Annotated in this window: 39 protein-coding genes and 9 pseudogenes (2 of these 48 cut by a window edge); 21 read left to right on the top strand and 27 right to left on the bottom strand. The window is 69.2% G+C overall.

The window, feature by feature from the left end:
• The 4 genes in view from OG306_RS39345 to OG306_RS39360 are tightly spaced (at most 49 nt apart) and all read left to right on the top strand, a layout consistent with a single transcriptional unit that may run on beyond the window.
• On the top strand, window positions 1-550 hold the 3' portion of the coding sequence (locus OG306_RS39345; RefSeq protein ID WP_266751422.1) for an ABC transporter ATP-binding protein. The gene continues 488 nt to the left of window position 1, outside the view; the window shows 550 of its 1,038 coding nt (coding positions 489-1,038); its start codon lies beyond the left edge, outside the window; it ends in the stop codon at window positions 548-550.
• 49 nt (window positions 551-599) lie between these two features.
• Entirely contained in the window at window positions 600-1,802 is a 1,203-nt protein-coding gene (locus tag OG306_RS39350; protein WP_266904243.1) for an ABC transporter substrate-binding protein, read from the top strand.
• Window positions 1,803-1,815: 13 nt separating this feature from the next.
• Window positions 1,816-2,700, top strand: coding sequence for an ABC transporter permease (locus OG306_RS39355; RefSeq protein WP_266751425.1), 885 nt, complete (start codon window positions 1,816-1,818; stop codon window positions 2,698-2,700).
• Window positions 2,701-2,743: 43 nt separating this feature from the next.
• Window positions 2,744-3,559, top strand: coding sequence for an ABC transporter permease (locus tag OG306_RS39360; RefSeq protein ID WP_266751426.1), 816 nt, complete (start codon window positions 2,744-2,746; stop codon window positions 3,557-3,559).
• Between the two features lie 626 nt (window positions 3,560-4,185).
• Here OG306_RS39360 and OG306_RS39370 read toward each other — a convergent pair.
• Complete coding sequence (locus tag OG306_RS39370) at window positions 4,186-4,950, bottom strand: hypothetical protein (protein ID WP_266904241.1); 765 nt, start codon at window positions 4,948-4,950, stop codon at window positions 4,186-4,188.
• 183 nt (window positions 4,951-5,133) lie between these two features.
• Between OG306_RS39370 and OG306_RS39375 the strand changes: the two genes are divergently transcribed.
• Window positions 5,134-6,480, top strand: coding sequence for a hypothetical protein (locus OG306_RS39375; RefSeq protein WP_266751429.1), 1,347 nt, complete (start codon window positions 5,134-5,136; stop codon window positions 6,478-6,480).
• Window positions 6,481-6,644: 164 nt separating this feature from the next.
• Window positions 6,645-6,883: pseudogene (locus tag OG306_RS39380) on the top strand (hypothetical protein); the annotation flags it as partial.
• Between the two features lie 39 nt (window positions 6,884-6,922).
• Here OG306_RS39380 and OG306_RS39385 read toward each other — a convergent pair.
• From OG306_RS39385 to OG306_RS39400, 4 genes are all read right to left on the bottom strand, one after another.
• On the bottom strand, window positions 6,923-15,325 hold the full coding sequence (locus OG306_RS39385; protein WP_371666177.1) for a type I polyketide synthase: 8,403 nt from the start codon (window positions 15,323-15,325) through the stop codon (window positions 6,923-6,925).
• Window positions 15,326-15,793: 468 nt separating this feature from the next.
• A complete protein-coding gene (locus OG306_RS39390) occupies window positions 15,794-16,708 on the bottom strand; it encodes a trypsin-like peptidase domain-containing protein (protein WP_266751432.1) in 915 nt (304 codons plus the stop codon).
• Between the two features lie 1,039 nt (window positions 16,709-17,747).
• Entirely contained in the window at window positions 17,748-18,308 is a 561-nt protein-coding gene (locus tag OG306_RS39395) for a cysteine hydrolase family protein (RefSeq protein WP_266751434.1), read from the bottom strand.
• Complete coding sequence (locus OG306_RS39400) at window positions 18,305-18,562, bottom strand: hypothetical protein (RefSeq protein ID WP_371666178.1); 258 nt, start codon at window positions 18,560-18,562, stop codon at window positions 18,305-18,307. The genes OG306_RS39395 and OG306_RS39400 overlap by 4 nt, the downstream gene beginning before the upstream one ends.
• Here OG306_RS39400 and OG306_RS39405 point away from each other — a divergent pair.
• A pseudogene (locus OG306_RS39405) lies at window positions 18,561-18,740 on the top strand (helix-turn-helix domain-containing protein); the annotation flags it as partial. The gene OG306_RS39400 and the pseudogene OG306_RS39405 sit on opposite strands and share 2 nt — an antisense overlap.
• Before the next feature lie 73 nt (window positions 18,741-18,813).
• On the opposite strand, the gene OG306_RS39410 reads toward OG306_RS39405, so the two are convergent.
• Window positions 18,814-19,995 (bottom strand): GDSL-type esterase/lipase family protein, encoded by a 1,182-nt coding sequence (locus tag OG306_RS39410; protein ID WP_266751439.1) that lies wholly within the window; start codon window positions 19,993-19,995, stop codon window positions 18,814-18,816.
• Window positions 19,996-20,051: 56 nt separating this feature from the next.
• Window positions 20,052-20,633 carry a TetR/AcrR family transcriptional regulator gene (locus tag OG306_RS39415; RefSeq protein ID WP_266751440.1) on the bottom strand — a complete coding sequence of 194 codons (582 nt, stop codon included), beginning with the start codon at window positions 20,631-20,633 and terminating at the stop codon, window positions 20,052-20,054.
• 84 nt (window positions 20,634-20,717) lie between these two features.
• Here OG306_RS39415 and OG306_RS39420 point away from each other — a divergent pair, with 84 nt between their 5' ends.
• Window positions 20,718-21,209, top strand: coding sequence for an FBP domain-containing protein (locus OG306_RS39420; RefSeq protein ID WP_266751442.1), 492 nt, complete (start codon window positions 20,718-20,720; stop codon window positions 21,207-21,209).
• Between the two features lie 227 nt (window positions 21,210-21,436).
• Here the strand turns inward: OG306_RS39420 and gap are convergent, their stop codons facing one another.
• Together gap and OG306_RS39430 are read right to left on the bottom strand one after the other, a co-directional pair.
• Window positions 21,437-22,435 (bottom strand): type I glyceraldehyde-3-phosphate dehydrogenase, encoded by a 999-nt coding sequence (gap, locus tag OG306_RS39425; protein ID WP_266751443.1) that lies wholly within the window; start codon window positions 22,433-22,435, stop codon window positions 21,437-21,439.
• Window positions 22,436-22,546: 111 nt separating this feature from the next.
• A complete protein-coding gene (locus OG306_RS39430) occupies window positions 22,547-23,503 on the bottom strand; it encodes a GlxA family transcriptional regulator (protein WP_371666179.1) in 957 nt (318 codons plus the stop codon).
• Between OG306_RS39430 and OG306_RS39435 the strand changes: the two are divergent.
• Window positions 23,483-23,673, top strand: a pseudogene (locus tag OG306_RS39435) (murein biosynthesis integral membrane protein MurJ); the annotation flags it as partial. The gene OG306_RS39430 and the pseudogene OG306_RS39435 sit on opposite strands and share 21 nt — an antisense overlap.
• Window positions 23,674-23,781: 108 nt before the next feature.
• Window positions 23,782-23,937 (top strand): hypothetical protein, encoded by a 156-nt coding sequence (locus tag OG306_RS39440; protein ID WP_266904236.1) that lies wholly within the window; start codon window positions 23,782-23,784, stop codon window positions 23,935-23,937.
• A 6-nt stretch (window positions 23,938-23,943) separates the two neighbouring features.
• Here OG306_RS39440 and OG306_RS39445 read toward each other — a convergent pair whose 3' ends face one another.
• The 3 genes from OG306_RS39445 to OG306_RS39455 form a co-directional block, all read right to left on the bottom strand.
• Complete coding sequence (locus OG306_RS39445; protein WP_432762251.1) at window positions 23,944-24,294, bottom strand: hypothetical protein; 351 nt, start codon at window positions 24,292-24,294, stop codon at window positions 23,944-23,946.
• A 347-nt stretch (window positions 24,295-24,641) separates the two neighbouring features.
• Complete coding sequence (locus OG306_RS39450; RefSeq protein ID WP_266904232.1) at window positions 24,642-25,649, bottom strand: zinc-binding dehydrogenase; 1,008 nt, start codon at window positions 25,647-25,649, stop codon at window positions 24,642-24,644.
• 538 nt (window positions 25,650-26,187) lie between these two features.
• A complete protein-coding gene (locus tag OG306_RS39455; protein WP_371666180.1) occupies window positions 26,188-26,559 on the bottom strand; it encodes a hypothetical protein in 372 nt (123 codons plus the stop codon).
• A gap of 284 nt (window positions 26,560-26,843) precedes the next feature.
• Here OG306_RS39455 and thpR point away from each other — a divergent pair, with 284 nt between their 5' ends.
• Together thpR and OG306_RS39465 are read left to right on the top strand one after the other, a co-directional pair.
• Entirely contained in the window at window positions 26,844-27,440 is a 597-nt protein-coding gene (thpR, locus tag OG306_RS39460) for an RNA 2',3'-cyclic phosphodiesterase (protein WP_266751454.1), read from the top strand.
• Between the two features lie 270 nt (window positions 27,441-27,710).
• Window positions 27,711-30,143, top strand: a complete 2,433-nt coding sequence (locus OG306_RS39465) for a lamin tail domain-containing protein (RefSeq protein ID WP_371666181.1) — start codon at window positions 27,711-27,713, stop codon at window positions 30,141-30,143.
• A gap of 70 nt (window positions 30,144-30,213) precedes the next feature.
• Here the strand turns inward: OG306_RS39465 and OG306_RS39470 are convergent, their stop codons facing one another.
• On the bottom strand, window positions 30,214-30,336 hold the full coding sequence (locus OG306_RS39470; protein WP_266751455.1) for an FAD-linked oxidase C-terminal domain-containing protein: 123 nt from the start codon (window positions 30,334-30,336) through the stop codon (window positions 30,214-30,216).
• Window positions 30,337-30,428: 92 nt separating this feature from the next.
• A pseudogene (locus OG306_RS39475) lies at window positions 30,429-30,753 on the bottom strand (transposase); the annotation flags it as partial.
• Between the two features lie 195 nt (window positions 30,754-30,948).
• On the opposite strand from OG306_RS39475, the gene OG306_RS39480 reads away from it, so the two are divergent.
• Complete coding sequence (locus OG306_RS39480; RefSeq protein ID WP_266751457.1) at window positions 30,949-31,410, top strand: hypothetical protein; 462 nt, start codon at window positions 30,949-30,951, stop codon at window positions 31,408-31,410.
• A gap of 350 nt (window positions 31,411-31,760) precedes the next feature.
• On the opposite strand, the gene OG306_RS39485 is transcribed toward OG306_RS39480, so the two are convergent.
• On the bottom strand, window positions 31,761-33,623 hold the full coding sequence (locus tag OG306_RS39485; RefSeq protein WP_371666182.1) for a CocE/NonD family hydrolase: 1,863 nt from the start codon (window positions 33,621-33,623) through the stop codon (window positions 31,761-31,763).
• A 527-nt stretch (window positions 33,624-34,150) separates the two neighbouring features.
• Here OG306_RS39485 and OG306_RS39490 point away from each other — a divergent pair.
• Window positions 34,151-34,291, top strand: a pseudogene (locus OG306_RS39490) (IS5/IS1182 family transposase); the annotation flags it as partial.
• 211 nt (window positions 34,292-34,502) lie between these two features.
• Complete coding sequence (locus OG306_RS39495) at window positions 34,503-35,051, top strand: DUF1062 domain-containing protein (protein ID WP_371666183.1); 549 nt, start codon at window positions 34,503-34,505, stop codon at window positions 35,049-35,051.
• A 426-nt stretch (window positions 35,052-35,477) separates the two neighbouring features.
• Here OG306_RS39495 and OG306_RS39500 read toward each other — a convergent pair.
• From OG306_RS39500 to OG306_RS39510, 3 genes and pseudogenes are all read right to left on the bottom strand, one after another.
• Window positions 35,478-36,225, bottom strand: a pseudogene (locus OG306_RS39500) (anhydro-N-acetylmuramic acid kinase); the annotation flags it as partial.
• Between the two features lie 31 nt (window positions 36,226-36,256).
• Window positions 36,257-37,245, bottom strand: a pseudogene (locus OG306_RS39505) (MFS transporter); the annotation flags it as partial.
• Between the two features lie 251 nt (window positions 37,246-37,496).
• Window positions 37,497-38,531 (bottom strand): group II intron maturase-specific domain-containing protein, encoded by a 1,035-nt coding sequence (locus OG306_RS39510; RefSeq protein WP_266904718.1) that lies wholly within the window; start codon window positions 38,529-38,531, stop codon window positions 37,497-37,499.
• Between the two features lie 114 nt (window positions 38,532-38,645).
• On the opposite strand from OG306_RS39510, the gene OG306_RS39515 reads away from it, so the two are divergent.
• Entirely contained in the window at window positions 38,646-38,993 is a 348-nt protein-coding gene (locus OG306_RS39515; protein ID WP_266744339.1) for a hypothetical protein, read from the top strand.
• 132 nt (window positions 38,994-39,125) lie between these two features.
• Window positions 39,126-40,247, top strand: a pseudogene (locus OG306_RS39520) (recombinase family protein); the annotation flags it as partial.
• Window positions 40,248-40,748: 501 nt separating this feature from the next.
• Here OG306_RS39520 and OG306_RS39525 read toward each other — a convergent pair.
• The 4 genes from OG306_RS39525 to OG306_RS39540 form a co-directional block, all read right to left on the bottom strand.
• Window positions 40,749-41,573, bottom strand: a complete 825-nt coding sequence (locus tag OG306_RS39525; protein ID WP_371666199.1) for a reverse transcriptase N-terminal domain-containing protein — start codon at window positions 41,571-41,573, stop codon at window positions 40,749-40,751.
• Between the two features lie 591 nt (window positions 41,574-42,164).
• The gene (locus tag OG306_RS39530) at window positions 42,165-42,518 is read right to left on the bottom strand and encodes a transposase (protein ID WP_371666184.1); all 354 of its coding nucleotides are present in this window, start codon (window positions 42,516-42,518) and stop codon (window positions 42,165-42,167) included.
• Between the two features lie 53 nt (window positions 42,519-42,571).
• Window positions 42,572-43,963, bottom strand: coding sequence for an IS1380 family transposase (locus OG306_RS39535; RefSeq protein WP_266749657.1), 1,392 nt, complete (start codon window positions 43,961-43,963; stop codon window positions 42,572-42,574).
• Between the two features lie 84 nt (window positions 43,964-44,047).
• Window positions 44,048-45,430, bottom strand: a complete 1,383-nt coding sequence (locus tag OG306_RS39540) for a transposase (RefSeq protein WP_371666185.1) — start codon at window positions 45,428-45,430, stop codon at window positions 44,048-44,050.
• Window positions 45,431-45,983: 553 nt separating this feature from the next.
• Between OG306_RS39540 and OG306_RS39545 the strand changes: the two genes are divergently transcribed.
• Window positions 45,984-46,946, top strand: coding sequence for a hypothetical protein (locus OG306_RS39545; RefSeq protein ID WP_266751461.1), 963 nt, complete (start codon window positions 45,984-45,986; stop codon window positions 46,944-46,946).
• Window positions 46,947-47,005: 59 nt separating this feature from the next.
• A complete protein-coding gene (locus tag OG306_RS39550; RefSeq protein ID WP_266904224.1) occupies window positions 47,006-49,123 on the top strand; it encodes a PQQ-dependent sugar dehydrogenase in 2,118 nt (705 codons plus the stop codon).
• 345 nt (window positions 49,124-49,468) lie between these two features.
• Here OG306_RS39550 and OG306_RS39555 read toward each other — a convergent pair whose 3' ends face one another.
• Entirely contained in the window at window positions 49,469-50,110 is a 642-nt protein-coding gene (locus tag OG306_RS39555) for a hypothetical protein (RefSeq protein ID WP_371666186.1), read from the bottom strand.
• Between the two features lie 457 nt (window positions 50,111-50,567).
• Window positions 50,568-51,661, bottom strand: a pseudogene (locus tag OG306_RS39560) (integrase core domain-containing protein).
• Between the two features lie 261 nt (window positions 51,662-51,922).
• On the opposite strand from OG306_RS39560, the gene OG306_RS39565 reads away from it, so the two are divergent.
• A complete protein-coding gene (locus OG306_RS39565; protein WP_371666187.1) occupies window positions 51,923-53,974 on the top strand; it encodes a phosphocholine-specific phospholipase C in 2,052 nt (683 codons plus the stop codon).
• A 126-nt stretch (window positions 53,975-54,100) separates the two neighbouring features.
• Here the strand turns inward: OG306_RS39565 and OG306_RS39570 are convergent, their stop codons facing one another.
• A complete protein-coding gene (locus tag OG306_RS39570) occupies window positions 54,101-55,435 on the bottom strand; it encodes a GH1 family beta-glucosidase (protein WP_266904218.1) in 1,335 nt (444 codons plus the stop codon).
• 61 nt (window positions 55,436-55,496) lie between these two features.
• Here OG306_RS39570 and OG306_RS39575 point away from each other — a divergent pair, with 61 nt between their 5' ends.
• The gene (locus tag OG306_RS39575; protein WP_266751471.1) at window positions 55,497-56,120 is read left to right on the top strand and encodes a TetR/AcrR family transcriptional regulator; all 624 of its coding nucleotides are present in this window, start codon (window positions 55,497-55,499) and stop codon (window positions 56,118-56,120) included.
• A gap of 6 nt (window positions 56,121-56,126) precedes the next feature.
• Here the strand turns inward: OG306_RS39575 and OG306_RS39580 are convergent, their stop codons facing one another.
• On the bottom strand, window positions 56,127-57,425 hold the full coding sequence (locus OG306_RS39580; protein ID WP_266904216.1) for an MFS transporter: 1,299 nt from the start codon (window positions 57,423-57,425) through the stop codon (window positions 56,127-56,129).
• Window positions 57,422-57,671, bottom strand: partial view of an alpha-galactosidase gene (locus tag OG306_RS39585; protein WP_371666188.1) — the final stretch only. The gene runs 1,811 nt beyond the window's last position; only the last 250 of its 2,061 coding nucleotides appear in the window; its start codon lies off the right edge, out of view; it ends in the stop codon at window positions 57,422-57,424. Before OG306_RS39585 ends, OG306_RS39580 begins: the two co-directional genes overlap by 4 nt.

The raw sequence follows: 57,671 nt of genomic DNA on the forward strand, positions 1-57,671 counted from the left end.
GGGCGCCCTCGACCTCAAGCTGCGCGAACAGATGCAGGTCGAACTCAAGGCGATCCAGCGCGAAGTCGGCATCACCTTCGTCTTCGTCACGCACGACCAGGAGGAAGCGCTGACCATGAGCGACCGGATCGCGGTCTTCAACCAGGGCCGCGTCGAACAGATCGGGACCCCGGCCCAGATATACGAACGTCCTGCCACCCCGTTCGTCGCGGGCTTCGTCGGTACGTCGAACCTGCTGACCGACGCCGCCGCGGAGCAGGTCGTGGGCGACCGGGGAACGTACAGCATCCGGCCGGAGAAGATCCGCGTACTCAAGGAGTCCGCCCTCGCCGACGAGCCGCAGCACTCCCGTGCCACCGGCACCGTCGCGGAGGTCGTCTACCTGGGGGACGCCACCCGCTTCCTGGTGGACCTCGACGCAGGCGGCCGGCTCACCGCCCTCCAGCAGAACCTGGAGACCTCCTCCGAGGACGTCGCCGCCTTCCGCGGCTCCCGAGTCACGCTCCAGTGGCACCAACGGCACAACTTCCTGGTGCCGGACGCCCGATGAGCGCACCCGCACGACCCGTCCCCGCCCCTTCCCTCCTGTGGAGAACCCTGTGCGTCTGAACCGAACGTCCCGAGCAGCGGCCGCGCTCGGCGCCCTGCTCCTCGCCACCGCCTGCGGTTCCTCGGACACCGCCGCCACGTCGCCCGGCGGCAGCGGCTTCACCCCGCCCAAGCTCGCCGCGCAGAAGACCCTCGGCAAGTCGGAGGGCCAGGTGAACCTGATCGCGTGGGCCGGATACGCCGAGGACGGCTCCAACGACCCGAAGGTCGACTGGGTCACCGACTTCGAGAAGCAGACCGGCTGTCAGGTCAACACCAAGACCGCGGGCACCTCCGACGAGATGGTCAGCCTGATGAAGACCGGTCAGTACGACGCGGTCTCCGCCTCCGGTGACGCGGCGCTGCGGCTGATCGCCTCCGGCGACGCCGCACCCGTCAACACCGAGTTGGTGCCCAACTACAAGGACGTCTTCTCAGGACTGAAGGACCAGCAGTGGAACTCGGTCAAGGGTGTCTCCTACGGCATTCCGCACGGCCGCGGCGCCAATCTGCTGATGTACAACACGAAGAAGGTTTCCCCGGCGCCCGACTCCTGGTCCGCGGTCTTCGAAAAGTCCTCGGCGTACAAGGGGAAGGTAACTGCGTACGACTCGCCGATCTACATCGCGGACGCCGCCCTGTACCTGATGAAGACCGAGCCGTCTCTCGGCATCAAGGACCCGTATGCCCTGGACCAGAAGCAGTTCGACGCCGCCGTCGACCTGCTCAAGAAGCAGAACGCCGACATCGGTGAGTACTGGAGCGACTACCTGAAGGAGGTCTCCGCCTTCAAGAGCAGTGACTCGGTGGTCGGCACCAGCTGGCAGGTGATCCTGAACACCGCCCAGGCCGAGAAGGTCCCGGTCAATGCCGTCCTCCCCAAGGAGGGCGCCACCGGATGGTCCGACACGTGGATGATCTCCGCCAAGGCCAAGCACCCCAACTGCGCCTACAACTGGATGAACTGGATCATCTCTCCGAAGGCGAACGCCCAGGTCGCCGAGTACTTCGGTGAGGCCCCGTCCAACGCGAAGGCCTGCATGCTGACCGCGGACAAGAGCCACTGCACCACCTACCACGCCGCCGACGAGTCGTACTGGAAGGACGTCCACTTCTGGACCACGCCCATCGCGCAGTGCGTGGACGGACGTACGGACACCACGTGCGTGCCGTACGCGAAGTGGGTCCAGGCCTGGACCGAGATCAAGGGCTGAGGGTTACCTGTCCATGACCACCACCGCGCCTGCCGCCGGACCCGTCCGGCGGCTCGCCGGGACCCTGCACCGCCGCCCCCGGCTGCAGTTGTCCCTGCTGCTCTCCGCACCACTGGCCTGGCTCGCCCTGGCCTACCTCGGCTCGCTCACCGTGCTGTTCCTCTCCGCGTTCTGGACCACGGACTCCTTCACCTCCAACGTGGTGAAGATCTGGAACACGGACAACTTCACCGCACTGTTCACCACCGGCGTCTACCGTCAGGTCGCCCTGCGCAGCATCGGCGTGGCCCTCGCGGTCACCGCGCTGTGTGTACTGATCGCCTTCCCGATCGCCTTCTACACCGCCCGCGTCGCGAATCCCAAATGGCGGCCGCTCCTCGTCGTGGCGATCCTCACTCCACTGTGGGCCAGCTACCTCGTCAAGGCATATGCCTGGCGGCTCATCCTCGCCCAGGGCGGCCTGCTCGACTGGGCACTGAAGCCACTGGGACTCGAAGGGCCCGGCTACGGACTGACCGCGACCGTCCTGGTGCTGACCTACCTGTGGCTGCCGTACATGATCCTGCCGATCCACGCCGGACTCGAGCAACTCCCGGCCAGCCTCCTGGACGCCTCCGCCGACCTCGGCGCCCGCACCGGGCGGACCTTCCGGTCCGTGGTGCTGCCCATGATTCTGCCGTCCATCGCGGCCGGCTCGGTCTTCACCTTCTCGCTCAGCCTCGGCGACTACATCGCCGTACAGATCGTCGGCGGCAAGACGCAGCTCATCGGCAACCTCATCTACTCCAACATCACCCTGGACCTGCCGCTGGCCGCCGCACTCGGCACCGTGCCCGTCGTGATCATCGTGCTCTATCTGCTCGCGGTGCGCCGTACCGGAGCCCTCAGCAGTCTCTGACCCCTCTCCTTCACCTCCGTATCACGCACAGCGAAGGCCCCCGATGAATCTCTCCCGCCCCGCGCGCGTCACGCTGCGCATCGCCGCCGGGCTCGGTTTCGCGGTGATCTACGTCCCGCTGCTCCTGGTCCTCGTCAACTCCCTCAACCCGGACCGCAGTTCGGGCTGGCCGCCACCGGGCCTCACCTTCGACTGGTGGGTGGCCGCCTGGCACAGTTCGGGCGCCCGCGACGCGCTGTGGACCTCGGTCAGGGCCGGGCTCGGCGCGACCGCGATCGCCCTGGTCCTCGGGACGCTCATCGCCTTCGCCTGCCAGCGGTACAAGTTCTTCGGACGCGAGGCCATCTCCTTCGTGGTCGTCCTGCCGATCGCACTGCCGGGCATCGTCACCGGTGTCGCGCTCAACACCGCCTTCCGTACGGTCCTCGAACCGCTCGGAGTGGGACTCGGAATGTTCACGGTGGTCGTCGGCCACGCCACCTTCTGCATCGTGGTCGTCTTCAACAACGTGATCGCCCGGCTGCGCCGGATGCCGGGATCGTACGAGGAGGCCGCCATGGACCTCGGGGCCCACACCTTCCGTACGTTCCTCGACGTCACTTTCCCGCTGGTGCGCTCCGCGCTGGTAGCGGGCGGGCTCCTTGCCTTCGCCCTGTCCTTCGATGAAATCGTTGTGACGACGTTCACCGCCGGGCCCGGTGTCCAGACCCTCCCCGTCTGGATCTTCTCCAACATGGCCCGACCTCAACAGGCTCCCGTTGTCAACGTCGTTGCCGCCGTCCTCGTCCTGCTCTCCGTCATACCGATCTACCTCGCGCAGCGGCTGTCGTCGGACACTGCCTCCAGCAGCCGTATCTGATGGGAGCAACTCCCTCCCGTATCCCAGGAGATGGCTGAAACGCCAACCTTGGGCTGGGAGGCGCCGGACGACGTTCTCATTCCCCCAGGGGGTTCGCCCGGGCGTGGGCAGCGACCGACCGAGCGCTTCGGAATGAGGTTCGGAATCGTCTCAAGCAGATGACGTTGCAGGTGAGTTGGAGCAGGGCCAGGTGGAGGTCGGCGCGTATCGCGTAGCGGATGCGGAATCGTTTGAACTGGTGGAGCCAGGCGAAGGTGCGCCCGATGCCCCACTGTGTCCGGCCCGGTCCGGAGCTGTGCGGGGTGCCTCGGCGGCGCGGCGGCGAGGGCGATGCTGTCCACCGCGCTTTGGACCGAGGCCGCTCCGCTCCGGGTCTTCCCTTGCGGATCGTCACTGGGCACCTGGGACGGCAATGGCCCACACGTGCGTTCCCATGCGGTTGGGCTCAGTGTTTCCCCGCAAGGCCGACGAAGTGCAGCCCCGGCAAGGGGCGCCCCCCATGCTTCTGCAGAGCTGTAGAAAGCGCGAGGGCCGCCCGGATGTTCCCGGGCGGCCCGTGAAGGTGGCCAATCTCCCCGGGAGGAGCGCCGCAGATGAGCGGCGGGCCGGGCTTCGTCCGGGTGCGATCAGTCCGATCCGGGCAGCTCAGGGCCGGCGAAGTCGGGACTCGAAAAGTCCGGAGCGCTGAAACCGGGCACCCTGCGCGGCTCCGGAACCGCCGTCGCGCCGCCTGTCGCACGTGACATGGCTGTCGCATCCGGACGGCCGACGTCCTCAGGGCTCACGGCCTGGAGCGAGTTGGACAGGAAGGGCAGGATCCCGCGTTCGAGCAGTACCTCCTGCCACGCGTCGCGCGCGTGGTCCACCTCGGGATCCGTACCGCCGACCGTCGAGCGATTGCGCGCCGCTGCCACCAGCATCCATACGAGACCGGCCAGCACAGTCACTGCCGCGACCCCTGCCGCAGCCAGACCGGCGAGGAGCATGGCGTCGGCGAGATGTGAGTGCGTGTCAACAGCCCGGAATGCGAAGCCGATCAAGCCGAAGATCGCGGCAGCCGTGGCGGACAGCCCCGGCACCAGAACGGCCACCGCATGCAGCGTGCTGCTTGTGTTGGCCGCCGCGCCGTCGGGCTCACGCCGTGCACGACGAAGCGCCGCGCCCGACGAGGCCGATACGGCGAGCAGGTGACGGTACGCGCGGTATTCGGAAGCGGCCGAGGCGGCGATGGCGGCGCTCGCGCCGAGTGCGCGGGTGCGCAGTTGTTCGTTGTTGAGTGCCCTGGGAGTGCGGCGCCTCTCCTCCTGGATCGCGGGGGAGTTCAGTGCGTGATCCAGAATGCGCTCGAATGCGGGCAGGTCTTCTGCCCGAAGGTGCTCCGGACGGTCCACGAGTCTTACTTAGTCGGTGGAATGCGCTCAGCGTGTCCTCACGATGGTTCCCGGATTGCGCAACCCTTGAAGCATGTCAGCGCAGCCGCCGGGATCGAACGGTGCCCCCTTCGTGAGACTTGCTATATTACGCAACTGAGCAACTATGAGCACTGCAATCCGTCACAGGAAGAGGAACTGCCCATGCCCGTCGTCCGCCGGGGGCTGCCACGGCTCGGCCCGGCCCTGGCCGCCCTGGCTCTGATGGTCTGCGCGATGTTTACGCCCGTCTCCGCGCACGCCTCGGGGACGGGCCTCGACAGCGTGGCCGAAGCCCTGAAGAAGAGCCCCGTGTACGTTGATCCGCGCGCCCGAGACCAGCTCTCCGAGGCCGACGCCGCAGACCTCGCGAAGAAGATCGAGGACGCGGGCAAGCCAGTCTTCGTCGCGGTGCTGCCCGAGTCCGCCGAGTTCCCTCCCAAGACTCTGATGCGGGACTTGCGCACCCAGGTCGGCATCACCGGGGTGTACGCCGTCCACCTCGGCGACGGTTTCAACGCGAACGCGGACTCTTCGGTGATGTCGCGCAACGCCGTCGGTAACCTCACCGGCGCTGTCAAGCGCTCCCACCCCGGGGATCCCGAAGGGCTCCTGACCGCCTTCGTCGACCAGGCCACCGAGCAGGCCAAGGGGCAGGCCCCGGCCACCTGGAGCGGCTCCGAGGACGATGAGGGGAGTGGCGGCGCGGCAGTGCTGCTCACTGTCGGTGCGGTCGCGGCGGTCGGCGGCGGTGGGTACGCCTTGTACCGCCGCTCGAAGAAGAAGCGCGAGCGCGCCGAGCTGGACGCCCTGCGCGTCGTCGTCGACGAGGACATCACCGCGTTCGGCGAGGAACTGGACCGACTCGACTTCCACCCGTCGGAGCCCGGGGCCGACGACGTGATGCGGCAGGACTACACCCACGCACTGGACACGTACGACAAGGCCAAGGAACTGATGGTCACGGCCGCCAGGCCGCAGGACGTCCAACCGGTGACCGCAGCCCTGGAAGAGGGCCGGTTCGCGCTCGCCACCCTGGCCGCACGCCGCGCCGGCTCCCCGGTGCCCGAGCGCCGCGCTCCCTGCTTCTTCGACCCTCGCCACGGTCCGTCGGTCATCGATGCGATGTGGGCCCCGCCCCACGGCATGCCGCGCAACGTGCCGGCCTGTGAGGCTGATGCCAACCTCTTGGCGGCCGGGCAGGAGCCGATGGCCCGTCAGGTGCAGACCGCCCATGGTTCCCAGCCCTACTGGAATGCCGGACCCTCATACGCACCTTGGGCGGGCGGCTACTTCGGCGGCGCGGGCAGCATGCTCGGCGGCCTGCTCGTGGGCACGATGCTGGGTTCGGTTCTCAGTGCACCCTCCGCGTTCGCCGACACCGCGGCCGTCGACAGCGCTCCCGACGGCGGTGAGTTCACCGGTGCCGACTTCAACCCTGGCGACTTCGGAGGTGGTTTCGAAGGTGGCGGCTTCGAGGGCGGAGGCGACTTCGGCGGTGGAGACTGGTGATCCCGGTGACCGGCCGTAGGAGAGGGCGACGCAGAGGCCCTCGGCGCAGCGGGCATTGTTGCCCCGATCTGATTCGTCCCGGATGCGTTCATGGGCGTGAAGCCAGCCCAGGGGGGGCCGATCTGCTGTGGGATGACGTGAGCTGTTTCTTCGACCCGGACTTGATGGGGTCGCTGCCGGACATGCGTGTCCCGCATACGCGGGTGGAGGACTGGCAGGCGGTCCTCGATCTTGTCGCGGAGAGGGCTGGAGGTGCCAGTACTCCGAGGGAGAGACGGTGCTGCGGGTGCCCCGGGCGGAGGCCGTGCTGTCCCGCCCGGTGGATGCCGAGTGCCCGTACCTGCGGGTCTGGCCGACGGCCGATGTGCCGGCGATCTACCGTTTCCGCGCCGACGACGAGGTCGCCGGCCACGCCCGCACCCGCGCCTCTCTCAGGACGTCCTCAGAACCGGCTGCCGAGCCACTGGTGAATGGCGAGTGCGGTGGTACGGGCGTGTTCCTCCAGCATGGTGAAGTGGTCCCCCGGCACAGTGACCTCGGCGTGCGGCCGGGTCCAGTCCGGAGCGGGGTCGGTGCCGGGCAGTGGATCCCGGGCTCGTACGTACAGGGTGGGACAGGCGAGCTGCGCGGGTTTCCAGCCACGGAAGAGCTCGAAGTATCCGGCCATGGCAGTGAGCCGATCGGGACTGGCAGAGGCGAACTCCGCCGCCCGGCGCAGCATGTCCGACGTCATCGTGGAGAGCGTCTGCCCCTGGTCACCGTGAACGGGGGGATAGGTGTCCACCAGGACGACGGCCACCGGGGCGGCACCCTCGAACTCCAGACGCTCGGCCACAGCATGGGCCACCCAGCCACCGGCCGACCGTCCCAGCAGCACCAGGGGGCCTTCGACCGCGGCTGCGCGGACGGCAGAGGCCTGGGCGGTGACGAGAGCGTCCAGTGTGGCGGGGAGAGCCTCTCGGGGCTCGAACCCCGGGTGCCGCACCGCGGAAACAGGCCGCAGCCCTCGCAGCCCGGCACCGAGGCGCGCGTACTCCTGCGGTCCGGACAGCGCGCTGAGCGCGGGGAGGCAGACCAGCCGGGGCCCCGTACCGCCCCCCGCGAGCACGACGGGTTCGTGCGTCGCACCGGGCGCCCCGGTCCGGTCGAAGACCGGGCGGAGGCGCGCGGCGATGGTGAGGAGCACCATGCCGTCCCAGCTCCGGCCCCGGGCGCATGCGGTACGGAAGAGCGCGCCCAGGGAGTCCGGAGATTCCCCGGCACGCGGTGCCTCGGCGACCTGCACCCGGGCGTCCGGCGGACCGTCCGCCCCCGGACCGCTTCCTGGGCCGTCGTCCGCCGGCCGGTCGGGGGAGTCCGGAGAGCCGGCGGCATCAGGCCGTGCCCGGCCGTCGGACGCGGTACCCGCAGAAGGCAGCTCGGCGGCATACCGTCGCGTCAGCTCGACGGCGAGCGCGCGCGGCGTCGGGAAGTCGAACAGCAGCGTGGACGGCAGTGCCAGCCCTGTCCACGCCGCGAGCTCGTTACGCAGATCGACCGCGGCCAGGGAATCCAGCCCCAGGTCCGCCAGCAGGGCGTCCCCGTCGATCTCGTTCGCCTCCTCCCGATGGCCCAGGACGCGGGCCGCCAGAGTCCGGACCTTTGTGAGCAGCACCCCGCCCATCTCGCCGGGGGAAGCAGCCGCCGGCGACCGGCCGAGTCGGTCCCCGCCCCCGTCGACCGCGTCGTCCCCGTCGGCAGCAGGGGTTCGGACCCGGTTCGCCACCGTGCCACTGCCGCGGAGAGCGGCCGGGGCGAGGCGGGCCGCCACCACCACGGGTTCGTCACCGGCCACGGCCGCGTCGAAGAGAGCCAGGCCCTCTTCCGGCCCGAGCGGGCCGAACCCGGAACGGGCCATCCGCCGCAGATCCGCGTCGCCGAGGTGCGCCATCATGCCGTCGTTCTGCTGCCAGGGGCCCCAGACGATCGACGTACCGGGCAGTCCGAGCCGCCCGCGGTGCCGCGCCAGGGCATCCAGCACACAGTTGGCCGCGGCGTAGTTGGCCTGGCCCGCGGAGCCGAAGGTACCCGCCACCGAGGAGAACAGCGCGAACACGGCCAGGTCGTGACCCCAGGTCAGTTCGTGCAGGGCGAGAGCGGCGTCCGCCTTGGGGCGCATCACCCGCCTCACCCGGTCGGTGGTGAGCGCCGCGACGACGCCGTCGTCCAATACCCCCGCAGCGTGCACGACGCCGGTCAATGGGCGGTCCGCCGGTACCGCGTCGAGCAGGGCCGCGAGCGCGGTCCGGTCCGCGACATCACAGGCGTGAACGGTCACCTGGGCGCCCGCCTCACACAACTCCGCGACGAGTTCCCGCGCCCCCGGAGCGTCCGGCCCGCGTCGGCCGGCGAGCAGCAGATGCCGAACGCCGTGCGCGGTGACCAGGTGCCGCGCCATCAGCATCCCCAGGGAACCGGTGCCGCCCGTGACCAGGACGGTGCCCTCCGGGTCGAACGTCCGCCTCTTCTGCGGCTTCGGCGCCGACTCGGCCAGTGGCACCAGCTTCGGCACGTACACCGTCCCCCGGCGTACGGCTGCTTCCGGCACCGGGGCTGCCAGCAAATCGGGCAGGGCACTCCAGGAGTCGGGGTGCTCGTCCACGTCGATCAGGGCGAAGCGGCCCGGATTCTCCCGCAGGGCCGAGCGGACCAGTCCCCACACCGGCGTGTGCAACGGTACGGACGCCGTCCCGCCGGACCGGCCGTCACTCCCGCGACCGGCACCATCCGCAGGGAATCCGTCATCGGCCGGAGCGACGGCACCGGACGTCACGAGGACGAGACACGAGTGGGACAGGTGCGACTCGGCGAGCCACTCCTGCACGAGCCTCAGCGCCCGGTCCGCTGCCCGCAGCAACCCGGCAGCCTGTTCCTCCTGCCCACCGCCGGTCGTGTCCGGTGGAGGGCACGGTGCCACGACGACGGCTGACGACGCGTCGCACGCCGCCGGGCCGGGGTACACCGGGACGCCGGAACCCGGCGGCGCGAGAGCGTCCACCAGCCGTGTGCCCGCCGCGCCCAGAACCCCCCAGCGGGGCATTCCCACGGGTGCGGACGGCTCGGCCGGCGTCACCCAGGCCGTCCGGTGGAGAGCCCCGGTGACTGTGTTCGCCGTCGTCGATCCGGTACGCGGAAGATGCCGGAGCGCCAGCGAACGGACCGTCGCCACCGGTGAGCCCGTCTCGTCGGCCAGCTCCACTCCGGCCTGACCGTCCGGCCCGGGGGCCACCCGTACCCGCAAGCGCTGCACACCAGTGGTGTGCACGCGCACCCCGCTGAAGGAGAACGGCAGGGACAGCCCGCCGGCCGCCGGACCGGCTGCCTCGGAACCGTCCGCGGCAAGGCCGTCCAGGGCCAGGGCGTGCAGCGCCGCGTCGAGCAGTGCGGGATGCAGGACGAACTCCGGGCCGCCCGCCTCCCGGCGCGGAGTCCGGGCCGCTTCGGGCAGTGCGACGTCCGCGTACAACTCCTTCCCATGCCGCCAAACGGCGCGCATCCCCCGGAAAGCGGGGCCGTAACACAGCCCGTCGGCGGCCAGTTGCTCATACGGTCCGGTCCCCGGACCGTCGACATGCAGTGGCATCGCCGCCTCCGGCGGCCAGGACGCGTCCGGCCGGGGCACGCCGCCGGCCTCGCCTGCGGCCGCTCCCCGGTCCGCAGGCGGCTGCGCCGGCGAAAGAGTGCCGACGGCATTCCGGAGCCAGGGCTCATCACCCGCCGGAGTATGCGGCCGGGAGTGGAAGAGCACAGCCCGCCGCCCCGCGTCGTCCGCCCCCGCCACTCTCACCTGCAAGGCGACAGCACCGCCCGAGGGCAGCGGCAGCGGCGCGGTCAGAACGAGCTCGTCCAGGACGGCCGCTCCCGCCAACTCGCCCGCATGGAGAGCCATTTCGACGAAAGCAGTCGCGGGCAGCAAGATCTTCCCAGCCACCACGTGGTCGGCAAGCCACGGCTGGTCCTGCACCGACAGCGACCCGCTCAGCAGCAGCCCGTCGTCGTCGGCCGTGCGGGTGCCCGACCGCAGGAACGGATGGGCGGGCCCGGCCGTCGGGGACACGGGCGGATGCTCCGGGACGGTCTCCAGCCAGTACCGGCGGCGCTGGAAGGCGTACGTGGGCAGTGCGACGCGCCGCCCGCCCCACCTGGCGAAGACAGCCCGCCAGTCGACGGGAACGCCATGGGCATGCAGCGCGGCCAGCGTGTCGAGCAAAGCATCCGCCTCCGGCCGGGACCCGCGCAGAGTCGGCAGAACCATCGGTACCGGTCCCCGCTCGCCGCCGCCCGCTTCGCCCGTGTCCGAGCCGGCCGGGACCGGCCCGGACACGGCAAGGCAATCACGTACCAGGCCAGTGAGCACCCCGTCCGGCCCCAGTTCGACGTAGTGCGCCGCGCCTTGCTCGCCCAGGTACGCCACCGAATCGGCGAAGCGGACCGGACGGCGGACATGGTCCACCCAGAACTCCGGCGTGCACACCTCCTCGGCGGTGGCCGCCCGGCCCGGCACAGCGGTGATCAGAGGCAGCCGCGGCGCGGTGAAGGACAGACTCCGGACCACGTCCGCGAACTCGGCCAGCACGGGCTCCATCCGAGCGGAATGGAAGGCATGACCGACCCGCAGCGGAGTCACCGAACGGCCCCGCTCCCGGAAGTACGCGGCCACCTCCCGCACCGCCGGCTCGTCGCCGGAGACAACCACCGAGGCAGGCCCGTTGACCGCGGCGATCTCCACCGCAGCCCCGGTCCCGGAGAGGTGGGCAGCCACGTCGTCCGCGCCGGCGGACACGGCCGCCATCGCGCCGCCCGGAGGCAGCGCGTCCATCAGCCGGCCCCGGGCCGCGACCAACCGGCACGCGTCCGCGAGGGACAACACCCCGGCGACATGCGCCGCCGCCACCTCGCCGACCGAGTGCCCGGCCACCAGGGCGGGGCGTACCCCCCACGCCTCGAACTGCCGGAACAACGCCGTTTCCAGAGCGAAGAGCGCCGGCTGCGCGAACCGGGTCGTATCCAGCAAAGCGCCCGTCTCCGTACCGGGCCCGGCGAACATGACGTCCCGCAGCGGCACCGGCAGCAGGGGGTCGAGCAGGGCACAGCATTCGTCCAGCGCACCGGCGAAGGCCGGATGCAGATCCCGCGACTCGTACAGTTCGCGGCCCATGCCGACACGTTGACTGCCCTGACCGGTGAAGAGAAAGGCCGACGAGCCGTGATGACGGGACGTGCCCGTGTGCACTCCGGACCGGCCGCCGCCCTCCGCCACAGCCCGCAGGGAGCCGAGCAGCTCGGCACGGTCCCGGGTCACCACCACGGCCCGGTGCTCCAGGGCCGCACGCGTGGTGGCGAGCGAGTACCCGATGTCCACCAGGGAGGTGTCAGGAGCGGCGGCCACATGGTCGTACAGCCGTCGCGCCTGGGCCCGCAGCCCCGGCACGCTCCTCGCCGACACGGGAAAGGCCACCGCGGTCCGCCCAGGACGCGTCGCACACTCCGGCTCCACCCCGGGCCCGACAGGGCCCTCCGCCGCCCCGCCGTCCGCCGGGGCGCCCAGCGATGCGGCCTCCCCGCCACCCGGAGCCTCTTCGAGCACCACATGTGCGTTGGTGCCACTGATCCCGAACGACGACACCCCCGCCCGGCGCGGACGATCCGTCACGGGCCACCCCACCGCCCGGGTCAGCAGCGCGATTCGCCCCGACGACCAGTCGACCCGGGGCGTCGGCTCGTCGGCGTGCAACGTACGCGGCAGCACACCATGCCGCATCGCCTGCACCATTTTGATCACACCGGCCACTCCGGCAGCGGCCTGGGTATGACCGATGTTCGACTTCACCGAGCCCAACCGGAGGGGACGCTGCCGCTCCTGCCGCCCGTACGTCGCGAAGAAGGCCTCCGCCTCGATGACGTCGCCCAGCCGGGTGCCGGTGCCGTGTGCCTCCACGGCGTCGATGTCCCCGGGAGTCAGCTCCGCGTCCGTGAGCGCCTGCCGGATCACCCGCTGCTGCGCCGGTCCGTGCGGTGCGGTCAGCCCGTTGCTCGCCCCGTCCTGGTTCACCGCCGAGCCGCGCACCACGGCCAGTACCGGAAGCCCGGCGCGGCGCGCTTCCGACAACCGGCTCAGCAGCAGCATGCCGGCACCCTCGGCCCACCCCGTGCCGTCGGCGGACGCACCGAACGCCTTGCAGCGGCCGTCCGGCGCCAGCGCCCGCTGACGACTGAACTCCACGAACGACGTGGGCCCCGACATCACCGTGGCGCCGCCGGCCAACGCGAAAGCACACTCGCCCCGGCGCAGCGCCTGGGCAGCCAGGTGCAGGGCCACCAGGGACGAGGAACACGCCGTGTCCACGGTGAGGGCCGGGCCTTCGAGGCCGAAGGCGTACGCGATACGGCCCGAGGCGACGCTTCCGGCGTTGCCGAGGCCGAGGTACCCCTCGACATGCTCGGGCGTCCTTGCCAGGCCGCGCGCGTAGTCGCTGTACATCAGCCCGACGTACACCCCGGTCGCCGAGCCGCGCAGAGTGCCGGGGACGAGACCGGCGTACTCGAAGGCCTCCCACGCCACTTCGAGCAGCAGCCGGTGCTGCGGGTCCATGGCCAACGCCTCGCGGGGCGAGATCCCGAAGAAGGCGGGGTCGAAGCGGTCCGCACCGGAGAGGAAACCCCCCTCGCGCACATACGTCCGTCCGGACCGCCCGGGGTCCGGGTCGTACAGCGCCTGGACGTCCCAGCCCCGGTCGGTGGGGAAGGGGCCGATGGCATCCTTCCCGTCGGCCACCAGCCGCCACAGCTCCTCGGGAGAGGTCACCTTTCCGGGATAGCGGCAGGCCATGCCCACGATCACCACGGGATCGTCGTCATACCGGGCCGCGCTCCGGTCCACGGGCCCGGCGCCGGCCGGCGCGGCGGCGTTCCGTTCCCCGAGGTGGGCGGCGAGCGCCGCGGCCGTGGGGAAGTCGAAGGCGACGGCCTCGGAGAGCGGCAGACCGGTCACCGCCGACAAGCGCTCCCGCAGCACCGTCGCCGTCAGGGAGTCCATGCCCAGGTCCCGCAGCGCCGTGCTCGGCTCCACCGCCTCGGCCGTACAGCCGAGCACGGCCGCCACCTCGCCCCGCACCAGGGCCAGCAGGTCCTTTGACGGCTTCCCGGCGGCCTTTGCACCCAGCGCCCGGACCGGCAGGCCGGCGAGGTCCCGCCGCAGGGTCTTCCCGGTGGCGGTACGGGGAATGCCCTCCACCTCGAACAGCTCGACGGGCACCTTGAAGCCGGACAGTTCCGCACGGCAGGCGGCGAGGATGCGCCCCCGGTCCAGTACGCCGCCGGGCTCGGCAACCAGATAGCCGGCCGGTACCTCGCCGAAGACGGGGTGCGGACGTCCGGCCACGGCGGCGTCCGCCACCCCAGGCAACCGCCGCAGCACCGCCTCCACTTCCGAAGGATGGATGTTCACCCCGCCCCGGATGATCAGATCACTCGCCCGGCCGGTGATCGCCAGTCCACCGAAGGCATCGATCTCGGCCAGGTCACCCGTGCGGAACCAGCCGTCGCGCAGGACCGCCGCGGTGGCCTCCGGCCTGCCGTGATAACCGGCCATCACCCCCGGTCCGCCGACCCACAGCTCGCCCTCTCCCGTGTCCCGGCCGTCGGGCCCTCCGCCGACCCGGACCCGGACGCCGGGCAGTACCCGGCCGCAAGCCCCGGACGCCGTCGCCTCGCCCGGCGCCGGCATGGTGACCGGGCCCGCCTCCGTGCTGCCGTAGTGCTCCAGATAGGGCACACCGCAGATCGCCTCGAAGGACTCGTGGAACCCGGGCCCCGCCGCCGCGCCACCACTGACACAACCCCGCAGCGCGGGGCCGCCGAGACCGCTGCAGTCCTCACCGTTCTCCTCGCCCCGGACCGCGTCGAGCAGCGCCGAATACGTGGTCGGAACCCCGCCGAGCAGGGTGAACGAGGCGTCCGCACGGCGCAGTTCGCCGAGCACCCCCGCCACCGAGAACCGGGGCAGCAGCACCGCGCTCGCCCCCACCGCGGTCACCCCGAGGAAACACACAATCTGGCTCATCGCGTGATGGAGGGGCAACGGCCACAGCACACGGTCCCGTTCGGACAGGCCCAGGACACCGACAAGGCCCGTCGCGACCGGCGAGAGCCGGTTGCGCTGGGTGGACAGGACGCCCTTGGGCATACCGGAGGAGCCCGAGGTGTAGAGCAGCCAGGCCACTTCGTCCAGTGCGAGATCGTCCCGGGCCGGCGTCCGCGGCTCCGTGCCCGCCAACTCCTCGAACCGCAGAACCCCGCCCGCGACCCCGGCGGGCCGGCCCCCGGCTCCGCCGGTCCCGTCCGCCAGCTCCACGCAGTCCGCGCACGAAGGCGAGTTCCCGGCCCCGTCCTCGGCGCCGCCTTCGGCCACCACCACGGTCAACCCGGGGCGCAGCAACAGCGTTTGCCGCCGCGTCAGGCAAGCGTCGTCGGTGATGAGCAACCGTGCCCCGCTGTCGTCCAGCAGGCGGGTCAGCTCCTCCTCCGAGTTCCCGGGGTCCAGAGGCACGCCCACGCCGCTCGCCCGGGTGACGGCGAGCAGGCTCTCGACCGCCTCGACCCGGTTGCCGAGCAGTACGGCCACCCGGTCACCGCGCGCCACGCCGAGGCCGGCCAGGTGACCTGCCAGCCGTGCGGTCCTGCGTTCCAGCTCCCGGTAGGCCACACGCCTGAGCCGGTCCTCGAAGCAGATCTTGTCCCCGATGCGCCGGGCGTGGTGCCCGAGCAGTTCCGGAAGTGGTTTGACGATGTCGGCGTGCCTACCCACCGCATGACCTCCTTGAGACGACCCGCCGTTGAGGACGACGGCACGGTGCACCAGGTTGCCTCCCGGCGATGGGCCGACGCCGATGGGGTACGACTCACCTTCCATTTCCATGGACGCGGAGTGCCGCTGGACCAGGTGGAGAGCGACGAGGACTTCGAACGGTTCGTGTTTCCCGTGCCGGGCGGGCAGCGGCCCGCACTTGATGAGCCAGGCCCGCCCGGCGAGCTGCGTACCACGTATACCCGCGAACAGGGCGGTCGCGTGCCGTGTTCAGCTCTGCGGGCTCAGTGCCGCCAGGGCCGGCCGGAACAGCCGGTCCGCCCGGACGGCGGGGTCCGGGGGCTCCCGACTCGCCGTACCAGACGAGGTCCGGTGGCATCCGAATGGTGCCGCGCGGGCGGGCTGGGAGACGAGGGGCCCCGGAGTGCCGAGGTGTGGACGAGCCCCCTTGCCCCCTCAAGCATCAACTCAGCGAGCCGATACTGCTGTCGGCTTCGGAAGCGTGCAGCCCGTGGCCGACAGGTTGAGCTTGTTGCCCGTCGTGAAGCAGGCGGGGATGCCGTATGTCTCCTGGGCGTATCCGATCCCCTTGCGGACGGTGACGGTCCCCTGCTCGTTTACCTCGCAGGGATTGTCGAGGGTGCAGCTTTCACCGCTCTCGTTGATGGTGTTGTTGATCGCCGTGACCTGCCCGGTCGTCGTGTCGATGACCGGGGAGCCCGAGGTGCCCCCGATGACCTGGCACTCCGGGGTGTAGCGGACGGCGTCCTTCCATGTCCATTGGCTCTCCTTCAGGCGGTACGCGAATCCGTCGACGGAGCAGGAGTAGACCCGCTTCCAGTAGCCGGAGACCACGTCGATCGCGTGCCCCTGCACCGGGTGGGTCGCGGAGAGCGTCAGCGGCGCGATTCCCGTGGACTGCTGTATCTGGGCGTAGGTCTTGGTCAGTTGGTAGAGCGTGACGTCCGTGTCGGTCATCGTTGCGTAGACGACTTTGTTCGCCTTGAGTGTTCCGGCGGTGCCGGCCGAGGTGTTGAGCAGCGTGAAGCTGCGGGTGGAGGACTGGTTGGTGACGACCTGACCCGCGCTCGGGAAGCCAGTTTCGAGGCAGTGGCCGTTCGTCATGACCAGCCCCGGGTCCGTCGCCTGTGAGTTCGGCATGCGGACCAGGGAGCCTGAGCAGTTGCTGAGCGCCACGGTGCCGGCGAAGGAGGCGGCTGTCACCGAGGCGGGCGTACTGTCAGGGTGCACCGCGGACGTCGCGGCAGTGGGGGTCGCCCCGCTCGCGCGGTCGGGTGCTGCGGCTGCCGTGCCCGTGGTGCCTACCAGGGCGGCGGCACCGAGGGCCACGGCGGTGAGGGTGGCGAGGAGAGGCTTGCGCATAGTGATGGTCGGTCCTCTCGGTTCGGCCCGGGAGCCCGGTGGCCTCCGGGCGGCGAAGGGTGACCACATTGTCGGCGTACAGCCAAGTTCCCTGCTACCCCGCCACTCCGTCCTGGCTCTTTCCGCTCCCTTGACGGCCACCGCACCGGGACTGATTTCCTTGGCCATGGGCACACAAAGGCCGACCGTTCCGGCGCCTTGAGCTCGTCACACGGTCATGTCGAGGTGCGCTGGTGAGGTGTGACCGGTGTGACGATTCCGCCGTTTGCGGGTTGTGGAGAACCGGCCATGGATCGTGGATGACGAGTTCTGGGAGCTGATCGAGCCTCTGCTGCGGCCCTGGCCCGAGAGGCGTCCGGCCCGAAGGCTGTGCTCGATCGGCTGTGTCCGCAGGGCATCCTGTGCGTGCTCTCCACCGACATCAGCCGGCAACTGCAGCCGCTGGAGCAGGGGTTCCCCTCGGGCAGACCTGCTGGCGCGGACTGGACCGGTGGCACGAGGCCGACGTCATCGCCCACCCGCACCGCTTCCTGCTCGCCGGGCTTCACGCGGCGTCCGCTCCGGTGCATGGATCAAGATCAGGCACGTCCGCACCGCCGACGTGATCGTCGGCGGGCGGGTGCCCGGCTCGCCGGTCTGCCCGACCCGCTCCTGGTGGGGGAGTGGCACGAGGCCAGTTGGCGGTGAAGGCGGTCCCGAAGCGCCACGGCCTGAAGGCCGATGGGGTCGTCGGTCCCGGGCAGTGGTGTCGGTCCGGCCGACGAACATCAACGGGGCAGCGACGCCCGGGCACGCGGCTCAGTCCGGCGGACAAGCTCGTCCTGGAGGGCAGAGACATCGGGGCACCAGCCAGCCGGCTCGCACGCCGTGACGATCGCCCGTTCGGCGGCACCGCTGCCCCTCCCGGTTCTCGAAGGCGGCATTGCTGCCTACAAGGATTCTCACGTGCCGTGACGGAGCGTCATGGCAAGGTCATGCCCGAACCAGCAGCGATGCGCCGACGTGCGCCACCACACATCAGTCTCTCCCTGGTCGGCCGCTAACGGGGTGTGGTGGCATTGAGCCAGTCGTCGACGGTGACGACGTCCGCCCACTGCGGGAACAGCTTCTCGGTGAGGAACCGGTGAACCTCGGCATCGGTGTCCAGGCAGGCGTCGGCGAGGACGGTGAGATCGAAGTCCAGGTCGTTGGCCTGGCACAGGGTGTGCAGCACCACGGCACTGGTGGCGATGCCGGTGAGGACGAGGCTGTCGACGCCGTGCGCCCTGAGCACCACGTCGAGGTCGCTGCCCGAGAACGCGCTCGCCCGTCTCTTGGTGACCACCACCTCGCCCGGCCGGGGCGCGACATCGGGGTGGATTTCGGTTCCGGGGTCGCCCTCGATGTGGAGCCCGGCTCGCGCGACGGCGGTGAGTGCCCTGTTGTGCGGGCCGACTTCCGGAAAGCCCCGGCGTAGTGCGATGACCACGTAGATGACAGGAATGTCTGCCGCCCGGGCACCGTCGATCGCCCTGCGCAGGCGCGGCAGGTATCCGGAGCCGTCGTCGGCAATGTCCACGACGGCTCGCTGGACGTCCATCACGAGAAGGGCGCTGCTCATACGGTCTCCAGGAACGACGTCGGTTCGGCGATGAAGCGGGCCGGGTTCTCCATGTTCGGGTAGTGCACGGCCGCCGGCACCGTGGCAGTGTGCCCGCCGGGGACGAGCTTCGCCAGGCGGCCTGCCACGGAGTCCTCGCAGAAATAGGCGAGGTTGGACTGCACCTGGGGATCGGGGTCGGGGGCGTGCGAGAGGCGGTCCAGGACGCTTGAGTTCCAGCGGTTGTCGCAACACCCCAGCTCAAGAGGTGTCATGGAGTTCGAGATCCGTAGGGACCGAACGAAGCCGCAGGGCCGGAAGAAGCTGATCCGAGAACGGGCCGCATACTTCCAGTTCATGCAGCAGGGCTACAGCAACAAGGAAGCCTGCCGGATCGTCGGCATCGATGTGAGAACCGGCAAGAAGTGGCGCAACGGGGACCGCTCACGCGGCCAGGGCCGCAGACCACACGGCACTCTGAATGCCTGCGGGGCGCGCTGGCGTGTCCCTCCTGTCCGACAGCCGGTCAGTGGTTTTCCGTGGTGAAAGGGCCGCGGTCGAAGGCGAGGTGGGCGAAGCGTTCGCCGATGCGCTGGTGGGTGGCGGGGTCCGGGTGCAGAGCATCGGGCAGCGGCAGTTCGGCGTGGTCGGCCTCGCCGTAGAGGTCGAGGCCGTGGAGGTAGTGCAGGTTCGGGTCGGTGGCGGCACGCTGCTGGACGATGCGGGCCAGCTCGTCCCGGATCACGGTGAGGGTCAGTTTCCCGGTGGCGCTCTGCGCGGGATCGCCGGTGGCCACGAACCGCAGCCGCCCCTCGCTCATGGCGCTGAGGTCCGGGGCGCTGGGCCCGGGCGTGTCCTCGTGGATGGCGCAGTAGATGGGCGAGACGACCAGCAGCGGGGTGGTGGGGTGCCCGTCGCGGATGGTGTCGAGGAAACCGTGGACGGCCGGGCCGAACGCGCGCAGCCGCATCAGGTCGGCGTTGACGATGTTGATGCCGATCTTGATGCTGATCAGGTCGGCGGGCGTGTCGCGCATGGTGCGGGCGGTGAACGGGTCGAGCAGGGCGCTGCCGCCGAATCCCATGTTGACCAGCTCTACCTTGCCCAGAGCGGCGGCCAGGGCGGGCCAGATCCCGGTTGGGGTGGCAGCGTTGGAGCCGTGGCTGATCGAACTGCCGTGGTGCAGCCAGATCTTGCGGCCGCTGGGCGGTGGTGTGTGGACGGGGGCGTTGGTGCGCAGGGTGGCCAGCTGGGTGGTCTCGTCGTGCGGCAGCCATATCTCGACGTCCTTCTCGTCGTCCGGCAGGTCCGTGAAGCGCAGGGTCTCCACCGGCCCGGGACGGGTTTGTGCGGTCCCGGAGGCCATGTCGATGGTGAGAGTGTCGCCCTCGGTCGCGCTGGCCCGGCCCGCGAGCCGCCCGTCGACGAGGAGCTCGTACACCCCGTCGGGGCGCGGCGGCGCTCCGACGTAGACCCGTTTGGTGGCCACGACGTCCAGTTCGACGGCGGTGGCCCGGGTACGGAAGGCCAGTCGGACTCCGGAGGGCTGTGACTCCGCCATGGCCAGCTGGCCGTCGGGAATCTGCTGCCGGGCGCGCGCGGGCAACCGGTGAGGCAGTACGCCGCGTTCGGTGCGCTCCACGTCGAGGGCGCCGCGCAGGAGGCTGGCGGTGATGGGAGTGGTGGTCCAGTCGTGCTCGGTGTTCATCTCGTCGGTCTCTTCGATCAGGAGGGTCGGTTGGCAGAGGCGGCTGGAAGGGTTGGTCAGGAGGTGGTGGGCCAGGTGCGCAGCAGGGCGTCGAGCGCGTTGAGGATCTCGGTCCAGCTCTCCTGCGAATCAGGGGTGCTGTGGCTGAAGCCGCCGGCGGTCTCCAGGCCGACGTAGCCGCTGAAGACGCTGCCTAGCAGCCGTACCGCGTGCGTCTGGTGCGGTTCGGCCAGGTTGTATCCGCGCAGGATCGCCCGCGTCATCCGGGCGTGCCGAACGCCGGCGCTGGCGGCCGCCGTCTGCGGGTCGAGCCGGAACTGGGCTGCGGCGAAGCGCCCCGGGTGCTTGAGGGCGTAGTCGCGGTAGACGTTCGCGAAAGCGGTCAGAGCGTCCTTGCCGGCCCGTCCGGCCACCGCGGTGGAGACCTGGTCGGCGAGTTCCTCCAGGGCGAGCAGAGCGATCTTGGTCTTGAGGTCGTGGGCGTTCTTCACGTGCGAGTACAGGCTCGCGGTCCTGACACCGAACCGCCGGGCGAGTTCCGCGGGGGTCGCCTGCTCGAAGCCGATCTCGTCGGCCAGCTCTGCCCCCGCCCGGACCAGGCGCTCCGTGGTCAGTCCTACCCGTGCGGCCCGTGCCATGCTCATCCTCCGAATTGCTTTCCATCCCTGACATCGATGATTATGCATTTGCCTAAGTGGATTAGGCAAATTAGCGTGTCATTTATGAAGTCACTGACTGAGCAGGAGATTCGTACCGCGTTCGTGAACTGCACCAAAGGTGAGGCCAGACGCCTGACCGTCCCCCGCGACCTGGCCGAGCAGTGCTGGGACGACCTGGACTTCCTGGGCTGGCGAGATCCCCAGGCCCCCGACCGGGCCTACCTCGTGACCGAGCTGGACGGCCGGCCGGTCGGCGTCCAGCTGCGCTCCTCCGGCGTCGGCTCCTGGCAGATGCGCCGCAGCATGTGCTCGGTGTGCGTGACCACCCAGACCGGGGCCGTCTCCCTCATGGTCGCGCCGAGGTCCGGGAAGGCCGGGCAGCAGGGAAACTCGGTTGGTGTCTACATGTGCAGCGACCTGGCCTGCTCCCTGTATGTACGCGAGAAGAAGGACGCGGGCATCGGCGCACGCCTCCACGAGACCCTCACCCTGGAGGAGAAGGTCCGGCGAACCGTGGCGAACCTTGCCGCGTTCCTTGCCAAGGTGACCGCGTGACCCGGACCTGCCTCCTGGACCCACCCGTATCGCCGCCGCTGCCCGGCCCTGAAGCGGCGGACCGAGGCAACGGCTCGCAAGCTGATCACTTCCCTGGTCGGCCCGGACCGTCGTTCAGTCCTCATCCGCCCTGTTGGCGTCATCCTCCGCACTGCCGTCCTCGCGATCTCGGTGCGACGGCACGCCTACCGGGTCATCGGGATGTGGGTCGAACCCCCGGCGTCCGGTCAGCGGGTGGCGAGGAGCTCGAGCGTGTCGATCACGCGGTTCGAGAAGCCCCACTCGTTGTCGTACCAGGCGACCACCTTGACGTGGCGGCCGTCGACACGGGTGAGGGCCGAGTCGAAGATCGACGAGGCGGGATTGCCCGTGATGTCGGAGGACACGAGCGGGTCGTCCGAGTACTCGAGGATGCCGGCGAGCGGCCCCTCCGCCGCGGCACGGTACGCCGCCAGCACGTCGTCGCGCGTGACGTCGCGGGCGACGGTCGTGTTGAGCTCGACGATCGAGCCCACCGGAACCGGTACGCGGATCGAGTCGCCCGCCAGCTTGCCATCGAGGTTCGGCAGTACGAGGCCGATCGCCTGGGCAGCGCCCGTCGTGGTCGGCACGATGTTGACAGCGGCGGCGCGGGCGCGGCGGGCGTCGCGGTGCGGGCCGTCCTGCAGGTTCTGTTCCTGCGTGTAGGCGTGCACGGTCGTCATGAAGCCGTGCTCGATGTCGGCGAGCCTGTCGAGGACCGCGGCCAGCGGCGCGAGCGCGTTGGTCGTGCACGAGGCGTTCGAGATGATCGTGTGCACGGCCGGGTCGTACGCGTCGGTGTTGACTCCGAACGCGAGCGTGACATCGGCGCCGTCCGACGGCGCACTGACGAGCACCTTCTTCGCGCCTGCGCCGAGGTGGGCGCGGGCGGCCGTGGCCGACGTGAAGCGGCCGGTCGCCTCGAGCACGATGTCGACGCCGAGCTCGGCCCACGGCAGCTGCGCCGGTTCACGCTCGGCGAGCACCGTGATGCGACGGCCGTCGACGACAAGGGCGTCCCCGTCGGTGGTCACCGGGCGGCCGAGCCGGCCGGCCGTCGTGTCGTAGGCGAGCAGCCGCGCGAGGGTGGCGGGCTCCGTGAGGTCGTTGACGGCGACGACCTCGAGGTCGCTGTCGCGTTCGAGCAGTGCGCGCTGCACATTGCGTCCGATGCGGCCGAATCCGTTGATGGCGATGCGAGTCATGAGTGGTGTCCCTTCGGTTCGCCATCAGGTTCGCTTGCGGCATCCGCCCGTGACAGCGGCGTGTATGCCACGGCTCGAAAGGATCGCGCCAGGGCGGCGGCCGGCGGCGGGCTACTCGCCCCGGGCGAAGGTGCGCCGATACTCGCTCGGCGTGGTGCCGAGGATGCGCTGGAAGTGCAGCCGCAGATTCGCACCGGTCCCGAGACCGACGTCGGCGGCGATCTGCTCGACGCTCCGCACCGAACGCTCGAGCAGCTCACGGGCCACGTCGATGCGGGCACGCATGACCCACTGCATCGGCGTGTACCCCGTGTCTTCCACGAAGCGCCTCGAGAACGTGCGCGGCGACACTGCCGCGTGCTGGGCGAGCACCTCGAGGGTGAGGGGCTCGCCCAGCCGGTGCAACGCCCACTCGCGGGTGGCGGCGAACCGCTCGCCGAGCGGCTCGGGCACGCTGCGTGGCACATACTGCGCCTGACCGCCGCTGCGGTAGGGGGCCGCGACCAGGCGCCGGGCCGCGTGGTTCGACGCGGCCACCCCGAGGTCGCCGCGCAGAATGTGCAGGCACAGGTCGATGCCCGAGGCGGCGCCGGCCGACGTCAGCACGCTGCCCTCGTCGACGAACAGAACGTTCTCGTCGACCTGGACAAGCGGATGCCTCGCGACAAGCGCGCGTGTGTAATGCCAGTGCGTCGTGGCGCGCTTGCCGTCGAGCAGGCCCGTGGCGGCGAGCGCGAAGGCGCCCGTCGAGATGGCGGCGAGCCGCGCGCCCCGGTCGTGGGCCGCGATCAGCGCGTCAACGACGGCCTGCGGCGGGTCGTCGCGGTCCGGGAACCGGTAGCCGGGGATGAAGACGATGTCGGCCCACGCAAGCGCGTCGAGGCCGTGGGCGACGTAGTACGACAGGCCGTCGCTGCCGGTCACGAGACCGGGTGCGGCGCCGCACACCCGCACCTCGTAAGGCATGCTCGCGCGGGTCGTGAACACCTGCGCAGGAATGCCGACATCGAGCGGCTTCGCACCCTTGAGCACAAGGACGGCGACGCGATACAGACGGGAGGCTGGCACGGGAAAAGAGTACGAGGGGGTGCGGGTCCGGCCCGTTCGATCTTACTGATGGCGCTGGGCACTGTCGTGTCCCGCGCTACGGGACTCATCGGGCAGGTGCGGCAGGCCGCGCGCTCGGCACGGGTCTGCTGGCCAGTACCTGCAAAACGGCCAACACGGTGCCGACCAGCACCAGATGCGCTGCACCAAGGTAAGTCGACTCGCCTTGCCACGCGATGCATCCCCGCAGCGCGGCGAAGCCGACCTCGTCGGCGAGGCGGCCCAGCCGGGCGTGCCCGGTGAGGCCGGGGTACGGGCGGCCCGCCGCGCGGATGCCGGTCGGCGTCGAGGACGGTGACGCGCACGGCGACACCCGCAGCCTCCGCCGCACGGCGGACCCGCCGCGGGACCCGGACGCCGTCGACCTCCACGGCGACGACGGCGGGCAGGAGTGAGTGGGATCAGGCTGCGTAGGCGAGGAAGTCGGCCGCGGCAGGGGTGTGCCGGTGGCCGGCGGTCCGGCCGCGGAGTTCTTCCAGTGCGCTGGCGGTGCGGGCGGAGTCGACGCCGCCGATCGTGTCGATGACCTGGTGGCCCAGGTCGAGAGCAGCGTCGATGTTGCCGAGGGCGAGGTGTGCCTCGACCTGGCGGGCTTGGTGGATCAGGGTGCCTCGTGCCGCGTGGTCGCTGTTGTAGGGGTTTTTGTCGGTGAGGGCTGTGCGGAAGCTCTCCAGGGCACGCGGGGACGTGACGAAGCCCTTCCCCCGGTGGAGGGAAGGGCTTCGTGAGCGAGCGCTGGGCAGGCCTTGCACCTGCATTTCCCCGCAGGAAGCGGGGTGTCTTTCCTTGGACCACCAACGCAGCGTCAGTCGCAGTGAGTTACGGCGAACTGCCAAGATCAACTATAGCGCATGCAGGCTGCCGGCCGAGCCTGGCTGTCGCGTGGCGGTATCTGCTGGGATTCCGGCGAACGCGAGACCCTGCTGGATCTGCTCCGCCGGGCCGGGCGGCGGATGGGAAAAGCAAGTGGGGAGCGGCGGCAGCTCCGTCTATGCCATTGGCCGGGCTGCCCGGCCAATGGCCGCTGGCGGACGCGGTCAGTTGCCGATGGCGCACCCTGCGGCAGCTCGAGGCCGCCGTCTCAAGGAGGCAGCGGCGGCTACCAGGGGCGGACGAGAACGAGGCCGACCTTGCCGGGCCGTACCGCGTGCTCCACGGCGTTGGCCAGCTCGCCAAGGCCGTACGTAGCGGCCACTTCGAATTGGTCCTGGAGCCCCAGTGCGATCTGCTTCGCAGTCGCGACGTCGGATGCCCGTCTCTCGGCGGATGCCTCGGACAACCACCGGCCGATACTTTTGCCCCGCAGCGTCAACGACTTGTTGAGCAGTGTCGACGCGTGCACCGGGATCGCCTCTTCGGCGATTTGCCCGTAACTGACAAGTTTCCCGCCCGGCGTCAACAGGCCCAGAAGGCTCTCTGCCAGCTTCCCGCCGATCGGGTCGAAGGCCACACTCACCGGACGACCACCGGCTGCCTTGCGGACCTCGTCGGCCCAACCCGGATGCTCTGTCGACACGACCGGCACGTCCGGGAACCGCCGGCGCAGCTCGGCGGCACCGCGCTCGCTGCGGACGACGTTGACGAGCGCCAGGTTGTGGAACTGCGACACGCCCGTTACCAGCCGCCCGACCGACGAGCCCGCGGCGGTCTGCACCAGACAACCGTCGTAACCGAAGGCCAGGTGCTCCTCCGCCTCACGGCGCAGCATCACCGTGGTGAGCGGATTCGCCAGCATCTGCGCGGCGACCTCGTCCGACAGCTCGTCCGGTACGGCGACGACCACCTCGGCGTCCGCCACGATCCACTGGGCCCAAGCCCCCGGTTGGGGGAAGACCGTTACGCGGCCGCCGACCTGGACATCCGGTGCCACGTGCGTTCCCGGGCCGATGGCTTCCACCACGCCGGTGGCTTCCAGGCCGGCCGGAACCGGCTGTGCGGCCTTCCCTGGGTGGGCCTCGATGGCCTGGAGATCACCAGGGTGCACCGTGAAGGCCGTGGTGCGGATGAGGACCTGGCCGCGCTCGGGCGCTGCCGGCTCCGGCTCCTCGATGATGGTCAGGACGTCGGCGGGCAACCCGCCACGGGTGTAGACGACACGACGGTTCATGATTCTCCTCCTGCGCGTTGGTGTGTGCGGAGCTTGGCCGGGGCGTCAGCCGGTGACCCGCAGCAGCAGGTGCTTCCGTCGGCGCACCGTCCAACTGCACCGGCCGGCCGCCCTCACACGGACCACCGAGGTCCAGGGCGGCGAATCCGAATTGGTCCAGCAAGCCGGCCACGGTCGCCTTCGCGTCGGCGTCGTCGCACGCATGGAAGGCCACTTGCCGTCCCTCGACACGCCGGGGCTCCGCGGCGATGAACCACCCTTCACCCGCGGCATCACCGGCATCCCAGGGGGTCGCGTCTCGTCCCCGGCGGGCCAGCGCCGGGGACCGGGGGCCGGTCGGGGCGGGATGGCCTTTGGCGCACGCCTGGTAGTCGGCGGGGCGGCCGGACACGGAACAGGGCGGAAGGTGCCACGGTCCGAACGGTAGGCGGCGCGGGGACCGAGCTTCGGGATCCTGGGGGCCTCCGCGCGTTCCGCCGGCGACCCGCCCGGCATGCTCCGTCTCCTACACCGCCCACCCCAGCCCGAGGTCAGCCAACTACTGGAGCTTGTTGGCGGTCAGCTTGGCGCGCCGGACTTGGTGTTCGAAAGGAACACCCCCAATCGCTGCCGGGGCCCGGTCGGCCCCAACGAGATCCGTGCCCGCCTCCGCGTCCGTGCCGAGATCGGCGTCGACGACGAGCACCGGGCCGTCGACGACGCCCGAGCCCAGGCCCTGGCGATGTTCGCCGATTGCTCGGGCCCGTTCGAGGCCGCCGTCGAGTGGAGGTCCTGGCGCCGGAACCCGGCCTGGCCCATGCCGTGCCTGCCCCGGCGTACCGAGGCTCCGGGACCGGCGAGCGGTCGCGCTCTTGACCGTCAACACCACCGCGAGCGCCGCCCCCGAACCGGTCGGCCGTTGACCGGCCACCGTAGCTCGGACAAGCCGGGTGAAACCTGGGCAAGCCCTCCCCGTGCAGCGGGCTTGCCCAGGCCGCGGGGCGGCGCGTCGGGCTGGGTGCTGCCCGTGCCGGACACCCTGGCCGGGCCGACTGCGAAAGGGGAACGATGCGCTGAGACCGCGCGCACCCGCCGCCCGGCGACCGTGGCCCGCCCGGCGTCTGCACCTACTGCGTGATGGCACGAGCACGGGCAGCCTCTTGCGCATGACCTGGGCCGTCGCGTCAACCGCCCGGATGCGGTACGAAGTGCGATGTGTACGAACAGACTCAGCCCGCGACCGTTCGCGTGTTCATCGCGCTCGCCCCGCCCGACCATGCGAAGGAGGAACTGGCCCGGGAGTTGCGCCCCGCCTATGACACGCACCCTCATATGAGGTGGAACCGCATCGAGGACTGGCACATCACCCTGGCGTTCCTCGGGGAGCTGCCGGCCGGGACAGTTCCGCTTCTGCGCCCGCCTCTCGCCAGACTCGCAGCGGACCACCAGCCATTCTGTCTGGCACTGCGTGGCAGTGGAATCTTCGACGACCGGGTGCTGTGGAGCGGAATCGACGGAGACCTCGATGAGCTGCACACGCTTGCCGCCGATGTGCGTTCCGCGGTCAAGAGCTGTGGTGTCGCCTTCGAGGATCGGCCTCTGCGCCCACATCTGACGCTGGCCCGTGCCCGCCGGGGAGATCGGTCCTCGGCAGGCGAGATCGCCGAAGCGTTCTCCGGATTCACCGGCTGCCGGTGGTCTACGGACCGTTTGCATCTGGTCGGCAGCAACGCCGGCCGTAGCCGTGGACCGATCCACTACCGCGACATCGAGGCCTGGGCCCTCGGCAACGGGAACCGCACCGGATCTTGACCGCTCGCGCACCCGCCGCACCCGCCGCACCCGCCGCACCCGCCGCACCCGCCGTATGTCGCCGTATGTCGCCCGGACGTCACGATCCGACAACGAGGTAAATTCCGGCGAACAGTCGGAAAACGCTTGGCTTTTCACGTGGGAGACCGCTTGTTGTGTGCGTGTCTACGCGCGTATCTTGAGCCGACTTTCGGTGCTTCTCCCTCAGAGCCCGGACTTCACGAATCCATACCTGACGTCCGCAAGTACGTCCGCAAGAAAGAGCTCACCGTGCCGCCTTTCATACCCCCGGCCCTGCGCGGCCGACGTGTCAAGGCCATTGCCATTGCTCTGCCCATCGGTCTCGCCGGGTCGCTCATCGCGCTGCCGTTCACTGCGCAGGCGACCGCGTCCTCGGACGCCGTCATCTCCGAGGTCTTCGGCGGCGGCGGGAACGCCGGGGCCAGTCTCACCAATGACTTCATCGAGCTCGGCAACGCCGGCGACGCTCCCTTCGACCTCACCGGCTGGTCGGTCCAGTACTTGAGCGGCTCGCCCACCGCCACCTCCAAGTGGCAGGTCACCGAGATCAAGGGCGCCATCCCGGCCGGTGGCAACTACCTCGTGGAGGAGGCCAAGGGCGCGGGCGGCGACACCGCGCTGCCCACCCCCGACGCGGCCGGCACCATCGGCATGTCGGCGAGCAGCGGGACCGTCGCGCTCGTCCACTCCACCACTCCGCTGGCCTGTCTCACTGCCGCCGACTGCGCCGCGGACAGCAGCATCAAGGACCTGGTCGGCTTCGGCACCGCCGTCGTACGGGAGACCTCGCCCGCCACCGGCGCCGACAACACGCACTCGGTGAGCCGCGATGCCGCCTTCACCGACACGGACAACAACTCGGCCGACTTCTCCGGCTCGACGCCGAGCCCGCGCAACAGCGCCGGTACGGGCGGCGACGGTGGCGGGGATCCGTCCCCCGCTCCCTCGCCCACCGACATCACCCCTGGTGACGTACGCATCCACGACATCCAGGGCGCCACGCGGCTCTCCCCGTACGCGGGCAAGAGCGTCACCAACGTCCCCGGCGTGGTCACCGCGGTCCGGGTCGCCGGTACTTCGCGCGGCTTCTGGATCCAGGACACGAACCCGGACAACGACCCGGCCACCAGCGAGGGCGTCCTCGTTTTCACCGGCTCTTCCACCCCGCAGGTCAAGGTGGGCGACTCGGTCCTGGTCTCCGCCAAGGTCACCGAGTACTACCCGGGCGGCAAGGCCTCCGGCTCGCAGTCCGTCACCGAGCTGAGCGGCCCGACGACCACCGTCCTGTCCTCCGGCAACCAGTTGCCCGCGCCCGAGGCGATCGACGCCAAGACGCTGCCCGAGGCCTACGCGCCGAACGCGGAGGGCGGCAGCATCGAGCCCCTCAAGCTGGAGCCGTCCAAGTACGCCCTGGACTGGTACGAGTCCCGCGAAGGCATGCTGGTGCAGGTCCAGGACACCCGCGTGGTGGGTGCCAGCAACACGTACAACGAGACGTGGATCACCACGAAGCCCAAGCAGAACCCGACCCCCAGCGGCGGCACCGTTCTCACCGGCTACAACGACCTGAACTCCGGTCGCCTGCTGGTCGGTTCGCTGACCGCTGACCAGCTCAAGGCCAACGTCGGTGACACTCTCACCGGTACGACGACCGGCCCGCTGGACTACGCCAACTTCGGTGGCTACAACATCCAGGCCACCACCCTCGGCAAGGTCAAGTCCGGCGGTCTCAAGCCGGATGTGGCGAAGCCGGGCAAGGCCAACGAGCTCTCCGTCGCCACGTACAACGTGGAGAACCTTGCCCCGCAGAACCCGCAGAGCAAGTTCGACCAGCTGGCCCAGGGCATCGTCAAGAACCTCGCCACCCCGGACGTCGTGAGCCTGGAGGAGATCCAGGACAACAACGGCGCCACGGACGACGGCACGGTCGCCGCCGACCAGACGCTAGCCAAGTTCACCGACGCCATCAAGAAGGCAGGCGGCCCGGCGTACGAGTGGCGCTCCATCGACCCGGAGAACAAGACCGACGGCGGCGAGCCCGGCGGCAACATCCGTAACGTGTTCCTCTTCAACCCGAAGCGCGTCAGCTTCGTGGACCGTCCGGGCGGCGACGCCACCACCCCCGTCAAGGTCGTCGACAGCGACAAGAAGGGGATCACCCTGTCGGCCTCGCCCGGCCGTGTCAATCCGACGTCCGATGCCTGGAAGAGCAGTCGCAAGCCGCTGGTCGGCGAGTTCACGTTCCGGGGCCAGCAGGTCTTCGTCATCGGCAACCACTTCAACTCCAAGGGCGGCGACCAGCCGACCCATGGCGTCTTCCAGCCGCCGACGCTGGGCTCCGAGACGCAGCGTCTGTCCCAGGCCAAGGAGGTCAACACCTTCGTCTCCAGCCTGCTCGCCAAGGACAAGAACGCCAAGGTCGTCGTTCTCGGTGACATGAACGACTACCAGTACTCCGCGCCGCTCACCACGCTCACCCAGGGCGGAGTCCTCACCGACCTGATCAACAAGCTGCCGGTGGGCGAGCGGTACAGCTACGTCTACGACGGCAACTCGCAGACGCTGGACCACATCCTCGTCACCCCGGGGATCCACAACCCCGGGTACGAGCTGGTCCACGTCAATGCGGAGTTCTCCGACCAGACGAGCGACCACGACCCGCAGGTCGTTCGCATCAAGTAACGCGAAGATCCCAGTGATCTGTGGCGTGCACGCGTTCGACGCGTGCACGCCACACGTGCGTTCAGGCCGCTCAGATCGCCTTGCCCGGGTTGAGGACGGCGTGCGAGTCGAGGGCGGACTTCAGCCGCCGCGGCAGAGCGAGGCTGTCCGGGCCCAGTTGGTCGGCGAGCCACTGCCGCTTGAGCGTGCCCACGCCGCGGACCGCTCTCCGGCGCGTACGCGGACGGCCACCGTCTTCGCGCGGAGCGCGCACCTCGATTCGGGCGGGCCCCCTGGCCCCTTGGCCGGGGCGGCCTTGCGGGCGCCGGCGGCGTGCTGGTGGACCCGGCAGGCGGTGGAGCCGATACCGACCTGGTTCCCGTCCAGATCGCCCTCGACATCGGCCCGGGCCTGCAGTGCTTTCAGAATCCGGTTCCACGCCCCGTCCCCGACCAGCGCCGATGGCGCTCGTAGACCGTCTTCCACTTCCCGTAGCGCACAGGAAGATCCCGCCACGGGACGCCGGTGCGCTCGCGGAAGCAGATGCCGTTGACCACAAGCCGGTGGTTGCCCCGCTGCCCGCCGCGTCGACCGTTCACCGGCAGATGCGGCTCCACTCTTCGTTCGTCAGGTCGCCCCGTCCCGCAGCCGGTAAACGATCAGGGAGGCCGCCTCAGTTCCGAGATCGATTGATCATTTGTCGGACAGGGCCCAGTCCGTGCCCGGGGCAGGCGCGGCCGCTGGGGGACTGCTGGATCCGCGCTCTGCGCCTACCGCTAGAGTGCGGTGCTTGTTCGATTCGCCGCGAGGCGGAGGGGGAGGGGTTGTGAGCGCACAACTGAGAGACACCGCCGTTGAGTTGGCGGAGATCTTGTGGCGGGAACACGCCGTGTACCGGGAGCGGTCCGGCGGTGTGGTCATCCGGGGTGAGCATGTACGGCGGTGGATCAGCCTCGCTCCGGCGGGCGGCCGGGACGAGGTCCTCGTACGCGCGGGGCGCATCCTGGACGGCGGCACCACTGCTCCGGCGCGATCGGAGGCCGTGGTGCCCCTCTCCGCCGGTACAGGCGTGCTCGCCGCGACCTGCCGCCGCCTGCTCGCCGAGGCGGCGGCCGATGCGGTGCCGGTCGTGCCGGGACGGGCAGCGACCGGGCGGCCCAATCGCCCCGGAAAGGCCGCGCGGCCCAAAGACAGTGGGAAACACACCAGTTTCGGTTCATGGGTGATCCTCGCCTGCGTCGCCGGTGTGATCGCCCTGTACGTCTACAGCACCACGATGCACGGTTAGTGGCTCGTCTCGCATCGCTGGGTGGGTAGTCGACGCCCCGTCTGATGGTCAGCAGACTCACCGAGCGGCTCGGTGGCCTGTACGCCCTGGAGCGCATCATGCGTGACTCGGAGAACATCACGAAACGGTTGTTGAGGTGTTGGCCACGTTCGTTCGGCAACGTGCCCCAAGGGGGGATGGTGATGAGCAGCCGCTGGGTCCCCCGGCAGAGGACGTCTGTGCCGCGTCGAACGTGCTGGGCCGCAGACCTCAGCGCCATGAGCCGTTCAGCCTGAACCTTGATCACCGTCGCCACGCGATACGCCACGGTGCCCGGCACCCGCCTCGGCGGGTGCCGGGCAGCCGCTAGGTCATCCGTTCTTCGAGATGCTCAGCGGGAAGGTGGGGGTGCCGACCTTCTTCAGCGTGGTGGTGTTCGCCCTCACGTACGTGTCCAGGTACGGCGAGCGGTCACCCTGGGTCGGCGAGTCGAACCGCGGGTCCTGCACCTCGAGGGCGAGCCGCGCGTCGGAGACCGTGATCGTCTCACCCGAGGGAATGCTCCGCCAGCCGTTTGAGGTGATGGTTCCGATCTGGACCCCCAGCTGGTGGCCTTGCTCGAAAGTCCAGTCCGTCGCCTTCAGGACGAAGGAGGTTGATCCGCTGCTCTCCAGCAGTGCGACGTTCTCGTTGAACATCGTCGCCTTGCCGTCCGGAGCGACGTCCCACAGCCGTGCCCAGACGTTGCCCTGCCCCCTGGTCTTCAGCGTGATCTCCGGGCTGCCCGTGATCCGCACCTGCTCAGCGGCGGGCGTGGACCAGGTCCAATAGCTGTTGGCGGGTGCGTCGGCGCTGAGCGCACTCGTCTGGTCAGTCGTCGGCGAGCCGACCTGCGGCGCGTACTCGATGTCCCAGCCCTGAGACTCCGGCGCCGTCATCGACAGGGCGGCCTTCTGCGCCTTGCCGCCGTCGTCGACGTACTGCCCGGGCGCCAGCCGCACCTTGTACGCATCGTTGGTCACCGGCCAGGTCGGCTGGGCGCGCCAGTGGCCGAGGCTGTCCTCGAGGGAGAACGCCGGGTCGGTCACCGACGGTCCGATGCCGCGGAGGTACTGGTCGTAGAACCGCATCACCTCGTCGAACCAGCCCGCCCGTCCCATCTTGAGCTGGCCCATGGCATTGGTTTCGTTACCGCGCACGTGTTCCCACTGGCCGATCCAACCGCGTTGCGGACCCTGATGGTTGGCCAGGTACTTCTGCATCTCCTCGGGCTTGGTGTTGTCCTCGATGAAGCCCGACGTGACGAACAGCGGCGTCTGGGATCCGGCGGCGCGGGAGGCGAAATCGCGGGCACGCCAGAACGGCGACTTCGGGTCGGGGTTCTGGGTGTTGGTGAGGTTGTAACTCTCGCACTCGGGGTGGTTCTTCTCGTACCCCGCGTTCGCCTTGTAGTGGTCGCTGTCATCGGCCAGCGGCGCCATGGTCGCGATCGAGTAGTAACTCCGCGGGGTGCTGGTCACGTTGGAACGCGGCACCCCGTTGCTGTACAGGTAGTTGTACCTGTTCCACGTCGGCTCTTGGGAAACGATCGCCCGCAGAGGCTTGAGCTTGAGGGTATTGGCCGCCAGCCCGGTGTTGGCGTCGTACGACTTGCCGTACATGCCGACCTTGCCAGTGGACCACGGCTGGCTCGCTGCCCACTCGACGGCCGCCTTGATGTCAGCCTGTTCCCCCGGGCCGAGAAAGTCCAGGCACCCGGTGCTGCCGCCGAAGCCGCGCAGGTCCACCATCACGAAGGTGTATCCACGCTCCATGAGCCGCGCGCTGTCGATGAAATCCTGAAAGCGCGCCGATGGCCCGACCCGGTCCCATCCCGCGGGAGCAGTCTCCCCCGCGTGGGAGAAGTACGGGCCCACCGACAGGATCACCGGCGTCTTCGCATCCGCCGGCAGGTCTGCGGGGCGCAGCACGTCGGCGTGCAGCTCGACCCCGCTGCCGTCCGAGGAAGGGAAATAGTGCTGCGTCCAGAGCGAGCCCTTCGGTACGCGGTCGTTCTCCTCGTGCGTGACGGGGCCGGTCGTGGTGGCCATCACCTCCGGCCGGGCCTGCGCTGCGGTGGCGGACCCGGATGTCGCGCCGGGCTCTGCGGCGGCTGATCCGGCGAGCGTGCCGGTCAACGCGAAGGTGGTGATGACGGCTGAGGCGGCCCAGGCGGCCGCGCGACGTCTTCTCACTTGCTCCTCCTGGATTTGTCGGTACCGGGCGGTGCAGGTGGTGCAGTCGGACAGCGACCCCGGACCCGTCGTCGACGGGGCGACGAGGGGCGGCCGCGCGCAGACGGACGGAATCTGGATTCCGGGTGCGCTCCGGAGCCGATGGCGAGGCAGCCTATGATCATCATTGGCACGCGTCAACAGAGTGGTATGAGCGACGTGTTGCTGGTGTGGCCGCAGGTGTCCCGACCGGGGCCGATCACGGCGGCTCACGGGAGCGCGTAAAGGGACGGAGCCCGGGCGTGCCCGAGGGCAGGGTCGTCGCATGTGGTCGGTGTCCGAAGGGCGTTCGGCCGTCCGGCGCCCCCCACAGCGCGGCCGGCGCTCGCCCGACACGGATCACCGTGATCTCGTGGGCCAGGGCCTCATCCGCCCGTTGCCGCGTTTCGCGGGCTTCCCGTTCGGCTACCCATGCGTAGTACGTGGAGCGGGCCGTTTTCATCACCGCGCACAGTCTCCAGGTGTCCACGATCAAGGGGAAGCTTCACTACAAGCGTAGGAGCAAGGCCGAGCGGACGATCAACAGGCTCAAGAACTTTCGGGCCGTGGCCACGAGGTACGACAAGCGGGCCTACGTCTTTGACGGCACCGTCACCGTCGCCGCGATCCGGCTCTGGCTTCGTCCTTGATCCGCCGGACAGAACCTGGCGGTGAGGCGCTGGAAAACCAGTGGAGCAGCGCTGCTGTGAGTCATTACCGTGCTGCCGAACCAAGTCGTCTGGGCAAGGACATGCCGTTGTACACCCTGTGAGACCTCCCGAGCGCTGAATCGTCGCGCGTCGCGCATGTGCGCCGCGCTCCTTTTTGCTGCGGACTTCTCACTGAAACCGGTGTACTTCTGTGCTCAAAAACTGGGTGGTCGTGCCCACCTGCCTGCCGCTCGTTCTCCGCCGTTGCCACACGTGCGCGTCCGAGCGCTTCCGGGCAAGCGGTAAATTCCGCGTCAACGCAAACCACAAGCTCATCGACGCCTGGCTCCACGCGCTCTGTACCGCTTGCGGGGAAACTGCAAAGCTCACGGTCCTGGAGCGGATGAATGTGCGCTCCGTACGACCTGAGCTGCTGGACCGGCTGCATGACAACGACCCTGGCCTGACAGCTGAGCTGCTCCAGGATCCGCTCGTGCGGCGCCGTAATCGCATCGCCCTCGACTGGGACAACACCTGGCGCCTGGACACCGGCGGATCGGATCACCTGGACCGCGAGGTGATCGACGTCTCGGTCCGCTTTGCGGCGCGGATACCCGTCCGGCCAGTGCGACTGATCGCTGAAGGTTGCGGTCTTTCGCGGGCCGAGGTCGAGAGACTGATCACGGAGGGGAAACTCGTTTCGACAGTCCGGCTGAGCGGCAAGCTCTCCGGCGACTTCACCTTCATGCTCAAGCGCTGAGCCCTCCTCGGGACCAGGGGCCTGTCCGGCAAGATCCGCCGGACAGGCCCCGGACCGCCCGGCCACCAGGGCCGGCGGCCGGAAGCGCCATCCATCCGCGTGAGAAGGCAGACACCGCCCGCTCGATCGGTCAGGTGGCGCAGGACTTGGACTTGCCCGAGTCCGTGGCGCAGCTGTGGAACATGCGTAAGCTCACACCTTTCACGGTCGGCGCATTCCCCCGCACCACGGTGACCTGCGCAGAACCCGCTCAACGACCCCGTACATGCCGACGAACCGCGGAACTCCGGGGAGTGCGACGGGCAGAATGCCCCTTCGCGACGGGTGTTGAAGTCGCCGACCAGGACCGCATACCTTCGCTTCCTGCCTCAACGTCATGGAGCGCCCCCTGAGAATCCAAGCTCGACAAGAAGGTTTCTAGGGCCAGTGGAACAACTCCTTGCCGGTCGTCGTGGGCGGCGGTTTCGCGTAGTACGGCTCGTCGAGGAGCCGCTGCAGCAGGTCGGCGTCGATGCTGCCTCGCGCGGCCAGCGCCCCGTCCTGGTCGTAGTCCAGCCGGCCGTTGGTGAGGGCGTGCACCGCCGCGTCGACGAGGGCGTTGGCCGGGGCCGGTGTCGAAGGCGACCGGGTCACCCGTTCCGGCGGCCACCGTGAGGTTGGCAATGCCGCCGAGATTCAAGGCGGCGGGTCTGCTGGGCCGCCCGTGCAGCCACATGACGTCGACGATGCTCACCAGAGGTGCTCCCTGGCCGCCGGCCGCGACGTCGCGGGAGCGCAGGTCGGAGACCACTGGGCAGCCGGTGGCTTCGGCGATCCAGGCGGGCGAGCCTATCTGCAGCGTGCCGTGCACCCGGCCCTGCTCGGCCCAGTGGTAGACGGTCTGGCCATGCGAGGCGACGAGGTCGGCGCGACCGTCGCACAACTCCCGGTCGGCCCGGGCGGCCAGTGCGGCGAAGACCTGGCCGATCCGGGTGTCGAGCAGGCACACGTCCTTCATCGTGGTCGCCGCGGGCGGCAGCGCGGCGGTCAGGGCGTTCCGCAGCTCTGCCGGGTAGGGGTCGCTCACCATCCCAAGGGGCGTCAGCAGCAGACTGTCATCCTGGAGCGTCAGGTCGGCCGCGGCGGCGTCGACCGCGTCGTGGGAAGTCCCCGACATCAGCCCGATGACCCGCATCCTCACACCTCTCTCCCGGCCCGTCGGGCTGTCAGTCGCGCAACGCGCGACGGTGGTTGTCGCCGCGCAGGGCGCGCGTGCTGACAGCACAGGTCACGACCACGTAGTGCGCGGGGATGTCGACGTTGCCGGTCCGCTGGATCGCTTCGGTGATGATCAGTCCCGCGCATCCGGAGAAGACCGCGTTGGACAGCGAGTACGCCAGACCCAGGCCGGTGTAGCGGACACTGGTGGGGAACATCTCGGCGAGCATCGCGGGCCCTGGTCCCGCCATCAGGCCGACGATGGCGCCGGCGGCGAAGACCGCGAGACTCTTGGCGGTCGTCGAGGCAGCATCACTCTGCAACACGTGCAGCAGGGGGAACGCGAGGACGGCCACGAGCACCGCCCCGGCCACCATCACCGGGCGTCGGCCGATCCGGTCGCTCAGGGAGCCCGCCGGGATGATGGAGGCCGCGAAGCCCAGTTGGCGAGGACCGTGGCGACCAGGACCTGTCGGAACGTCGCGTTCAGCGTGCTCTGCAGGTAGGACGGCATGACGACCAGAAAGGTGTAGTTGGCCGCCGACCAGCCCATGAGCCGGCCGGCACCGAGCGCGATGGCCATGGCCACCTCACGTGCGGAGGCGGGAGCGGGCGGCACCGCTTGCGGGTGGCCTCCTGCATCCGAGGTCCGGGTCCGAGTCCGCCGGAAGGAAGGGGACTCCTCCAGCTTCAGCCGCAGCCGCAGGGCGGCGAGTCCCAGGGGCAGGGTCAGCGGGAACGGCAGCCGCCAGCCCGACCCGTTGAGCTCGGGCTCGGTCAGCACGCTTGCCAGCAGCGCCGCCACGCCCGCTCCGGCGAGCAGACCGAGCGCCACCGTGAAGGACTGCCAGGCCCCGTACAGGCTGCGCCTGCCCGGCGGGGCGAACTCCGTCTTGATCGAGGCGGCACCGCCGAACTTCGCTGTGACCGGCTTGCCGGGCGGGCGAACGACTCTGGTGCGCAATTCCGGGTGGGTGGTCAGGCTGTGAGTCGGTAGCTGAGGCGGGTGAGGTTGCTGGTGCGGCTGCGGTCCAGTGGATGCTCGGTCCAGTGGGCGTCTAGGCGGACGACGTTGATCGCGGTGGCGGAGAAGGCGTGCTGGAGGCGGACTTTCGGCAGCCCGCGGTAGCGGGCCCGGCGGATGCCGGTGATGTCGAGTGCCTGTCGGGTAGCGGCGGCGCGTTGCCGCGCCGCCGCCCCCTGAGAACCGTGCGGGCGGGTTGGCCCCGCACACGGCTCAAGCAGGCCCTATGGCTCACGGGCGGGCAGAAGGCTGGGCCCCTTGCCGGTGGCGGTGACAAGCCGTTGTCGGCAGTGGGCGTGCAGGAGTTGGGCGGGTGGGGCGTCCGGTGTGCCCGGCCCGGTGATGACGATCGCCTTGCGGCTGATCGCTTTGCGGGTCGCCCGCAGCCACTGCTCCCACGCGATGGGGCTGGACGGCGGATGGTCAGCGTGCAGCAGAAGAGCCCCGCAGAGCGGACAGCGGCCGTTCTGGCGGTTGAGCAGGTGCCAGTCGGCCTTGTCGATCAGCGGGATCACGTCCTTGCGCCGCCGCCGGGCCCAGTACTCGGTCAGTGCCGGGTCATCCGGAGACGCCCCGAACTTGACGAGCTGGTGCCGGACGATCTTCGTCCACGCGAACTTGGTGAGGAACCGTCCGCTGCCGCGGTCTCCGAAGACCCACCGGTCACCCCGGCGGGGGTTGAACTCTCCGAAGTAGCGGTGCACGATCCAGTCCTTTGGCTTGTTCGCGTGTTCGTGCTTGGCCCACTTGTAGGCGAGCTGCCACACGTAGAAGTCCAGCGAGCTGAAGACCCTGCTGGACACCCCGATCCGGAAGTAGGCGGACCAGCCCCGGATGATCGGGTTGAGGGTCCTGATCACCGCCTCGGCATTGGACCCGCGCAGGTCCCACATCTCGGCGGCGAGCCGTTTCCGGATCCGTTTCACGGACGCCTTGCTGGGTTTGATCAGCAGTTTCCGGTTGCGATACAGCCGGACGTGGAAGCCCAGGAAGCAGAAGCCCTCGGTGAGGCGCACGATGCGCGTCTTGTCCTCGTTGAAGGCGAGCCCTCTGGGTTCCAGCCAGGCGGCGAGCCGCTGCTTGACCTCCTCGGCCTGCTCACGGCTGTGGCACATCGCCACCAGATCGTCTGCGTACCTCACCAGCACGGGGCTCTTGCGCATCACGCTCCCGGCGTGGATGCCGCTCGCGTGATACCGCACCCCGGCGGCCTCCTCCATTCCGTGCAGAGCCACGTTCATCAGCGCGGGGCTGATCACGCCCCCAACGCAATGGGCAACTTCTGCTTCGAGGTGACGCTCGGCTACCGGCGCTTGGAACTCCTTCCTCGCGCGGAGGGTAAGGAGCGTCACAATGGGTAGTAGGTTTGTGACATGGTGCGTGGTGATCGTGTCGATAGCGTCGAGTACGCCCGGCGGGTCAACGCCGCCGCGGATCTGGTCGGGGCGGGTGCGCCCGTGGCCGCAGCCGCCCGCACGTTGGCGAGTAGGTACGGGGTGTCGGTGCGTCAGGCACGCCGGTATCTGGAGCAGGCCATGGCCGCTGGACATCTCGAAGTCCCCGAGTCGAGCGTGGTGTTCACTGTCAAGCTGCCGGAATCGCTGGCAGGACAGATCCGCGCCCGTGCCCACGAGAGCGACCGGGCGATCTCCGCGGTGGTGGCCCAGGCCCTGGCCGAATTCCTTGAGCGGGGTGCCCCGGAGGGGCGGCCGGGCAGGTGAGCGGCCGGCCGGTGGAGGTGGAGGCGGTCTTCGACCGTCATGCGGCGGCGGACTTGTCCGCGGCCTATGCGGCGTTGGTTCCGCAGCGGCGGGCCCGGATACGGGATCGCCTGGAGCAGGCAGGAGTGAGCGATGACCAGCGTGGCGATCTACGCCCGGGTGTCCTCGGCCCGGCAGAAGAAGGACCAGACGATCAGCTCGCAGACCGCGGCCCTGCGCGCGCACGTCGCAGAACAGCGTCTTGAGCTGCCCGAGGAGTGGGTGTTCGAGGACGAGGGGCACTCCGGGGCGACCCTGGTGCGGCCCGCGCTGGAGCGGCTGCGCGACCTGGTCGCCCAGGTCGGCGTGGATGTGGTGCTGTGCTATGCGCCCGACCGCCTCGCCCGCAAGTTCGCTTACCAGGCCCTGCTGGTCGAGGAGTTCGCCCGGGCAGGCACCCGGGTGGAGTTCGTCCGCGGCCCACGCGGCGACAGCCCCGAGGACCAGCTGATGGTCCAGTTCCAGGGCATGTTCGCCGAGTACGAGAAGGCCCAGCTGATGGAACGCTACCGGCGCGGGAAGACCTACCGGGCCCGCTCGGGGGCGGTGAACGTGCTGGGCGGAGCCCCGTTCGGCTACCGCTACCTGCGCAAGACCCCCGAGTGCGGGGCCACCTACGAGATCGTCGAGTCCGAGGCGGCGCTGGTGGTCGAGCTGTTCCGCCGCTATACCGACGACGGGGTCTCCATCGCGGACCTGACCCGCTGGCTCACCGACAGCGGCACTCCCACCCGCACCGGCAAGACCCGCTGGGACCGCAGCGTGGTCTGGGGCATGCTCAAAAACCCCGCCTACCAAGGGCAGGCAGCCTTCGGCAAGACCCAGATCCTCCACGAGTCCCCGGGCCTGAACCGCCGGGCCCGCCTGGAGGGCCGCAGCACTCCGCGCGCCGTCAAGACCGCCGACCGCCCCCGCGAGGAGTGGATCACCATCCCCGTTCCCGCGCTCGTCACCCCGGCCACCTTCGAACGCGCCGCCCAGCGGCTCGCCGACAACAAGCGCTTCGCTTCGCGCAACAGCAAGGTCCCCTCCCTGCTTCAGGGGCTGTCGGCCTGTGTGAGCTGCGGATACGGCTACTACCGCACCTCGACCACTACTTCCTCCGGCAAGAAGATCTACTACTACCGGTGCCTGGGCTCCGACGACTACCGCTACGCGGGCGGCCGGGTCTGCACCAACAAGCCCGTCCGCGCCGACTACCTCGACACCGTCGTCTGGGACCACATCATCGGCATGATCGCCGACCCGCACCTGATCCGGTCCGAGATCGACAAGCGGCTGGACCGTGCCCGCACCTCCGACCCCGCCACCCGCCAGCGCAGCCGTCTCGAACTGGCCCTGGCCAAGGCCACCGCAGCGATCACGCGCATGATCGAGGCGTTCCAGGAACAGCTCGTCACCATCGATGAACTGCGGGCCCGGATGCCCGGCCTGCGGGCCCGGGAGAGTAACCTGCGTGGCCAACTCGACGCGCTGGAAGCCCAGCTCGCCGACCGCGACGCCTACCTCAAGCTCGCTGACGACCTCGAAGGCTTCCTCGCCCAGCTCCGCGAGAACGCTGGGACAGCCGAGGTCCCCGAGCGCCAGCGCGTCCTGAGGCTCCTCGTCAAGGACGTCCTCGTCGGCCCCGAGAAGATCACCATCCGGCACCGCATACCCGTGCGTGAGCGCACCGCCGACGACCAGCATCAAGATCAAGACGCTACGGAGGGTGACTCATGCCCGAGTTACCCATTGCGTTGGGGGCGTGATCACACCGCCCTGGGGAGTTCCCTCCCCGGTCTCGGTGAGCCGACCGTCCTCGACCACACCGGCCCGCAGCCACTGCGCGACCAGTTCCCGCGCGGGAAACGTGCCGAGCCGCCGGAGCAAGTGATCATGGTCGATCCGGTCGAATGCCGCCGCCAGGTCCGCGTCAAGTACCCATGGCCGACCAGGGTTGGGGCCCCGGCAGGTCAGAAAGATGGACTCGATCGCGTCATGACAGCCACGGCCGGGCCTGAATCCGTAGGACCTCGGCTCGAACCGTGCCTCCCACTCGGGCTCCAGAGCACCAAGGACCACAGCCTGAAGACAGCGGTCCAAGATCACGGGAATGCCGAGCGGACGCCGACGCCCGTCGGGCTTCGGCACATACACCCGTCTGACGGGCCGGGCCGTCCACGACTCGGAGCGGTGCTGCACCCAGTCGGCCACCTCGGCCTTGCCGGGCGCGGTCAGCACCACCTTGCCGTCGACGCCCGCCGTCTCGCGGCCAGCGTTGACCTCCGTCACCCGCCGCACCGCATGCAGTGCGTTGGCGCGGGAACGGAGCATCAGCTTCTGCAAATTGCGGACCCTCTTCAGGTCCCCTGCCTGTGACGCCGTGAAGATCCTCTGCCGCAGCCGCCGTACGTCGTCATCCACCCGCTGCCAGTCGATCGACAGCCAGTCGGTGACATCGTCCTCGGGTCCGTTCACCACCGCGATCACAGCCGGAGCGGCATCTGCCATCCCGGCCTCCTTCACCGCCTTGGTGTCCAACTTGTCCCTCGGTTCCATCGCCTTCGGTCATCGTCACTTCACAGGCCCACCAGACCCACGTCAGCACCCTTTCGGGTCCGGGCAGCTGCCCGTATCCGGCCGGTTATACGAGACGACCGGCGGAGGGGCCGGTCATCGTGTCCCGCTTTCCCGCTGCCTTTCGGCCGCCGGCGTTCGCTTCTTGGGTCCTCCTGTTCCCGCCGGGGAGTTGAGCTCTCCTCGCGGTCGGCCAACCGGGCACCGGATAACCGGCCCCGGACCCCGACGGGGTTTCCGCGTTGCACACGTACGAGATCCGACTGGGGTGGGCGCCCCCTATGCCCCGGGAACAGCGGTGTCCTACGACTGCAACTCACCTCTTACAGTCGCCGCTTGCCGCCTCTCAACGGCCGGTTCCTGGACTCCGGCAGAGCGATCCATCATCCGGAGCTGATACCTGACGAGACATCAACCAGGGGTTCACTCGTCGTTCGCCCGTCCAGTCTTCCCCTTCGCCTGTGGTCCCCGGATGGCACGGGCACCCTTGGGCTTGACCCCCTGAGCTCCGCACCCCGCGGTTACCCGCAACGCACGTCAGGGTGGGGACAGACCCTGGACACTGGCCCGGAACTACACCTTCAACATCGAACCTCCACTCGGTGTGTTCACTCGTATCGTGCGCCCTCGTGTCGCACGGTTGATGGTTCCTTCCACTCCGGCCCGCAGGGCGTACTTGTCCTTCCAGGTCTTGGTCTTCTGTTCGGCGCGGGCGGCGGCGAGGACGGTGTGCAGGTGCTCGGGGTAGAGGGTGAGCATGCGGTTGCCGCGCCGGGCCGAGGTGCACTCGGGTCGGACGGGGCATGCTTGGCAGTCCGTCTTAGCCTCGATCCGCCGAGGTGGTTTGAGAGTGGTCTTTTGATCGGCTTTGGGTCGGGTGGTCGGGTGAGGGCAGGTTGTGTCCGCTGGTCTGCCCAGCTTTTCCACGGGTTCGGTTCCGGTCGGGCCCTGGTGGGCGGGGTGATCAGGGGCTGTTCGTGTCAGCCGGGTGGTCCGTGGACGGTGTCGAAGAGGTGTGTCCAGGCGTGTTGCCAGGGCCAGTTGTGTGGCAGGTGCAGGGTGATGCGTCGTGCGGAGCGGGCGATCCGGGCCGGGACCTGGACCAGGTGGGCGCGGAGGGTGGCGGTGGTGGCCTTGGTATGGAAGGGCGAGGTCAGTGCACCGGCAGCCCGCAGCAGGTTGTAGGTCATCGCCCACAGGGTCAGCCAGGCCGCGTTGGCGTGGAAGTGTCCGGAGGGCAGGTGGGCCAGGGCGCCGGCTTTGCTGTCGGCGATGACCTGCTCGATTACGGCGTGGTGGCGGTGTTCCCGCTCGGTCTGCAGGGTTTCGGTGGGCCGGTCGGTGAAGAAGGGGTGGTAGCGCCAGACGGGGAACAGTTCGCCCTGTTCATCGATGACGGCGGGTTTGGCCAGGTCACGGACCCGGCGCACGATCAGCCGGGCAGTGACCCGCTCGCTCTTCTCCCGGCTCGTGAAGGCGGTGTACTGGGGTATCTCGGCAACTTCGGCGTCCGAGATGAGCTCACCGGTTTCGGGGTCGGGCACCGCGGTCGGGTAACTGATCTGCTGCCAGGCATCCTCGGGAATGCTGTGGACGGCCCGTTTGATGGAGGGGTTCATGCCGGTGGTGATGGAGAAGTGCGCTCCGGCCCGGCGGCAGGCGGCGATCACCGCGGCGTTGTAGAACTGCGAGTCCGCGCGCAGGATCCGGGTGCCGGTGCAGCCGGCCTCGGCGGCGGTGGACAGGGCCTCGGCCACGAACTTCGGGGCGCCCCGGGAGTCGGCGGCCTTCCCGCGGCGCATCCGCACCGTGGCGATCACCGGCCGGGAGTACGGGGTGCAGACCGTGGCCAGCAGGGGGTGCAGAGTACGAATGCCCTTGAACCGGCCGTACTCGGCGCCCTGCTTGGCCCGCCCGTAGACCCGCTTATGGGTGCTGTCGACGTCGATGAACGCCAGCTTGTCCGCACCGGGCAGCAGCGGAGTGTGCGCGGCCAGCGCGGCAAGAAACGTCCGGTGCACGGAGTGAAGTTGAAGCGCATGGCCGTGGGTGAACGCACGCAGGAACGTGCCCAGCGTGGACGGGGCGCGAATACCGCCGAACAGGGCCGGCATCGCGCCATGCCGCAGCACGTCCAGGTCGTCGATGCTGTCCGCACCCGCGACCATCCCGGCCACGATGCCGGTGACCTTGGCATCCGCCGCAGCCCCCGCACCGTTCCTCGCTCCGGTCAGCTTCACCTTCGCAGCCACCAGGTCCGACAGGCCGCACCGCTCGGCCAGCCGCATCACCGGAACCAGCCCCGCATACGCGACCAGATTCGGGTCATCGAACGCAGCGGAGACCGCTGCCGGAGTGTGGGAAACTTGCATCTACGAGGTGCCTTGCTGATTGTGCGTGCTGGAAGCGTCAGAACTCCCATCATCGCAGGTCAGCAGGCACCTCTTCTCGTTTCCTCATCCACAGGACACGAGCCGCTCGGCGGATCGAGGCTTAGCGAACTCGACGACGATGGCGTCTCGTTCGCGTTGTCGCACCGGGTGCCATCCGGTGCTGGTGTTGCCCTGGGGGCAGCGGACCCGTCGGGCTTTCCAGTCGATCCGGAAGGCGCTCTTGTCGTAGCCGGCGTGGCTCTTGGCCTGGGCGGATCGGTCGAGGAGGACGGGAGTGACCATGACGGTTCCGCGGCTGCGGGCGGTCTCGATCAGTTCGGCGGAGGGGTAACCGGAGTCCAGGTAGTGCTCGGCGGGCGGCAGGCCGCGGTCGGCGAGTTGTTGCTGGATCGGCGCGGTGGCCTTCACGTCCGGCACCGTCGACAGGGTGGTGGTCACATCCGTGATCAGGTTCGGCCGTCCCCGGACTTCGGCTTCGGCTTCGGCTTCGGGGGGAGTGTTGTCGCAGCTCTCGGTGAGATGGACCTTGTAGCCGAGCCAGAACAGGTCGTCGCCCTTGGCGGACCAGCGGGCGTCGGTGTCGTAGGGCGAGGCGAGGCGGAGATGGCCGGGCGGGACACCGTCCTCGTCGGCTTCCCGCTTGCTGACCACCTCCTTGCCCCGGCTGCTGGTGCGGACGGTGTAGGTCTGCACGAGGACTTGGCGCATGATGTCCACGGCCCCGATCTCCCGCAGCCAGGCCGGCGCGTCGGGCGACCAGACGGCCCGGCACAGCCGCAACGCGTCCTGTCCGTAGACCTGGGACAACTGGTCGCGCTTGACCTTGGAGCCGGGCAGTTTCCAGCTGTCGACCCGAGGTCCGTAGCGGTGGGCGAACTCCGGCACGTCCACGGCCCGGGCCAGCCAGTCCGGTGCCGCGACCGACAGCGCCTCCAGCGCAGCCCGCACGCTCTCCCCGGCCAGCTCCAACCGGTTCAAGTCCCGTACCGCGCTGACCACATGGGTGGAATCGGTGCGCTGCTTTCCTCCCGCGGCCACCAGCCCGGCGTCCACGCAGTACTCAAGGAGCCGGTCGAAGACGACACGCTCCATGCCGTTGCCGACCAGGCGGGCCCGGAACCGGGGCAGCACACTGTGGTCGAAGCCGGTGTCCGTCAGCTCCAGGCCGAGGGCGTACTTCCAGTCGATGGCCCGTATCGCCATCGCCGCGGCCTGCCGATCAGTCAAATTCTCCGCGAACTGCAACACCGTGACCAGCGACAGCATCCCCGGCGACAGACCCGGCGCCCCACGCACCCCGAACGCCTCGGCGAACGGCTCATCGGTGAAGACCTCCCCGAGCCGGTCCCGCACCCGGATCGCCAAACTCCCCTGCGGGAACGCCGCCCGCGCGACCCGCACCGTCTGCTCCGGCACCGGCGGCAGCCCCATCGGCCGCAACGACATCACAACCCACCCTCCACGGCCGGACGACACGTAACGACCGCAGGAACGATCATCACCTACCGGTCAAGCAGCCGCAGAGAATTGCGCACCAGAGTCGCGAACAACGTCAAAGACCTTCCGGTAACTTCTCGGGCCGAGCATTCTCATCCCTGCATGGCGCGATACACCGTCTTATGTGCCTTCCGCATCAACTGGCGGCTGTAGTGACGACTTGCGGCCGGGGCGATGCTGTCCAGCGGGTGGACCGGCGCCTGCGCGGTCACCCGCCAGACCGCTTTACCCACCCGCCGTACCCGCCCGGACTCGGGGCGAGTCGTCCGTAAACCGCCGTGAGCTGCTTGGTATCTGTGCCTTGAAGGGCCGCTCACGGGCTGCGTCCTTGTCAGCGAGGAGTCCGTGCCGCCGCCGCATTGGTTCCCTTAATTTGGCGAGTACACGCCCATTGCCAGGGGCGTCGCGAGGGAGTTACATGGTTCCAGAACGCGAACGAAAGCGCTTTCTGTCGATCGGGAACCCCCGGTCGACTGCCCCTTCGCTGCCGCTGGGAGGCTGAATGACACCGCCCCGCACCAGACGCTACTCACTGGCCGTCGCCGCGCTCGCCGCGACCGCCTCGCTTGCCGCCGCCACGTTTCCGGCCCAGGCGGCCCGCCCCTCAACCGCCCATACTCCGCTGCGAGCCCAGGCCGTGGTGGCGTACGACTTCGGGCACCCGGACCCCGCCGACCCCGGTCGCGAGCAGGACATCGGACGCTCCGGCACCACGCTCAGCCTGATCAACGGCGGTTCCGCGATGCGCGTGGCCGACGAGGCGTACCCGGGTTCTTCGCCCGCCCTGCAGGTGCGCCAGCAGAACCCGGCCACCGCGGGCAACGACGACTGGAAGGCCGGGGCCTGGGACGCCGAAGGCATGCCGTCGCTCGGGGCGTTCAACAGTGCCCGGGGCGCCACTGTCATGGGCTGGTTCAAGATGACGGGCGACAATCCCGCCCTCAACTCCAACACGGCCGACCCCGGCGACCGTTACAACGCGATCGGGCTGGCCGGCATACTGTCCGGAACATCTGACGGCCACGCGGTGCGTGCGCTGCTGGAACTCATCCAGGTCAATGGTGAGTTGAAGCTGGTCGCGCTGGGCAGACGCCTGGACAGCGGCGCCTCCCAGACGTTCGCCGCCGGCGCCCCCTGGGAAGAACTGCTGCCCCGCGGTGAATGGGTCCACCTGGCCGCGACGTTCGACTTCCGCGACGGCACACTCGCCCTCTACCGCGACGGCAAGCCCCTGGACGGCTTCTACGTCACGCCGGGCGACCCCTGGGAACTCGCCACCACGCCCGCGCCCCACCGCGCCTCGCCCACCGATCCCCGCGGCATCAAGATCGGCGGCAGCTTCCCCCAGAACACCCGGGAGAGCAACGCCTGCGACTGCCGCATGGACGACCTCCTGTTCCTGGACCGCCCGGTGCCGGCCGGAGCGGTGGCGGCGGAGTACCAGCGCATGACGCGGGGCCACTGACCCTTCTCGCCCCCGGATCGTCTTTCCCTTACTTATCACGCCAGCCCGAAGGGACCCGCATGGAGTCACGACGTACATACCGAAGGCACTGGGCGGCCGTGGCCGTCAGCGCGGCCCTCGCCCTGGGCGGTCTCGCCGCGCCTTCCCATGCCGACGAGCCCGCCGCGGCGACAGCCGCCCTGACCGACCCCATTCCGCAGAAGCCCGTCCAGTCCAGGACGGGGCTCGTCCTGCAGGAGTTCGCACAGTTCCCCAAGTCGGAACCGGTGCCGGAGCCGACGGATCCGCGCCTGATGCGCCACGCCCGGATCAATACCATCAATGAACTCCCCGACGGCTCCGGCCGGATGGCGACTCCCGACCTCAACGGCACCCTGTACCTCACCGACCCCGGCACCGCGACGCGCACTTCCGGAGGCACCCCGCACCCGTACCTGGACGTCAAGGCTGCATTCCCGCACTTCTTCTCGGGCCGCGGCCTCGGCCAGGGCTTCGGTTACGCCGCATTCCACCCGGAGTTCGGAACGAACGGGCGCTTCTACACCATCCACACCGAGCTCGCCTCGCAGGTCACCGAGACCCCCGACTACCGGCAGGCCGGCACCCTTACCTATCACGGCATCATCACCGAGTGGACCGCAGACGACCCCTCCGCGGCCGTCTTCCACGGCACCCATCGCGAGGTGCTGCGTATCGGCTTCACCGGCCAGGTCCACGGCATTCAGCAGATCGACTTCAACCCGACGGCAAAGCCTCACGACGAGGACTACGGCCTCCTCTACCTCGCGGTGGGCGACGGAGGCCAAGGCGTCGGCAACAGCGAACCGCAGAATCTGACGCTCCCGCACGGCAAACTTCTGCGGATCGACCCCGCGGGCCGTGACAGCGGCAACGGCCGGTACGGCATCCCCGCGTCCAACCCGTTCGTCGGTGAGCCCGGTGCGCTCGGTGAGATCTACGCCATTGGCATGCGGGACCCGCACCGCTTCAGCTGGGACGAGGGCGGCAGCCACCGTATGTATCTCGGCCACATAGGCGAGCACGCCATCGAGTCGGTGTACGAGGTCAAGGCCGGGGACAACTTCGGCTGGAGCGAGCGCGAGGGCGCCTTCGCATTCGACAAGAAGACCACAGACCCGTGTGCCCGCATCCTTCCCCTTCCGGCCGACGACGCCCAGTACGGCTACACCTACCCGGTCGCCGCCTACGACCACGACCCGGGACCCGGCTGGAACTGCCAGACCGATGTGGGCCGCGCCATTGCCGGAGGCTTCGTCTACCGCGGCAAGGACGCGCCGGCGCTGCGTGGAAAGTACATTTTCGGTGACCTCGTGGACGGCCGGATCCTGGCCGCGAACACCCGCGACATGCACCGCGGCGCCGACCTCGCGCCGCTCGAGCAGCTGATGCTGTTCGACAAGTCCGCCGGGAAGACGGTCACCATGCGCGACCTCGCCGGTGACCAACGTGTCGACCTGCGCTTCGGCTCCGACCGCAGCGGCGGCCTGTACATCGTCTCGAAGGCCAACGGCAAGGTCTGGAAGGTGACCGGGACCCGCACCTTCGCCGACTGCGAGATCGGCAACACCCCCACCACCCACACCACCGGGCCCGACAACTGGGCGCCGGTCACCCCGGCCAAGTGGGCGTACACCGAACGCGAGACGATCCTGGCCGAGCCGGGCGTCTCCCGCCCGGGACCGCGCCGCCCCTTCGAGTACGCCGTCCTGACCGCGGGCCCGCGCTACTCCTCCGTCACCATCGAGGCGGAGGTCCGGATCGATACCCCCGTCGAGATCACCAACCGTGACGTCATCCTCATCTGGGACTATCAGTCGGACACCCGATTCCAGTACGCACACCTGTCGAGCGACAACACCATCTACCCGCACAACGGTTTGTTCACAGTCAACGACGCCGACCGGCTGCGCATTGACGACCAGTGGAACGGAACCTACGGCGCACCTCCGGCGATCAAGGACGACGGATGGCACAAGGTGCGCCTCACCCACTGCGCCGACACCGGTGAGACCGCCGTCTACCTGGACGGCAGCCACAACCCGCTGATCACGGCCACCGACCCGGTCTTCGCCTCGGGCCGGGTGGGCTTCGGATCCTTCGACAACGAGGGCCGCGTCCGACACCTGAAGGTGACGGGCACTCAGGCCTCCGACTGACCTTGCCGGGAGCGGGCCGGGGTATTCGGCCCGCTCCCGCATCGTCCGTCGACTTCGTCGGCTGTGGTGATGTCGAGGGCGACGAGTCCGGGTTTGCTGAGGTGCTGTGAGTGGATCGGTTGCATGCCGGTTCGGCTGTGCACCGTCCTCGTCGACGCTTCTGTGCGCCTTTGCGGTCCCGGGCTGGATGTTCCGAGTAGGGATATCGTTGGGTCGGGGGCCGGACGGGAATCCCGGCCCGGTTACGACGGGCCGGGATTCTGTGTTGTGTGCCTGGCCGGAGGGCCCCGGCCCGATTACGGCGGGCCGGGGTTCTGCGGCATGCGTATCAGGCGGTTGCTGGGTTTAGTAGTCGCCGAAGTCGCCGAAGTCGCCGCCCTCGCCGCCCTCGCCCCTCTCACCGTGGTGGCGCTTGACAACGCGGAAGCTGGCGATGACTCCGTTCTTGACCTTCACACCGCCATTCATCTCCTCGTGGTGCTTCTTCCCGTGGTCCTCGCCCTTCTCGAAGTTCTCGTCCTCGTCCTTGCCCGGGCGGACGTTGTTGGCGGAGCTGCGGGGGCCGACGGTGGCGATGGGGGCGCCGTTGTCGCACACGGCTCCGCGGAAGACCTCGACTTCGTTGCGGCTTTCGTTGCGGATGTTGAAGCTCTTGGCACCCAGGCCGCTGACGACGGTGATGCAGCCGTCGGGGCGGCCGGAGTATTCGCGCTCGTTGATGTGGATCCGGCCCTCGTAATGGCGCCTGCCCTCGCGCTCGTTGCCTCCGCGCTCGTTGCCCCGGCGCTCGTTGCCTTCGTTGCCCTTGCCGTTGTTGCCGCCTTCCCCGCCCATGAGTGTCTGGGCGGGGATGGTGTCCGCGGCCACCTGGGCCTGGGCCTGGGCCTGGGGGGCGGGGACGGCGGTGGCGTAGGTGATGCCGGTCGCGGTCAGTACTGCGGCGGTCGCGACGGCCGTGGCGATCGCGTGGGAACGGGTCATGATCATGTCGTTTGTTCTCCTTCTTGGACCTCAGAGACAGTCCCGCTGTGACAGCCGGTGCGATTGAACGTACTAACACCCCCTATTGCTGTCATATCGAGCAAATCGGGAGCCCTGGTTTGTGGGGCTGATCGGGTATGCAGAACTCCTCTAGGTGGCGTCTGACTGACCGTCAAAATCAAGTGAAGTGCGGGAGATTGAAAGTCCATTAGCCCTTGCAGGTGATCTTCTGACGTCTACTCACCCGCTGTGGCGGTGGGGCGCTGGGAAGTGTCGGCAAGTCGCTGCTTGACATGTGGCCTGTCGTAGGCTCCAGGGGGTCGCATGAACGGTGGCTGGCCGACGAACGTGATCGCGCAGGGCAGGGTTCGTCCAGGCCGGACGGTGACCAATGCCGGCGGGCACGGCCTGCCCGTCGCGGCCTGGGCCGGCCGTGTGCCGTTCAGAAACTCATCGCTGCTGGTCAAGCCGCGTACCTGTACTCGTTGATGGCGCCGCCGAGTACTCGGGTGCGGAGGAGTCGGTGCGCGGTCAAGTCGGTCGAGGGCGCCGGGTGCTCCTGGGCGAGGGGAGGAAGTTGTCCCCGGGCCTGGTGGGGCGATGGCCGTTGTAGTGGAAGGCGTAGACGTCGAGCACGCGTCGAGCGTGGGCTTCGTTCAGGATCAGCAGGTGGTCAAGGGCCTCGCGCCGGAGTGTCCCGATGACCCTTTCGCAGTGCGCGTTCATCCGTGGGGCCCGCGGCGCCGTCTTCAGGGTCTCGATGCCCTCGGACGCGAAGACCGCGTCGAAGGACTCGGTGTACTTGCGGTCCCGGTCGCGGACCAAGAAGCGCAGCGACTCCAAGCGCAGGCCCAGGTCGACGGCGAGGCTGCGGGCTTGCCGGACCGTCCACTGCGCGGTCGGATGCGCGGTCATACCAGCGATGTGCAGGCGGCGCGTGCCGTGCTCGAGGAAGACCAGTGCGTAGACCCGGCGACGATCAACCAGGTCGATGTGCAGTAAGTCGCGGGCGATGACGCCGTCGGTCTGCGCCGTCAGGAACTCTCGCCACGTCGGCCCACCTCTACGGGGAGCAGGGCCTACTCCGGCAACAGTCAAGATCTCCCAGACCGTGGAGGCTCCGACCCGATGCCCGAGCCGCGCGAGCTCGCCTTGGATCCTGCAACACCCCCAACGCGGATTCTCTGCGGCCAGCCGCAGCACCAGCTCTTTGATCGCCTTCGTGGTCGGTGGCCGGCCGGGCCTGCTCCGGCGCTTGCTGTAGTCCCACCGGCGCGCCACGAGCCTTCGATGCCACGCCAGCACGGTGCCCGGAGTCACCGGGAACACCTGCGCCCGACGACGCCGGGGTATCGGCGAGGACAACGCTGCGAACCACAGCCGGTCCGCCGGCTCGTAGCGCACCGGACCTGCAAGTTGCCTGCGCAGCACCGCGTTCTCGTGCCGCAGGACAAGAAGTTCGGCGTCCTTGGCCACCTGCCGACGCAGCAGCAACACCGGGACCGACAACAGCTTCCTCGTCACCCGACAGACCAGCGAGACAATTACCCGCGGCATCGTCCCACGTGACCCTGAGCGCCACCAGACCCCCTATGACCTGCAGCGACGCATTTCTGAACGGCACACGATCCGAGGGCAGTGGAACGGGACTTGTGACACGACGTGCGGCGACGGGCCGACGTCCCGCACACCATCCGTCCACATTTTGCACGACCGTCACCTCAGCCCACTTTCCTCAAGCCCGGGTCCTCTTGAATACTCCGTCTGCCCCTCTTCGTGGACGGACATCACCGAAGCAACAGGAGGATCCCCACAGCCATGACCGAAATCAATCGGCGTCGCTTCCTTCAAATCGCCGGAGCCACCACGGGGTTCGCCGCCCTGTCCGGCTCCATCGACCGCGCAGCCGCCATCCCCGCGGCGCGCCGCAGCGGAACCGTCCAGGACATCGAACACATCGTCGTCCTCATGCAGGAGAACCGTTCCTTCGACCATTACTTCGGGTCGATGAAGGGCGTCCGGGGCTTCGGAGACCCCCGCCCGGTGACACTGCCCAGCGGCAAACCGGTATGGAACCAGGCAATCGTCGGCATAGAAACCCTGCCGTACCACCCGGACGCCGACGACCTCGGCATGCAGTTCATCGCGGGCCTCGATCACGACTGGGCCGGCGGCCACACCGCGTTCAACAACGGCAAGTACGACAAGTGGATACTCGCCAAGGGTGCCGGCACCATGGCGCACCTGACACGGGACGACATCCCGTTCCACTACGCCCTCGCCGACAAGTTCACCGTCTGCGACGACTACCACTGCTCGTTCATGGGTGCGACCGACCCGAACCGCTACTACATGCTCTCCGGCCACGTCGGCAACGACGGCACCGGCGGCGGCCCGGTCCTCGGCAACCAGGAAGCAGGTTACGGCTGGACGACGTACGCCGAACGCCTGGAGCAGGCAGGCATCTCCTGGAAGGTGTACCAGGACATCGGCGACGGTCTCGACGCGGCCGGCGGCTGGGGCTGGACCGACGACGCGTACCGCGGCAACTACGGCGACAACTCCCTGCTGTACTTCAACAACTACCGCAACGCCAAGCCCGGCGACCCCCTGTACGAAAAGGCCCGCACCGGCACGAACGCCAAGGCGGGAGACGGATACTTCGACATCCTCAAAGCCGACGTCAAGGCCGGCAGGCTGCCGGAGATCTCCTGGATCGCCGCACCCGAAGCGTTCTCCGAACACCCCAACTGGCCGGCGAACTTCGGAGCTTGGTACATCTCGCACGTACTTGACGCACTCACCTCGAACCCTGACGTATGGAGCAAGACCGCCCTTTTCATTACATACGACGAGAACGACGGCTACTTCGACCACGTCGTGCCGCCCTATCCGCCAGCCTCCGCAGCCCAGGGCCTGTCCAGCGTCGACGCCACACTCGACCACTACAAGGGCAGCATCGGATACGCCGCAGGCCCCTACGGCCTCGGACAGCGCGTCCCCATGATCGTGGTCTCGCCATGGTCCACCGGCGGATACGTCTGCTCCGAGACCTTCGACCACACCTCGATCCTGCGCTTCATGGAGAACCGGTTCGGAGTGAAGGAAACCAACATCTCGCCATGGCGGCGCGCCATCTGCGGTGACCTCACATCCGCCTTCGACTTCTCCCTCAAGATCACGGACCCGGCTGACCTGCCGGACACCGCGGGCTACGCTCCGCCGGACCGCGACCGCCACAAGAGCTACGTACCGAAGCCGCCCGCCCAGGGCACGCTGCCCAGGCAGGAGGCCGGGGCGCGGCCGAGCCGCCCGCTCTCCTACGCTCCCTATGTCGACGGGGCCGCGGACCTCGCGACCGGCAAGTACAAGCTGACGTTCAGCGCGGGAGACCAGGTGGGCGCCGCCTTCCAGGTGCGCTCGCAGAAGCGCACCGACGGCCCGTGGACGTACACGGCGGCAGCCGGGAAGCCCGTTTCCGACAGTTGGAACTCGGCGTACTCCGGCGGCGGTTACGACCTCACGGCCCACGGTCCGAACGGCTTCCTGCGCACCTTCAAGGGCAACAACAAAGCCGCCGAGCCGGAGGTGACGGCACGCCACGACGCCGGCAACCTGAAGCTCACCCTGACCAACCCGTCGACCGCCGACGCGCACCTCACCGTGACCAACGCGTACGGCGGCGGGCGCCACACCTACATGGTCCGCGCCGGCGCCACCGTCGTGCAGAGCATCGACCTGCGCGCCACCAAGCGCTGGTACGACCTGACGGTCGTGGTCGAGGGCAACGCCGGATACCTGCGGCGCCTGGCCGGGCACGTTGAGAACGGTCAGGTCGGCGTGAGTGACCCGGGCATCGCAACCGTGTGAGACCCGTGCCCCTCCGCCCGGTGGACGGAGGGGCACACACCCGGAGCATGATGAGGCGTCAGCGTAACGTGCCGGAGCTCATCACCCCGCGAGTACGCAATCCGCGACGCGATCCCGGCGGGCGGCTCAACCGCGCTGAGCGCGGATGAGGTCGCGGTACCACGCGAAGGACGCCTTCGGGGTGCGGACCTGGGTGTCGTGGTCGACGTGGACGAGACCGAAGCGCTGGTGGAAGCCCTCGGCCCATTCGAAGTTGTCCATCAGGGTCCAGGTGAAGTAGCCGCGCACGTCCGCGCCCTGGGCCACGGCGGTGTTGACGGCCTGGAGGTGGGTGTCCAAGTAGTCGATGCGGTCGAGGTCGAGGACGGTGCCGTCCGCGTTGACGACGTCCTCGGTCGAGCAGCCGTTCTCCGTGATGTAGACCGGCGGGAGTGCCGGGTAGCGCTCCTTGAGGCCGACGAGCAGTTCCCGTAGGCCGTCGGGGACGACGGGCCAGTCGAAGGAGGTGCGGCGGTAGCCCTCGATGGGGGCCTCTTCGAACGGCAGTCCCTCGGACGCCGGCGCCTGGATCCGGGTCGGGTTGTAGTAGTTGATGCCGAGCGCGCTCAAGGGGGCCGAGATCAGTTCGAGATCGCCGTCCCGCACGGAGCCGCCGAGGGTCGTGTCCGCGCCGAAGTCCGACAGGTCCGGGTAGGTGCCCGTGAGGATCGGGTCGTTGAACAGGCGGTTGTGCAGGTTGTCATAGGCTCGCGCGGCGGCGTGGTCGGCGGGGGAGTCCGAAGCGGGCCAGACCGGGGTGCAGTTGTTGGCGATCACCACCTGGAGGCCGCGCGCCCGCAGCTCCCTCAGCGCAAGGCCATGGCCGAGCAGTTGATGGTGGGCGACCGGCAGACAGTCCAGGAACAGGGTGCGGCCCGGTGCGTGAGTGCCGAGACCGTAGCCCCAGACCATGTGGATGAACGGCTCGTTGAGTGTGATCCACTTCTGGACGCGGTCGCCCAGTCTGTCGGCCATGATGGCGGCGTACGTGGCGAAGCGGTGCGCGGTGTCGCGGTTCAGCCAGCCGCCGCTGTCCTCCAGGCCCTGCGGGAGGTCCCAGTGGAACAGGGTCGGGACAGGTTCGATGCCGCGTGCGAGCAGGCCGTCGACCAGCCGGTCATAGAAGTCCAGACCCCGGGGATTGACCTCGCCTGTGCCGGTCGGCTGGATCCGGGGCCAGGCGATGGAGAAGCGGTAGCCGGTGAGGCCCGCCTCGGCCATCAGCGCGATGTCCTCCTCGTACCGGTGGTAGTGGTCGCAGGCCACGTCACCGGTGTGCCCGTCGCGGATTGTGCCTGGCCGCGCGGTGAAGGTGTCCCATACCGAGGGTCCGCGGCCGTCCTCCCTGGTGGCGCCCTCGATCTGATACGAGGCCGTCGAGGCGCCCCAGATGAAGTCCGCGGGGAGATGGTCCAGTGTCACGTCTAACCTCCTGAAACATGAGCAGGACTCACGTTAACCCGCTCGATGGGATGATGGAAGCGTGAATCAAGATCGCACCGCAGGGACGCTGCGCCGGCTGCCGGTCCAGAAGCGCAGCGCCGAACGCTTCGAACGGCTGCTGGACGCTTGCGCCGAACTCCTGGACGAGGTCGGCTATGCAGGGCTGACCACCAAGGAGGTGGCCCGCAGGGCCGAAGTGCCCATCGGCACCCTTTACCAGTTCTTCTCCGACAGGGAGGGGTTGATCGGTGCGCTCGCCGCCCGCAATCTGGAGTCCTTCCTGGGGCGGGTCGCGGACCGGCTGGAGCAAGAGGAGCCCGAGGGCATCTCGGGCATCGTGGATGTGACCGTCGACGAGTTCGTCACCATGCGCCGGACGATCACCGGTTTCGGCGTGGTCGACTTCGGCGCGGTGGGACAGGACCACATCCTGGAGCCGACCCTGGACAACAACACCGCGGTCGCCGGAAGGCTGCGCTCACTGACCGCCTCCCTGATAGGGGTCCAGGACGACGCCGAATTCGAGATCGCGGTGCGGGTGGCCCTGGAGTGCGCCGACAGCGTGCTGCAACTCGCCTTCCGTATCGATCCGCTGGGCGACGCCCAGCTGATCGCTGAGTGCAAACGAGTCCTCAACAGCTATCTGAACGATCGACGCCGGTGACCGGCCCTAGCGGACGGCCTTGACCTTCCAGACCAATACCGCGCCCAGCGCGGACATGGCCGCCGAGCAGAGGAACAGCGAGCTGTAGCCTCCCGGAGCGCCGAGCACGACCGAGGCGATCGGGGGGACGAGGACGTAGGGCAGGGAGGTCATCAGGTTGGCCAGGGCCATGTCCTTGCCGCGGTCCGCCGAGGCGGGGAGCACCTCGGTGACCAGGGCGGTGTCGACGGCCAGATACACGCCGTAGCCCAGGCCCAGGATGACGGCCGCGACCAGCGTCATGGTCCACGTGGGCGACAGCGCGAGCGGGACCGCGGCGACGGCCATCGTGACGCCGCCGAGGAAGACCAGCATGCGCCGCTTGCCCAGCTTGTCGGAGAGCCAGCCGCTGAGGACGACCGTAGAGATCGTGGCCAGGCAATTGATGCCGATCACGATGAGCAGACCGTCCTCGGTGGACTGGCCGGGGAACAACTTCTCGTAGTGCAGTACGTCGTCCAGGAAGTACGGCAGGTAGAGCGTGCCCATGCCGTAGCCGAGACCCATGATGAAGCGGGAGCTCAACGCCCAGACGAAGTCGGGGTGCGCGCGCGGGCTGATCCGGTAGCCGTCCAGGAAGGTGCGCAGCGAGAACGGCTCGCGGAGCCGGCGGGGCAGCGGCGGATCCTTCATGGTGGTCGCGAACAGCAGGATCAGGAGCGGCAGTGCGGCCATCAGCAGGTACTGCGAGGCGAAGCCCGTGACCAGACCGATCAGCAGCCCGCCCGCGATCAGGGCGCCCGCCTGCGGGACCATGGCCCAGCCCAGCACGGCGCCGCGCTGGGCGACCGGGACCTGGTCGGGCACCACCGGGGAGAGTCCGGCGCCGATGATCATGAACGAGGCGGACAGCACGAGGGAGCCGAGCGCGACCCCGACGACCGTCGTCTGGAGGCCGGTGAAGACCAGCGTCGCCATGCAGACGAGCGAGCCCACGAGCAGCCACGGCCGGCGGCGGCCGAACCGGCTGGTGGTGCGGTCGCTGAGCGTGCCGGCCAGCGGTGCGATGACGATGCCCGAGATCGCGCCCATCATGCTGACCCAGGCGTAGCTGCCGACCTTCCCCGCCGGGTCGATCTGGGCGATCTGCTCGGGCATCAGGAACGTCGTCGGTACCTGCATCGGGACGAACACCCCGACATTGGCCAGGACGTACAGGGCGACCCAGCCGGGGCCGACCCGGCGGACGGGCTCGGCGAGGGCCTCGGGACGCTCGGACAGCCGGCTGCGCTCGGGGTGATCGGGCAGCTCGGGGGCAAGGCTCATCGGGACACTCTCTTGAAGTGGACGAGCTCGCTCGTCCAGTCGAAGGACAGCAGTGGCGGGAGACCGTGGCTGAGCAGGACGTCGCCCTCGTGGACGGCGCCGGTGGCCTCATCCCGGTAGCGGGCGTCGGGGGCGAGGCCCTTCAGCCGGGTGCGGGCGACCGAGCGGGTCAGCGCGGACGGCTGGAACTGGAAGACGACGACCTCGTCCTCGGTGAGGTACTGCACGGCGTCGTGCTCCAGGCGG

Source organism: Streptomyces sp. NBC_01241 (genome assembly GCF_041435435.1).
Classification (GTDB): domain Bacteria; phylum Actinomycetota; class Actinomycetes; order Streptomycetales; family Streptomycetaceae; genus Streptomyces.

Coding starts and splice junctions, on each gene's coding strand:
- OG306_RS39355 (WP_266751425.1), top strand. CDS start 1,816: ATGACCACCACCGCGCCTGCCGCCGGACCCGTCCGGCGGCTCGCCGGG.
- OG306_RS39360 (WP_266751426.1), top strand. CDS start 2,744: ATGAATCTCTCCCGCCCCGCGCGCGTCACGCTGCGCATCGCCGCCGGG.
- OG306_RS39375 (WP_266751429.1), top strand. CDS start 5,134: ATGCCCGTCGTCCGCCGGGGGCTGCCACGGCTCGGCCCGGCCCTGGCC.
- OG306_RS39390 (WP_266751432.1), bottom strand. CDS start 16,708: ATGCGCAAGCCTCTCCTCGCCACCCTCACCGCCGTGGCCCTCGGTGCC.
- OG306_RS39395 (WP_266751434.1), bottom strand. CDS start 18,308: ATGAGCAGCGCCCTTCTCGTGATGGACGTCCAGCGAGCCGTCGTGGAC.
- OG306_RS39400 (WP_371666178.1), bottom strand. CDS start 18,562: ATGACACCTCTTGAGCTGGGGTGTTGCGACAACCGCTGGAACTCAAGC.
- OG306_RS39410 (WP_266751439.1), bottom strand. CDS start 19,995: ATGAACACCGAGCACGACTGGACCACCACTCCCATCACCGCCAGCCTC.
- OG306_RS39415 (WP_266751440.1), bottom strand. CDS start 20,633: ATGGCACGGGCCGCACGGGTAGGACTGACCACGGAGCGCCTGGTCCGG.
- OG306_RS39420 (WP_266751442.1), top strand. CDS start 20,718: ATGAAGTCACTGACTGAGCAGGAGATTCGTACCGCGTTCGTGAACTGC.
- gap (WP_266751443.1), bottom strand. CDS start 22,435: ATGACTCGCATCGCCATCAACGGATTCGGCCGCATCGGACGCAATGTG.
- OG306_RS39450 (WP_266904232.1), bottom strand. CDS start 25,649: ATGAACCGTCGTGTCGTCTACACCCGTGGCGGGTTGCCCGCCGACGTC.
- OG306_RS39515 (WP_266744339.1), top strand. CDS start 38,646: ATGGTGCGTGGTGATCGTGTCGATAGCGTCGAGTACGCCCGGCGGGTC.
- OG306_RS39525 (WP_371666199.1), bottom strand. CDS start 41,573: ATGGAACCGAGGGACAAGTTGGACACCAAGGCGGTGAAGGAGGCCGGG.
- OG306_RS39535 (WP_266749657.1), bottom strand. CDS start 43,963: ATGCAAGTTTCCCACACTCCGGCAGCGGTCTCCGCTGCGTTCGATGAC.
- OG306_RS39540 (WP_371666185.1), bottom strand. CDS start 45,430: ATGTCGTTGCGGCCGATGGGGCTGCCGCCGGTGCCGGAGCAGACGGTG.
- OG306_RS39545 (WP_266751461.1), top strand. CDS start 45,984: ATGACACCGCCCCGCACCAGACGCTACTCACTGGCCGTCGCCGCGCTC.
- OG306_RS39550 (WP_266904224.1), top strand. CDS start 47,006: ATGGAGTCACGACGTACATACCGAAGGCACTGGGCGGCCGTGGCCGTC.
- OG306_RS39555 (WP_371666186.1), bottom strand. CDS start 50,110: ATGATCATGACCCGTTCCCACGCGATCGCCACGGCCGTCGCGACCGCC.
- OG306_RS39565 (WP_371666187.1), top strand. CDS start 51,923: ATGACCGAAATCAATCGGCGTCGCTTCCTTCAAATCGCCGGAGCCACC.
- OG306_RS39580 (WP_266904216.1), bottom strand. CDS start 57,425: ATGAGCCTTGCCCCCGAGCTGCCCGATCACCCCGAGCGCAGCCGGCTG.